This window comes from Enterobacter sp. K510 (genome assembly GCF_055804875.1).
In genome coordinates, this window is sequence record NZ_JBNRLQ010000001.1 from 57,672 (window position 1) to 115,342 (window position 57,671).

General features: G+C 57.6%; 50 protein-coding genes and 5 tRNA genes (2 of these 55 cut by a window edge). 30 read left to right on the forward strand and 25 right to left on the reverse strand.

All coding sequences use genetic code 11. The features are described 5' to 3' along the window. The 4 genes from ACQUTD_RS00250 to ACQUTD_RS00265 form a co-directional block, all read left to right on the forward strand. Positions 1-7,066 carry the 3' portion of a two-partner secretion domain-containing protein gene (locus ACQUTD_RS00250; RefSeq protein ID WP_473276620.1) on the forward strand. 1,301 nt of this gene lie to the left of the window's left edge, so only the last 7,066 of its 8,367 coding nucleotides appear in the window; the start codon falls outside the window, past its left edge; the stop codon is at positions 7,064-7,066. 9 nt (positions 7,067-7,075) lie between these two features. Further along, positions 7,076-7,432 (forward strand): hypothetical protein, encoded by a 357-nt coding sequence (locus ACQUTD_RS00255; protein ID WP_318364510.1) that lies wholly within the window; start codon positions 7,076-7,078, stop codon positions 7,430-7,432. A gap of 8 nt (positions 7,433-7,440) precedes the next feature. Beyond that, positions 7,441-7,797 (forward strand): hypothetical protein, encoded by a 357-nt coding sequence (locus tag ACQUTD_RS00260; RefSeq protein WP_473276622.1) that lies wholly within the window; start codon positions 7,441-7,443, stop codon positions 7,795-7,797. Between the two features lie 68 nt (positions 7,798-7,865). Next, the gene (locus tag ACQUTD_RS00265) at positions 7,866-8,156 is read left to right on the forward strand and encodes a hypothetical protein (protein ID WP_473276624.1); all 291 of its coding nucleotides are present in this window, start codon (positions 7,866-7,868) and stop codon (positions 8,154-8,156) included. Positions 8,157-8,227: 71 nt separating this feature from the next. On the opposite strand, the gene ACQUTD_RS00270 is transcribed toward ACQUTD_RS00265, so the two are convergent. Together ACQUTD_RS00270 and ACQUTD_RS00275 are read right to left on the reverse strand one after the other, a co-directional pair. Beyond that, positions 8,228-8,959 (reverse strand): TylF/MycF/NovP-related O-methyltransferase, encoded by a 732-nt coding sequence (locus ACQUTD_RS00270; protein ID WP_318364514.1) that lies wholly within the window; start codon positions 8,957-8,959, stop codon positions 8,228-8,230. Between the two features lie 111 nt (positions 8,960-9,070). Next, positions 9,071-10,849 (reverse strand): diguanylate cyclase, encoded by a 1,779-nt coding sequence (locus tag ACQUTD_RS00275; protein WP_473276626.1) that lies wholly within the window; start codon positions 10,847-10,849, stop codon positions 9,071-9,073. 133 nt (positions 10,850-10,982) lie between these two features. Here ACQUTD_RS00275 and ACQUTD_RS00280 point away from each other — a divergent pair, with 133 nt between their 5' ends. Together ACQUTD_RS00280 and tcp are read left to right on the forward strand one after the other, a co-directional pair. Further along, positions 10,983-12,407: a DNA (cytosine-5-)-methyltransferase gene (locus tag ACQUTD_RS00280; protein WP_473276630.1), complete on the forward strand. Its 1,425-nt coding sequence runs from the start codon at positions 10,983-10,985 to the stop codon at positions 12,405-12,407. Between the two features lie 125 nt (positions 12,408-12,532). Then, entirely contained in the window at positions 12,533-14,191 is a 1,659-nt protein-coding gene (gene tcp / locus ACQUTD_RS00285; protein ID WP_473276633.1) for a methyl-accepting chemotaxis citrate transducer, read from the forward strand. Positions 14,192-14,237: 46 nt separating this feature from the next. Here the strand turns inward: tcp and ACQUTD_RS00290 are convergent, their stop codons facing one another. Further along, complete coding sequence (locus ACQUTD_RS00290; RefSeq protein ID WP_072570063.1) at positions 14,238-14,396, reverse strand: YqaE/Pmp3 family membrane protein; 159 nt, start codon at positions 14,394-14,396, stop codon at positions 14,238-14,240. 146 nt (positions 14,397-14,542) lie between these two features. Here ACQUTD_RS00290 and ACQUTD_RS00295 point away from each other — a divergent pair, with 146 nt between their 5' ends. Both ACQUTD_RS00295 and alaE read left to right on the forward strand, forming a co-directional pair. After that, positions 14,543-14,722 (forward strand): hypothetical protein, encoded by a 180-nt coding sequence (locus ACQUTD_RS00295; RefSeq protein ID WP_072570062.1) that lies wholly within the window; start codon positions 14,543-14,545, stop codon positions 14,720-14,722. Positions 14,723-14,998: 276 nt separating this feature from the next. Further along, positions 14,999-15,448, forward strand: a complete 450-nt coding sequence (gene alaE / locus ACQUTD_RS00300; protein ID WP_321987913.1) for an L-alanine exporter AlaE — start codon at positions 14,999-15,001, stop codon at positions 15,446-15,448. A gap of 32 nt (positions 15,449-15,480) precedes the next feature. On the opposite strand, the gene ACQUTD_RS00305 is transcribed toward alaE, so the two are convergent. Then, on the reverse strand, positions 15,481-15,825 hold the full coding sequence (locus ACQUTD_RS00305) for a DUF2002 family protein (protein ID WP_072570058.1): 345 nt from the start codon (positions 15,823-15,825) through the stop codon (positions 15,481-15,483). A gap of 161 nt (positions 15,826-15,986) precedes the next feature. Here ACQUTD_RS00305 and ACQUTD_RS00310 point away from each other — a divergent pair, with 161 nt between their 5' ends. Continuing rightward, a complete protein-coding gene (locus tag ACQUTD_RS00310; RefSeq protein ID WP_072570057.1) occupies positions 15,987-16,313 on the forward strand; it encodes an ElaB/YgaM/YqjD family protein in 327 nt (108 codons plus the stop codon). Here the strand turns inward: ACQUTD_RS00310 and pdxR are convergent. Continuing rightward, the gene (pdxR, locus tag ACQUTD_RS00315; protein ID WP_473276641.1) at positions 16,310-17,680 is read right to left on the reverse strand and encodes a MocR-like pyridoxine biosynthesis transcription factor PdxR; all 1,371 of its coding nucleotides are present in this window, start codon (positions 17,678-17,680) and stop codon (positions 16,310-16,312) included. The genes ACQUTD_RS00310 and pdxR overlap by 4 nt on opposite strands. 87 nt (positions 17,681-17,767) lie before the next feature. On the opposite strand from pdxR, the gene ACQUTD_RS00320 reads away from it, so the two are divergent. The 12 genes from ACQUTD_RS00320 to emrB all read left to right on the forward strand — a co-directional run bounded on the left by ACQUTD_RS00320 (position 17,768) and on the right by emrB (position 30,600). Further along, positions 17,768-18,199, forward strand: coding sequence for a carboxymuconolactone decarboxylase family protein (locus ACQUTD_RS00320; protein ID WP_321987915.1), 432 nt, complete (start codon positions 17,768-17,770; stop codon positions 18,197-18,199). 166 nt (positions 18,200-18,365) lie between these two features. Further along, on the forward strand, positions 18,366-18,626 hold the full coding sequence (nrdH, locus tag ACQUTD_RS00325; protein ID WP_318364519.1) for a glutaredoxin-like protein NrdH: 261 nt from the start codon (positions 18,366-18,368) through the stop codon (positions 18,624-18,626). After that, positions 18,623-19,033 carry a class Ib ribonucleoside-diphosphate reductase assembly flavoprotein NrdI gene (gene nrdI / locus ACQUTD_RS00330; RefSeq protein ID WP_473276645.1) on the forward strand — a complete coding sequence of 137 codons (411 nt, stop codon included), beginning with the start codon at positions 18,623-18,625 and terminating at the stop codon, positions 19,031-19,033. The genes nrdH and nrdI overlap by 4 nt, the downstream gene beginning before the upstream one ends. Then, complete coding sequence (gene nrdE, locus ACQUTD_RS00335) at positions 19,006-21,150, forward strand: class 1b ribonucleoside-diphosphate reductase subunit alpha (RefSeq protein ID WP_473276648.1); 2,145 nt, start codon at positions 19,006-19,008, stop codon at positions 21,148-21,150. Before nrdI ends, nrdE begins: the two co-directional genes overlap by 28 nt. Positions 21,151-21,160: 10 nt before the next feature. Next, a complete protein-coding gene (nrdF, locus tag ACQUTD_RS00340) occupies positions 21,161-22,123 on the forward strand; it encodes a class 1b ribonucleoside-diphosphate reductase subunit beta (protein WP_473276650.1) in 963 nt (320 codons plus the stop codon). 355 nt (positions 22,124-22,478) lie between these two features. Beyond that, positions 22,479-23,681: a glycine betaine/L-proline ABC transporter ATP-binding protein ProV gene (proV, locus tag ACQUTD_RS00345; protein ID WP_318377248.1), complete on the forward strand. Its 1,203-nt coding sequence runs from the start codon at positions 22,479-22,481 to the stop codon at positions 23,679-23,681. Beyond that, positions 23,674-24,735, forward strand: coding sequence for a glycine betaine/L-proline ABC transporter permease ProW (gene proW, locus ACQUTD_RS00350; RefSeq protein ID WP_318364523.1), 1,062 nt, complete (start codon positions 23,674-23,676; stop codon positions 24,733-24,735). The genes proV and proW overlap by 8 nt, the downstream gene beginning before the upstream one ends. Positions 24,736-24,797: 62 nt before the next feature. Continuing rightward, positions 24,798-25,793, forward strand: a complete 996-nt coding sequence (gene proX, locus ACQUTD_RS00355; protein ID WP_473276653.1) for a glycine betaine/L-proline ABC transporter substrate-binding protein ProX — start codon at positions 24,798-24,800, stop codon at positions 25,791-25,793. Positions 25,794-25,932: 139 nt separating this feature from the next. Beyond that, positions 25,933-27,123 (forward strand): MFS transporter, encoded by a 1,191-nt coding sequence (locus ACQUTD_RS00360; protein WP_318377250.1) that lies wholly within the window; start codon positions 25,933-25,935, stop codon positions 27,121-27,123. 98 nt (positions 27,124-27,221) lie between these two features. Beyond that, positions 27,222-27,752: a transcriptional repressor MprA gene (gene mprA, locus ACQUTD_RS00365; protein ID WP_072570046.1), complete on the forward strand. Its 531-nt coding sequence runs from the start codon at positions 27,222-27,224 to the stop codon at positions 27,750-27,752. Positions 27,753-27,875: 123 nt separating this feature from the next. Next, positions 27,876-29,048, forward strand: a complete 1,173-nt coding sequence (gene emrA / locus ACQUTD_RS00370; RefSeq protein ID WP_318364526.1) for a multidrug efflux MFS transporter periplasmic adaptor subunit EmrA — start codon at positions 27,876-27,878, stop codon at positions 29,046-29,048. Positions 29,049-29,064: 16 nt separating this feature from the next. Continuing rightward, positions 29,065-30,600 (forward strand): multidrug efflux MFS transporter permease subunit EmrB, encoded by a 1,536-nt coding sequence (emrB, locus tag ACQUTD_RS00375; RefSeq protein WP_072570044.1) that lies wholly within the window; start codon positions 29,065-29,067, stop codon positions 30,598-30,600. Positions 30,601-30,794: 194 nt separating this feature from the next. On the opposite strand, the gene luxS is transcribed toward emrB, so the two are convergent. From luxS to mltB, 15 genes are all read right to left on the reverse strand, one after another. Next, entirely contained in the window at positions 30,795-31,310 is a 516-nt protein-coding gene (gene luxS / locus ACQUTD_RS00380) for an S-ribosylhomocysteine lyase (RefSeq protein ID WP_072570043.1), read from the reverse strand. Positions 31,311-31,461: 151 nt separating this feature from the next. Beyond that, positions 31,462-33,006, reverse strand: coding sequence for a glutamate--cysteine ligase (gene gshA, locus ACQUTD_RS00385; protein WP_318364528.1), 1,545 nt, complete (start codon positions 33,004-33,006; stop codon positions 31,462-31,464). A 76-nt stretch (positions 33,007-33,082) separates the two neighbouring features. Next, on the reverse strand, positions 33,083-33,511 hold the full coding sequence (locus tag ACQUTD_RS00390) for a YqaA family protein (RefSeq protein ID WP_072570041.1): 429 nt from the start codon (positions 33,509-33,511) through the stop codon (positions 33,083-33,085). After that, positions 33,508-34,074, reverse strand: coding sequence for a fructose-1-phosphate/6-phosphogluconate phosphatase (gene yqaB, locus ACQUTD_RS00395; RefSeq protein ID WP_072570040.1), 567 nt, complete (start codon positions 34,072-34,074; stop codon positions 33,508-33,510). Before yqaB ends, ACQUTD_RS00390 begins: the two co-directional genes overlap by 4 nt. 249 nt (positions 34,075-34,323) lie before the next feature. After that, positions 34,324-34,400, reverse strand: a tRNA-Arg gene (locus ACQUTD_RS00400). 49 nt (positions 34,401-34,449) lie between these two features. Beyond that, positions 34,450-34,526, reverse strand: a tRNA-Arg gene (locus ACQUTD_RS00405). 53 nt (positions 34,527-34,579) lie between these two features. Next, positions 34,580-34,656 (reverse strand) — tRNA-Arg (locus ACQUTD_RS00410). A 51-nt stretch (positions 34,657-34,707) separates the two neighbouring features. Beyond that, positions 34,708-34,784, reverse strand: a tRNA-Arg gene (locus ACQUTD_RS00415). 4 nt (positions 34,785-34,788) lie between these two features. Continuing rightward, positions 34,789-34,881 (reverse strand) — tRNA-Ser (locus ACQUTD_RS00420). Between the two features lie 363 nt (positions 34,882-35,244). Then, positions 35,245-35,430 (reverse strand): carbon storage regulator CsrA, encoded by a 186-nt coding sequence (gene csrA, locus ACQUTD_RS00425; protein ID WP_000906486.1) that lies wholly within the window; start codon positions 35,428-35,430, stop codon positions 35,245-35,247. Between the two features lie 242 nt (positions 35,431-35,672). Next, positions 35,673-38,300, reverse strand: a complete 2,628-nt coding sequence (gene alaS, locus ACQUTD_RS00430; RefSeq protein WP_473276673.1) for an alanine--tRNA ligase — start codon at positions 38,298-38,300, stop codon at positions 35,673-35,675. A 129-nt stretch (positions 38,301-38,429) separates the two neighbouring features. Beyond that, positions 38,430-38,936 (reverse strand): recombination regulator RecX, encoded by a 507-nt coding sequence (recX, locus tag ACQUTD_RS00435; RefSeq protein ID WP_473276674.1) that lies wholly within the window; start codon positions 38,934-38,936, stop codon positions 38,430-38,432. A 71-nt stretch (positions 38,937-39,007) separates the two neighbouring features. Then, complete coding sequence (gene recA, locus ACQUTD_RS00440; protein ID WP_072570037.1) at positions 39,008-40,072, reverse strand: recombinase RecA; 1,065 nt, start codon at positions 40,070-40,072, stop codon at positions 39,008-39,010. A gap of 89 nt (positions 40,073-40,161) precedes the next feature. Next, positions 40,162-40,659, reverse strand: a complete 498-nt coding sequence (gene pncC, locus ACQUTD_RS00445) for a nicotinamide-nucleotide amidase (protein WP_072570036.1) — start codon at positions 40,657-40,659, stop codon at positions 40,162-40,164. Positions 40,660-40,788: 129 nt separating this feature from the next. Then, a complete protein-coding gene (gene mltB / locus ACQUTD_RS00450; protein ID WP_321987922.1) occupies positions 40,789-41,871 on the reverse strand; it encodes a lytic murein transglycosylase B in 1,083 nt (360 codons plus the stop codon). A 270-nt stretch (positions 41,872-42,141) separates the two neighbouring features. Here mltB and srlA point away from each other — a divergent pair, with 270 nt between their 5' ends. From srlA to gutQ, 7 genes are all read left to right on the forward strand, one after another. Then, positions 42,142-42,705 carry a PTS glucitol/sorbitol transporter subunit IIC gene (gene srlA, locus ACQUTD_RS00455; protein ID WP_072570146.1) on the forward strand — a complete coding sequence of 188 codons (564 nt, stop codon included), beginning with the start codon at positions 42,142-42,144 and terminating at the stop codon, positions 42,703-42,705. Further along, positions 42,702-43,655, forward strand: a complete 954-nt coding sequence (gene srlE / locus ACQUTD_RS00460) for a PTS glucitol/sorbitol transporter subunit IIB (RefSeq protein WP_473276675.1) — start codon at positions 42,702-42,704, stop codon at positions 43,653-43,655. Before srlA ends, srlE begins: the two co-directional genes overlap by 4 nt. A gap of 13 nt (positions 43,656-43,668) precedes the next feature. Beyond that, positions 43,669-44,031: a PTS glucitol/sorbitol transporter subunit IIA gene (gene srlB / locus ACQUTD_RS00465; protein WP_318364912.1), complete on the forward strand. Its 363-nt coding sequence runs from the start codon at positions 43,669-43,671 to the stop codon at positions 44,029-44,031. A 14-nt stretch (positions 44,032-44,045) separates the two neighbouring features. Beyond that, positions 44,046-44,825 carry a sorbitol-6-phosphate dehydrogenase gene (srlD, locus tag ACQUTD_RS00470; RefSeq protein ID WP_072570032.1) on the forward strand — a complete coding sequence of 260 codons (780 nt, stop codon included), beginning with the start codon at positions 44,046-44,048 and terminating at the stop codon, positions 44,823-44,825. 121 nt (positions 44,826-44,946) lie between these two features. After that, complete coding sequence (gene gutM / locus ACQUTD_RS00475; RefSeq protein ID WP_473276677.1) at positions 44,947-45,306, forward strand: transcriptional regulator GutM; 360 nt, start codon at positions 44,947-44,949, stop codon at positions 45,304-45,306. Between the two features lie 66 nt (positions 45,307-45,372). Next, positions 45,373-46,146 (forward strand): glucitol operon DNA-binding transcriptional repressor SrlR, encoded by a 774-nt coding sequence (gene srlR / locus ACQUTD_RS00480; RefSeq protein WP_473276678.1) that lies wholly within the window; start codon positions 45,373-45,375, stop codon positions 46,144-46,146. Then, on the forward strand, positions 46,139-47,104 hold the full coding sequence (gutQ, locus tag ACQUTD_RS00485) for an arabinose-5-phosphate isomerase GutQ (protein ID WP_072570029.1): 966 nt from the start codon (positions 46,139-46,141) through the stop codon (positions 47,102-47,104). Before srlR ends, gutQ begins: the two co-directional genes overlap by 8 nt. Here the strand turns inward: gutQ and norR are convergent. Then, on the reverse strand, positions 47,101-48,624 hold the full coding sequence (gene norR, locus ACQUTD_RS00490) for a nitric oxide reductase transcriptional regulator NorR (RefSeq protein ID WP_473276679.1): 1,524 nt from the start codon (positions 48,622-48,624) through the stop codon (positions 47,101-47,103). The two genes, gutQ and norR, sit on opposite strands and share 4 nt — an antisense overlap. A 183-nt stretch (positions 48,625-48,807) precedes the next feature. On the opposite strand from norR, the gene norV reads away from it, so the two are divergent. Beyond that, the gene (gene norV / locus ACQUTD_RS00495) at positions 48,808-50,253 is read left to right on the forward strand and encodes an anaerobic nitric oxide reductase flavorubredoxin (protein ID WP_318364916.1); all 1,446 of its coding nucleotides are present in this window, start codon (positions 48,808-48,810) and stop codon (positions 50,251-50,253) included. Beyond that, the gene (gene norW, locus ACQUTD_RS00500; RefSeq protein ID WP_473276680.1) at positions 50,250-51,380 is read left to right on the forward strand and encodes an NADH:flavorubredoxin reductase NorW; all 1,131 of its coding nucleotides are present in this window, start codon (positions 50,250-50,252) and stop codon (positions 51,378-51,380) included. Before norV ends, norW begins: the two co-directional genes overlap by 4 nt. A 689-nt stretch (positions 51,381-52,069) precedes the next feature. Here norW and hypF read toward each other — a convergent pair. The 4 genes from hypF to ACQUTD_RS00520 form a co-directional block, all read right to left on the reverse strand. Further along, positions 52,070-54,280, reverse strand: a complete 2,211-nt coding sequence (hypF, locus tag ACQUTD_RS00505; protein ID WP_473276681.1) for a carbamoyltransferase HypF — start codon at positions 54,278-54,280, stop codon at positions 52,070-52,072. A gap of 9 nt (positions 54,281-54,289) precedes the next feature. Next, a complete protein-coding gene (gene fdhF / locus ACQUTD_RS00510) occupies positions 54,290-56,437 on the reverse strand; it encodes a formate dehydrogenase subunit alpha (RefSeq protein ID WP_473276683.1) in 2,148 nt (715 codons plus the stop codon). A gap of 38 nt (positions 56,438-56,475) precedes the next feature. Beyond that, positions 56,476-57,018 (reverse strand): electron transport protein HydN, encoded by a 543-nt coding sequence (hydN, locus tag ACQUTD_RS00515; RefSeq protein ID WP_072570023.1) that lies wholly within the window; start codon positions 57,016-57,018, stop codon positions 56,476-56,478. Between the two features lie 143 nt (positions 57,019-57,161). Continuing rightward, a protein-coding gene (locus ACQUTD_RS00520) for a substrate-binding domain-containing protein (RefSeq protein ID WP_473276684.1) crosses the window boundary here: on the reverse strand, positions 57,162-57,671 show its 3' portion. It continues 504 nt past the right edge of the window; the window shows 510 of its 1,014 coding nt (coding positions 505-1,014); its start codon lies off the right edge, out of view — the gene reads right to left on this strand; the stop codon is at positions 57,162-57,164.

A 57,671-nucleotide genomic window follows, 5' to 3' on the forward strand; every position in this document is an offset into this window, starting at 1 on the left:
CGGCGCGGGGGATCTGAACACGCAAAATGCCCAGGTTAACGCCAGCGAGGTCACCGCCCGCACCGGTAAACTGCTCAACAATAACGGCGGCAGTCTGAGCGCCGATACGCTCACGGTGAGCGCGGGCAGTCTGTCGAACCAGAAAGGTAAACTTATTCAGGCGGGCAGCGGCACCCTGGCCGTTAACCTGCCGGGCAGCATTGATAACCAGCAGGGGCAGATCGCCGCCAACGGCAATATGCAGCTGGGCGCGCAGTCCATTGATAACACCGGCGGCCAGCTGCTGGCGGTGGCGGGTAACGCCAGCCTTGATGCCGGGACGATCACTAATCAGGACGGCCTGATCTCCGCTTCGGCGGGCGATGGCGATATTCGCAGCGCACAAACCCTGAACAACACCCGTGGGCGTATCGAAGCGGCGAAAACTCAGCGTATTAATGCCGCCGGGCTGGATAACCAGCAGGGGGTGATTGTTGCGGATGGCGCGACCCTTGCGCTCAACAACGGCACGCTTAACAACCAGGCCGGATCGCTGCTCTCCCACGGCGCGCTGGATCTCAGCAGCGGCGCGATCAATAACCAGGACGGCTTCCTCGCCAGCGGCGGCAACTTTACCCTTACCGGCGGCGATATTGACAACACCGGCGGCCAGCTCGGTTCTGAACAGGCGCTGGACGCGCGTTTCGCCACCCTCAAAAACCAGAACGGCTCGCTGAAATCCGGCGACCTCATGAACCTCAACGGCGGCACGCTGGATAACCGCGACGGGGTCACGGGCGCAGGCAAGGCGCTGACGCTCAATGCGGATCAGGTACTGAACCAGAAAGGGACGCTGGTCAGCGGCGACGCGGCGGCTATCAACGCCACCACCCTGAGCAATCGGGGCGGGCAACTGGCGGCGCAGCAGGCGCTGACCCTCGACGGCACCACCCTGACCAATGATGACGGCGGGCTGATCCAGAGCGGCGATGCGCTGCGTATCAGCGCCGACACCCTGAGCAACCGTAACAGCGGAGATAAAGGCGGCATCACAAGCCTGGGCGATATGACGCTGGCAGCAGGCGCGTTTGATAACGTCGGCGGCGTGGCGCTGGCGGGTAAAAATATCGCCTTTGACGGCAAGACGCTGGATAACCGCGACGGACAGCTGGTCGCCACTGACGGCCTCGCCCTCTCCCCTGCTGCCTCGCTGAATAACGCTTCCGGCCTGATGCAGGGCAACGGCGTCAACGTCACCACCCGCGATCTGAACAACGCGGGCGGCACGCTAAACAGCCTCGGGGCGCTGAATATTTCCGGCGACGCGCTGAATAATGCGGGCGGCACGCTGGCGGCAAAAGGTGTGGCTGATATTGATGCCGGCACGCTCAATAACCAGAACGGCGGTCGGGTGATCGGCGAATCTGCCACCCGCCTGCACAGCAATCAGCTGCAAAACAGCGGCGGGCAGATCCAGTCAGTAGGCGATCTGCTGCTCGACAGCGCGGGCGGCGTGGTGGATAACCTCTCGGGGCTGATCCGCGGCGGCCAGGCGGTGACGGTCAACGCCGTTAATTTTATTAACCAGAACACGCTGGGGGACAATCAGGGGCTGGAAGGCCAGCGCGTGGCGCTCAACACCGGCAGCCTGAATAACCAGAGCGGCAGCATTCTGGCGGACGACGCCCTCACCGTGCGTAACAACGGCGAGCTTAATAATAACGCGGGGGCGCTGGCCTCCTCCGGCCTGCTGGATTTGGGCGGCGACGGGCTGCAACTACGCAACCAGGGCGGCACCGCGAAAGCCGGTAAACAGCTGACGGTAGACGCAGATTATATCGACGGCAGCGGTCAGCTGCTGTCGCTGGGCGATATGACGCTCAACAGCGGGCAGTCGCTGGATAACAGCGGCACCATCGCCGCCAACGGCAACGCCGCTGTGACCACCGCAGGCGATCTGACCAACAGCGGCAAACTGCTGGCGGGCGGCGCGCTGGACGTGCAGAGCAAGAATATTACCAATACCGCCAGCGGCGAGATCACCGCCGGGCGTAACACCCTGAACGCACAGGGGACGCTGGATAACCGTGGTCTGATCGACGGCAGCCTGACCCGCATCAATGCCGGGACCCTGAACAATATCGGCAGCGGTCGTATTTACGGCGATGCGGTGGGCATTAATGCCGGAACCTTTAATAACCTCACGGAAAATGGCACGGCAGCGACGCTGGCCGGGCGCGAGCGGGTGGATCTGGGCGTCGGAACCCTGAATAACCGCGATCACGCGCTGATTTACAGCGCAGGCGACATGGCGATCGGCGGCACGCTGGATGATAAAGGTGTGGCGACGGGACGTGCGGGTACGATCAATAACCACAGCTCCACCATTGAATCTGCGGGCAACATGCGTATCAACGCCGGACAGATCAACAACATCAACGATCATTTCTCCACCGCGCTGGTGACCGTCTCGCAGGAAGATCTCACCGAGTATCAGCACTCCGGCTCGACGAACCGCTGGAAGGCGGGCGATGAAGGCGTTTACGTTGATGGCAACTCCTCCGACGGCCTGCGCAACCTCAATACGCCGGAGCGCAGCGGACATGGTAACGATAATTTCAACCAGTATGATTACACCCGCACGGTGGAAGAGACGCGCATTCAGGAGAGCGATCCGGCGAAGATCCTCGCGGGCGGCGATCTGAGCATCACCGGCGATCGGCTGTTTAACGACAACAGCCAGGTGATCGCCGGGGGGACGCTTGATATCGACGGCGTGACCCAGGTGAAAAACGATGCGGTAAACGGCGAGCGCCACACCACCGACGTCGGTACCGTCACCCACTATTACCGCATCCGTCATAAAGGCAGCGATGAACAGGGCGACGACAGAACCGCCTATGTGCCCCCGACGGCGATCCAGACCATCACCCTGAAACCGGGCCAGCTGGTCAGCAACGGCAGCGTACAGGGCAGCAACATCTCCCTCAATCCGCTGAAAACGCCGGGGACTGACGTCACTATTGAACGGGCGAATCTGGTGAACGCGGGCGTCAAAGATGCCGGTCATGCGCCATGGCAGCAGACGGTTTCACCGGGCGAACCCGTCACGCCGCCAGCCGGTCAACAGTTTGAAGTGAACCCGGCGCAGGGGGCGATCCGCATTATCGGCGCCAATACTACGTTGCCGGACAACAGCCTGTTTAAAGTGAACCCGTCGGCGGACGTGCCCTATCTGGTGGAAACCGATCCGCGCTTTACCAACGAGCGCCAGTGGCTCGGCAGCGACTATATGCAAAACGCCTTCACCAACGACGGCGATAACACCATCAAACGTCTGGGCGACGGCTACTACGAGCAGCGGCTGGTACGCGAGCAGGTGGTGGGGATCACCGGTCAGCGCTACCTCGACGGCTACAACAACGACGAAGAGCAGTTCAAAGCGCTGATGGATAAGGGCATCACCTTCGGCAAACAGTACTCGCTGAAACTGGGCGTGGCGCTGACGCCGGAGCAGATGGCGCTGCTGACCGGCGACATTGTCTGGCTGGTGAATACCCGCGTGCAGATGCCGGACGGCTCCATGCAGAACGTGCTGATCCCGCAGGTGTACGCGAAAGTGAAACCGGGAGACATCGACGGCTCCGGCGCGTTGATCGCCGGTAATAACGTCTCGATGAAGCTCAACGGCGATCTGTTTAACACCGGCACCATCGCCGGACGCCGCGTGCTGCAACTGGACGCCGATAACATCACCAACCAGGCGGGCCTGATCCAGGGCGCAGATGTGCGTCTTAATGCCCGCCGCGACATCAACAGTATCGACGGAGCCATTGTCGGCAACGATACCCTGCTGGCAAACGCGGGCCGCGATATTAACGTCACCAGCACGGTGAGAAGCGCTGAGAGTGTTAGCGGTGATAACAGCTTCACCCGTACCACCATCAACAGCGTTTCCGGTATTTACGTGCAGGGGGATGACGGCAAACTGGCGTTGCAGTCCGGGCGCGACATTACCCTGACCGGCGCGCAGGTGATCGCCAGCGGTGAAAACGGCAAGGCGCAGCTGGTGGCCGGACGCGATCTGAACCTGGATACCGTCACCACCGCGCGCGGCGATAAGCTGGTATGGGATGCAGACAACACCCTGACGCAAGGCAGCCGCGATCACACCGGCAGCCTGGTGAGCGCCACCGGCGGCGTGGTGATGGGCGCGGGCAATGACATTAATGCCCGCGGCGCGGCGGTGAAATCTGACGGCGCGCTGGCCATGAATGCCGGTCATGACGTCAACATCGAAGGCGTGCTGAACGACAGCACGCTGGACGAACGGCATAAAGTGGTGGGCGGCAACGGCTGGTTGTCGAAAACCACCACCACTACCCGCGACACCATTGACCGTCAGCAGGTGCAGGGCAGCGAGCTGAGCGCCGGTTCGGTAAACATCGCGGCGGGCAACGATCTGACCGTGGCGGGCAGCAGCGTCGTCGGTACTCACGACGTGGCGCTGCGCGCGGGTAACGATTTAACCCTCACCACCATGGGCGGCCGCAACGACGAAACGCACCTCAAACAGGAGAAAAAATCCGGCCTGTTAAGCTCCGGCGGCATCGGCTTTACCGTCGGCTCGCGCAAGGAAACCACCGAACAGGCGAGCCAGGCGAAAGCAGGTCAGGGATCGATGGTCGGCAGCCTGCAAGGGGATACCGTGCTGATTGCCGGTAACGACTACCGTCAGACAGGCAGCAGCGTCGCCTCGCCGAACGGCAACGTCGGCATTCAGGGCAAAAACGTCACCATCGAAGCCGCGCAGGACACCTACGCCTCGCAGTACAAACGTACCCTTGAGCAGAAAGGCTTTACGCTGGCAGTGAACGTGCCGGTGGTGCAGGCGCTGCAAAGCGTCATCAACACCACGCAGGCCGTCGGCAAGAGTAACGACGATCGCATCAATATGCTGGCCGCCGCCAACGCCGCGTGGGACAGCGCGCGGGCTGCCAGCACCATGATGAACGCCGCGCAGGGCGTGATGGATAACGGCGCGCAGGCAGTGGCGCAGAACGTCAGCGTGTCCCTCACCTACGGTCAGAGCAAGCAGACCAATACCGAAGACACCACCAGCACCAGCGCACTCGCCAGTAAAGTGAACGCCGGGAAACAAGCGGTGGTGGTGGCGACCGGCGGCGAGCAATCCGACATCAATATCATCGGCTCTGACGTCAGCGGCAAACAGGGCACCACGCTGTTTGCGGATAACGACGTCAATATCGTTGCCGCGCAGCAGGAGCGCCACTCCCGCAGCGACAATAAATCCAGCGGCTGGAACGCCGGGGTGGCGGTGAGCTACGGCCAGGGCGGCGCCTCCTTCGGCGTCACCGCAGGCGCTACCAAAGGCAAAGGCTATGGCAACGGCGACGACGTTTACTGGCGCAACAGCCATGTCGGCGATCTGGATGGTTTCACCTCCATCACCAGTGGCGGCACCACCACGCTGCGCGGCGGCCAGGTGCTGGGCAAAGGCGTGGATATTACGGCGGAAAACCTGAATATCGAAAGCCTCCAGGATACCTCGCGTTACAACGGTCAGCAGAAAGATATGGGCGGCCAGGTTACGGTTGGCTACGGTTTCTCCGCGTCGGGCAACTACGGCCAGTCGAAGGTCAATGCTGATTACGCCTCGGTGCAGGAGCAGTCCGGCATCTTTGCAGGTGAAAACGGCTATAACATCAACGTGAAAGATCATACCGACCTGAAAGGCGGGCTGATCACCTCCAGCGAAAGCGCCGAACTGGCAGGCAGAAATCAGTTCAGTACCGGTACGTTAAGCTGGAGCGATATCAATAACCGCTCTGAATACGAAGGCAACGGCTTTGGCATTGGCGGCTCCATGAGCATGAACGCCGATCTGGGCCTGGGCTATCATGCTACCCGCCAGAGCAACAAAACCGTCACCACCGAAGAAGGTTATCACGTACCGGCAAACGGTTATGCCTCGCTGGATAAGAACGTCAGCTTTGGTATCGGGCATGACAGCGGCAGTGAAAGCTCGGTCACCCGCAGCGGTATCAATACCAGCAATATCACCGTCACCCGCCCTGCCGATCAGCAGCAGGCCGTGGAAGGCGTCAAAACCGTCATCACCACGGAAACCGCCGCCGCGAACTCCGGTAAGCTTGCAAACAACTTTGATAAAGACAAGGTGTTGAAAGAGCTGAACCTGCAGGTGAAAGTGACGCGCGATTTCAAAGAGAATGCTAACAACCAGATTAATTCTTATCTGGATGGTAAGCAGGCAGCGGCGCGCGCTGAATTGCAGGCGGCGATCAAGTCTGGCGATGTCGAAAAACGCGATGCCGCGCTGGCAGAAGTCTATAAGCTTCAGTATCAGCGTCGCTTCCTGCAAACGCTGGTGGGCGTGGTAGCCGGTTCGCCGGACGCGGCTATTACCCAGGGGACACTCTCTCTCGCAGCGACGAAAATGCGTGAGGAGACAATTAATAATTCCCTGCTGTTTGACGGTATTACCGACGGTAAAAAGATTTATACCAATGTTTCCGGCGAGAGTAACGGACTGTATGACGGTATTAAAGCAGGCGGGGTAAGGATCGGCCTGGATGCTATTTGCGGAGATAACAATGAACGCTGCGAGACGGTTGTTGAAAACAATAATACCGTCCTAAAACGCGATGAACGCGGTATGGTTGTTTATAAAGGAACGCCCCAATACCCTACTATTGAAAAATTCCTGGAAGAAAGCCCGGAAGCTAAAAGTCTGTTTGGGCCAACAGGCGGCTTCCAGGCCACGGGCGGCTTGTTGGTGCCTTTCGGCGAATATAAACCGGGCTCCTTCCTGGGCGATATAGGGGATACGATAGTTGAGTCATTTGCCGGAACACACGATTTAATTGGCGGTCAGCTGCCAGGATTCTATGACAACGAAGGCAATACCTCGCGCGATCGCAGCCCGTTTACCAAAGGCGCTGCTGAGACATGGACTGTGGTAGCAATTCCGTTGGCTGCGCCATTCGCGATGAGCGAAGTGGTTTCTCCGGAACTGCTGGACTTTATTTTTAATGCCTCTCACTAAGGTGGACTTATGATATTTCGTACAGGCATGGTAGCGGCATTAGCGCTAACGCTTACAGGTTGCGTGGTGGCGGATCTTGATTCATCCAATTTCCGCCACCCGCCCTATGCGCATACTATTCAGAAACCGGGCCAACTCGGACATACCGACGTCGCGCAGCGTACAAAGGATCTCTACAGTTGCGGGCTGGATAAAAACATCGCGCCAGATGATTTTAGTCGTAACCAGCTTCGCCCCGGCGAAACCTCAGAAGAGCATACTAAGCGAATCGGCAAGCTTGAAAGCTGTATGCAAAGCAAAGGCTATATCCTGCAGGACTTCGATAAGTGCGGTCCGTTAAAAGCGCCCACCGGTAAATGCAACTAGGAGCCAGAATGCCCAAAATTGTGCTGCTGCTGTGTTATCTGCTGACTGGTTGTGTGGTCGCCGATATGGACTCTTCTAACTACGACTATGTGCCGTGGATTAAACTGTTCCAGAAACCTGACGCCGCCAGACGCACTAACGTGCAGCAGCGCAAAACCGATCTGTATGCCTGCGGCGTGAACCCAAAAGTGGATCTTGACGATCCGCACTGGAGCCTGAACGGTTCTTATCCGGGCGAAACGTCTGAACAGTTCAATGCACGACGCAATAAAGTGCTGAGCTGCATGAAAGGCAAGGGCTATAAGGTTTACGGTTTTGATGACTGTGGCCCGCTGAAAGCCCCTACCGGGTTATGCACAGACTAATGGCGATCCGGCATGTTGTATGCCTGGCCGCCGCAGGGCTGATGCTTACAGGGTGCGTTGTGGCGGATATGGATTCATCCAATTTCCGCCACCCGCCGTATGCGCATACCATTCAGAAACCGGGCCAGCTCGGACATACCGACGTCGCGCAGCGTACGCGGGATCTCTACAGCTGCGGGCTGGATAAAAACATCGCGCCGGATGATTTCAGTCGCAACCAACTCCGTCCTGGTGAAACCTCAGAGGGGCATACTAAGCGAATCAGCAGGCTTGAAAGCTGCATGCAAAACAAAGGCTATATCTTGCAGGACTTCGATAAGTGCGGCCCGCTGAAAGCCCCGACAGGAAAATGTAATTAACGCTTCGTCTCTGTTGATCGCGCTTTTCAGGCCCAACGCTACCGTTGGGCCTGATTATCCAGCGACTGTATTCAGATTTTCACAAATACCGCGTGACCGTTCAGGTTGTGCGTGAAAATAAGATCGTTGCGCAGTTTTAATTCATCGCAGAACGTGGTGACGCCTTCGCAGCCAAAAAAGCCGTAATCATCAAATACCAGCATTGCGCCGGTATTCATGCGCGGCAGACACCAGTCAACAATATCCTTCGTAGAAGAATACACATCCACGTCGCAGTGCAGCAGGGCAATATTCTCCGGCAGTAAATGCTGGGTATCGTCCGGGAAAATACCTTCGAGGATCTGGATATTATCAATCGCCAGTGACGACATAAGCGCGTTAACTATCGCCAGCGACGTATCCGCATGTTCACCGCCTTTATACAGCGTGTCTTTCTCCCCGGCTTTCACCACGCCGGTAAAGGTATCTGCAAGATAGACTTTTTTACCCAGCGCTTTGGTGGCCTGTGCGAGGACCGCGCCGGTGCCGCCGCGCCAGACGCCCACTTCCAGCACCACGCCTTCAACTTTACCGGTCTGCTTTGCCAACAGCCATAATTCATAGCAGCGGTACAAATCGACCAGCGTATGCCCTTTAATTTTTTCGTAGAGGCTTAAAAACTCAGGATCATCTAACCAGGGCGACCGCGTGGCATAGGGCAGCACGCGGTGATGAGACAGGTCGGAGGCATCAAACTTCCAGGGTTGTTCTGTGCGGATCAAACGATACGCGTCAATCACTTGCTCTTTTGTCGGCTGGGTCATGTCAGGTTCACTGGGTCATCAATTTACCCTTAGCCTAACGGAGAGCGGGCGGCGATAAACAGCAGAGCATCATCATAAAAGAGAGCTAATTCCCGGTAATAGCCGCTGCCCCTACTCGCCTTTTTTCGCCATCACGATTTGTCCGCGGCCACGCTCTTTTGCGAGATAGAGCGCCAGGTCGGCGGTACGGATCAAATTATCGGCGCGGGCGTGCACCGGCCAGGTGGCGATGCCGATGGAAACGGATACCGGGCCAATGTCCTGCGTCTCGTAGATCATCGGCTGCGTTGAGATGGCCAGCAGTAGCTTACTGGCGACGCTTTGCGCCTGGGCTTCGTTCATTTCCGGCAGGATGACCAGGAACTCTTCCCCGCCATAGCGAAACGCCATGCCGCGCTCGTTTAAGGCATGCTGGATCACCCGCGCCGTCTCGCGCAGTACCTGATCCCCCGCCTCATGCCCGTAAGTATCATTGAGGCGTTTGAAGTGATCGATGTCGATCATCAGACAGCTGAGCACGCTTTTCTTCGCTTCGGCGCGCCCCAGCAGCGTTCGCAGGGTTTCTTCCAGATGATAACGATTGTGCAGCCCGGTGAGGGAGTCGTACATTGCCCGCTCGGTCAGCGTATCGCGCAGCTTCTGGTTAGCCAGCGACAGAGCCAGGGTTTCGGCGATCAGTTCAAGATAGGTGTAAGGCGGCTCTTTCTCCGGCGCGCGATTCTCGAAGGTCAGCAGACCGATAATATTGTTTTGCGCGATTAACGGCACGCAGATCGCCTTGTCAGCGACGTCGGGCGTTAAATGCTCGCAGGGCACATCCACCGTATCCCGCGCCGGGCTGTGAAGCTGCCCGCGTTTGAGCGCCCAGCAGTGATCCGGGGTAAAGGGCGTGTCGTCACCGGAGGGCGACAGCCAGCTGGTCATGCACACCATACGGTTGGCGCGCCGATCGAGCATATACAGCCGCCCGCTCATATCCGGGATAATTTGCGGCACAAACAGGGCGATCACCTTCAGAATGCTGTCCCTGGAGTCGCAGCCCTGTAGCCGTTGCGTCATGCGGGCCAGCAGATTGCGCGTCACCCAGTCGGCATCGCGCTCGCGCTCCAGCCGCTGGCGGACCAGGCCGTTCTCACGGAAGATGCGGATTGCCTGCGCCATGTCGCCGATCTCATCCACCTGCGCCAGCACCGGCGCTTCGACGTCGTAATCCTGAGAGGCGAGACGGTTAACCACATCGCTGAGCGTCACCACCGGGCGCAGAATGCGGTGCTTGATAATAAAGCCCAGCACAAACAGGAACAGCAGCGCGGTGAGGCCGACCATGATTTCTGATAATGAGCGCAGCCACTGGGATTTTTTGGTCGCCTCGCCGATCGCGACCTGCGCCCGCTGATCCAGCAGCTGCCGGAAGTGATCGAAGCGATACTGCACCTGATCGAGCTGCTGCTCGTAATCGGCGCTGAAGACAATTTTCATCCCTTCCGCCGCAGCGCCCCGTTCCACTGCTGCCAGCGCCGCCTGCTGCTCATCCTCCAGCGCTTTGAGCACCACCATCCCGTCCCGTAACAGCAGCAGCTCATCCGGCGAGGCGCCGACATCTTTCACGGCGACCAGATGTTTTTCCAGCTCCCGCTCTTTCGCGAATCCGGCTTTCAGCTGCTGGATCTCCTCAGCATCAGGATTAATGACGATCGAGCGCGCCAGTTCGCTTAAGGCGAAGGCTTCGATTTCAATCTCTTCGGTGAGTTTATCCAGCACATAGCGCTGCTCTACGGCTTTACGCTCCGTGCGGTCGGCGCTGGAGGCCATAAACAGCGCCACGCCGGAGGCGAGCGTCAGAATAACCGTCGCGACATAGGCGACATTGGTAATAGTTGCAATACGCACAAAGTACCCTTAAGGCCACCAGAGGGGTGAAATCAGAGTATAGCAATGACAAAAAAAGCAGTGCTGCGCAAATGAAATAAGGCGCTGGGTCAAATGAGTGATATATTTTCACACATTAAACCAAGGAGATGCTATGTCGGAATTTGATGTTATTGCTCAGGATCTGCTGGCGAAGGCGCAGGCGGAAGAGCAGGATCAACAGGCGCGTGACAGAGCGCTGCTGGATAAGGTACTGGCGATCTACGGACAAAAATATGTGGCCGAGCAGCTGCGCAAGCTGGGCAAAAACGACTGGAGCCGGGAAACCCTTAACCGCCGGGTGAACGGCAAGTGCGCGCCGAAATCCCTCACCGCCAGCGAAGAAGCATTATTGCGCAAAATGCTGCCCTCTCCGCCCGCCCATCATCCCGACTATGCGTTTCGTTTTATCGATTTATTTGCCGGTATCGGCGGCATCAGACAGGGTTTTGACGCCATCGGCGGCCAGTGCGTGTTCACCAGCGAGTGGAATAAAAACGCGGTGCGCACCTATAAAGCCAACTGGTATAACGACGACGCGGCGCACACCTTTAACAGCGACATCCGGGAAGTCACCTTGAGCGATAACCCGGAGGTGACCGAGGCGCAGGCCTACGCGCACATTGACCGCACCATTCCCGATCATGATGTGCTGCTCGCGGGCTTCCCCTGCCAGCCGTTCAGCCTCGCGGGGGTCAGCAAGAAGAATGCGCTGGGGCGCGCTCACGGTTTTGAATGTGAAGCGCAGGGCACGCTGTTCTTTGACGTGGCGCGCATCATCAAAGCCAAACAGCCGGCGATTTTTGTTCTCGAAAACGTTAAAAACCTCAAAAGCCACGACAAGGGCAAAACCTTCAGCGTGATCATGCAGACGCTGGACGAGCTGGGCTATGAAGTGGCGGATGCGGCGGTGAACGGCAAGGACGATCCGAAAATCATCGACGGCAAACATTTTTTACCCCAGCACCGCGAGCGCATAGTGCTGGTGGGATTTCGCCGCGACCTGAACATTCACAACGACTTTACCCTGCGCGATATTAAACGCTTTTATCCGGCGCAGCGACCGGCCTTCGGCGAGCTGCTGGATCCGGTGGTGGACAGCAAGTATGTGCTGTCGGAAAAGCTGTGGGATTTTCTCTACCGCTACGCCAAAAAGCACCAGGCGAAGGGTAACGGTTTTGGCTTCGGGCTGGTGGATCCCACGCGCCCGGACGTGGTGACCCGCACCCTGTCTGCCCGCTACCACAAAGATGGCTCGGAGATCCTCGTCGATCGCGGCTGGGATCATGCGCTGGGCGAAACGGCGTTTGCCGATCCAACGAATCAGGCGCGCCGCCCCCGTCGACTGACGCCGGTGGAATGCGCGCGACTGATGGGCTTTGAAACTCCCGGCGGACGCCCGTTCCGCATTCCGGTATCCGATACCCAGGCCTACCGTCAGTTTGGCAATTCCGTGGTCGTGCCGGTGTTCGCCGCCGTCGCCCGTCTGCTGGAGCCGTCTATCGCCCGCGCGGTTGAGCTGCGCAAGGCCGGTCAATAATCCCCCGCCCCGGTTATAACCACCGGGGCTAATTTTTATGCACATGTTAACTAAATGTTCATAAAGATCCCCCTGCCGTCGTCGATAACCCTTATGCACTTGCGGATCACTTACGGACGGCTGTCATGCTTAAAAATATTAAGGTCATCACCGGGATCATCCTCGCGCTTGCCATTTTCTGTATGTTGCAGGTGGTGACGGGTGGGTTGTTCTATTCTGCGGTTGATAACGATCGCAGCAACTTTCAACAATATGGCGTACTGAACGCACAGCAGGAAAATCTTAGCGACAGTGTGAACACCCTTGTCAAAACCCGCGTCACTGTGACCCGCGTTGCGATCCGTTTTCTGAAAAATCAGCGCGATCCGGCCTCGCTGGCGGCCATCGATAAACTGCTGACCACGGCGGGAGATTCACTCAGCAAATCAGAAGGTTACTTCGAAAGTTACAAGGGTACTGAACGTATCAGCGGGCAGGATGCGACGGTCGCCGCGCTGATGGAGAAAAACTGGCGTCAGATGCACGACGTGTTGCAGATGTCGATCCAGTATCTGAAAGCCAATAATTATGAAGCCTACGGCAATCTTGATGCACAGCAGGCGCAGGATGAAATGGAAGCCGCGTTCGCCCAGTGGCGGGCGGAAAACAATGGCCTGCTGAAAGCCGCAGCCGCGCAGAATCAGCACAGTTTTACCCAGATGCAGTGGACGCTGGGCACCATTTTGCTGGTGATGATCGCGGTCTTTGTAGTGATCTGGCTGGGCCTGCAACACATGTTGCTTAAACCTTTGCAGGACATGCTGGCGCATATTCGCGCCATTGCCGGGGGCGATCTGACCCGCCAGATCGATGCGAACGGGCGTAACGAAATGAGCCAGTTAGCTGCGGGTCTGCATGAGATGCAACAGTCGCTGGTCTCCACCGTCAGCGCGGTGCGCAGCAGCTCAGATTCCATCTACACCGGCGCGGGAGAGATCTCCTCCGGTAATAACGATCTGTCCTCGCGCACCGAGCAGCAGGCAGCGTCGCTGGAAGAAACCGCCGCCAGCATGGAGCAGCTGACCGCCACGGTGAAACAGAACACCGATAACGCCCGTCAGGCTGCTCAACTTGCACGGACGGCCTCGGAAACGGCCGATCGCGGTGGCCAGGTGGTCACCAATGTGGTGCGCACCATGAACGATATTGCCGACAGTTCACAGCAGATCGTGCAAATCACCAGCGTGATCGACGGTATTGCTTTCCAGACCAATATCCTGGCGCTTAACGCGGCGGTAGAAGCGGCGCGCGCCGGTGAACAGGGTCGCGGATTTGCGGTGGTGGCGGGTGAAGTCCGTACGCTGGCCAGCCGCAGCGCCAGCGCCGCCAAAGAGATCAAGGCGCTGATCGAAAAATCCGTCAGCCGCGTGGATACCGGTTCGTCACAGGTGGCCGAAGCGGGTGAAACCATGAAAGAGATCGTTAATGCCGTTACGCGAGTGACCGATATCATGGGCGAGATCGCCTCGGCGTCGGATGAGCAGAGTCGCGGTATTGAGCAGGTGAGCCTCGCGGTATCGCAGATGGACAGCGTCACGCAGCAGAACGCCGCGCTGGTGCAGGAATCCGCGACCGCAGCGGCGGCGCTGGAAGAACAGGCGGATCAACTGCGTCAGGCGGTGGCGGTCTTTCAGGTGAATGACAAACTGCGTCGCCCGGTAACACCCGTAGTGAAAGCGAAAACCATGCTACGCCCGGCAGTGGCAACCGCCGCCGCAGGTGATGCGAACTGGGAAACCTTTTAAGCGTTAAGCAGGACTGGCGGGCAGGAGGCCCTGTCCGCCGGAAAGATTAGTTGCGCGACTGCACCCAGAACGCATGAATGAGACCAGGGATATAACCCAGCAGCGTCAGGATAATATTCAGAATAAAGGCTCCGCCTAAGCCTTTCCCGAGTAACACGCCAAGCGGCGGCAGGATGATGGTAATAACAATACGCCAGAAACCCATAACTACTCCCTTGCAAGCAAAATCCAGGTTATTGTAAAAAAAGACAATTTCTCTTTAAGCGTAGTCATTGTGGCGGGTATCGCCAGTTTCGTCTTATGCTTTTACTCTGCTTTACGCAGTCATACTATTCATGAAGGAGTGCAATTATGTTTTCAGCAGGTGATCTGGTGCAGCCGCGTATGGGCGGCCCAAAACTGAAAGTGATCGAAGTGAATGACGATCAAATCGTTGCCGTGCGTGCCAGCGATGAACAGGGTGAAAAGTTTACCCTGAAAGCGGTTGACGTCACGCCGTATAAAGAAGAAGGCGATTTCGGCGTCTGTTAATCAGCGTCTTTTGCCTGTGCGGTGGGCGTGCTCACCGCATTTCCTTCAACTTATTGTTTATCAAGACTTTCCTCTGACCTTCCGCGCAATATAACGCAGCGCGAAAAAATCGCCCGCTCACAGAGTATTTTATTGACAAAAGCGCGTTAAATAAAAATTAATCGCTAATTGTGCGTTTCATGGTAGCGATATACTCTATCCACACTAAACATCCCCCTTCATTACGCTGGTTTCACCGGCGAACGACCTGATAATATTTTTCACAGGAGCTTTAGCATGTTCTCTCCGCAGTCACGCCTGCGTCACGCCGTGGCCGACACCTTTGCCATGGTGGTCTACTGTTCGGTAGTGAACATGCTGATTGAGATATTTCTTTCAGGCATGAGCTTTGAGCAGTCGCTCTCGTCCAGACTGGTCGCCATCCCGGTTAACATCCTGATTGCCTGGCCCTACGGCCTGTACCGGGATGCGATTATGCGTCTGGCGCGTCGTTATACCCCGGCGGGCTGGATGAAAAATCTGGCGGATATCGCGGCCTATGTCACCTTTCAGTCACCGGTCTACGTGGCGATTTTGCTGACGGTGGGCGCCGACTGGCACCAGATCGCCGCGGCGGTAAGTTCGAATATCGTGGTGTCGATGCTGATGGGCGCGGTCTACGGCTACTTCCTGGATTACTGCCGCCGTCTGTTCAGAGTGAGTAATTACTACCAGGCGAAAGCCTGACGGCAGGCGACAGGCACAGGCCCGTCGCCGCATTATGCCGATTCGCCAAACAGCCCTGACAGAAAACGCTCCAGCGCCATCCGCGAACTGAATCCGTGGGGAATGCCGTAATGCTCCTGCGCATCGCCGCCCAGGTAGAGCGGGAAATGCTGATAGTGATCGCACATTTTGATCTCCGAGGCGGGCTCCGCAAGGGACAAACTGCGCTCTTTAAGCGTGGGATGAATAATTAAGGCGGTACGTCCCATTCGCGCTTCGCGATTCACGTACACATAATTATCGCCGCGACGGTAACCGTAGGTTTTATTCGTAGCGACATCCATCGTAAATCCCGCTTTCTCAAGAACGCGTGCCACCTCATCGGGTCGTAAATACATATTTTTTCCTCGTCATCATTTACTGCATCGCAACCTTACAGTAATGAGCATTAGCAGCGCTTTCGGAAAAGTCCATAAAGGGCGGGATATCTCGCGATCCGCTTCAAGGGTGGATTTTGTGCGCTACACTGATCATGACAACGAAAACAAGGGAGGATCATATGTTTAGCAGACCGAACCGCAGAGATGTTGATCAAGGCGTTCAGGATATCAATGATGATGTCAGCCGTTTAGCGGACAGCCTGGAAAGCGTACTGAAGTCCTGGGGCAGTGACGTGAAGGATGATGCCGATGGCGCACGTCGTAAAGCACAGGCGCTGTTAAAAGAAACCCGTGCAAAACTGCAGGGCCGTACCCGTGTGAAACAGGCAGCCTGCGATGTAGTGGGTTGCGCGGATACGTTCGTTAAAGAAAAACCATGGTCCAGCGTAGGTGCTGCGGCAGCGGTCGGGATTTTCCTCGGCGCGCTCCTGAGCATGCGTCGCTAGTCCATTGCAGCCCCGTGAGTTGCGCTCGCGGGGCGTATTGCCTTGCTGAGTTTTTCTGCCAGCTGTTCCGCCATTTCCGTCGATGAAATATTGGTAAAACAGACCAGAAGCCCCCTTCTTTCGCCCCCCTCTATCTGCCATGCGCTTAATGCCTGCACCGCCAGCCCGGCCTGATTTGCCCGTGCCGCCAGTTGCTTATCGTCATCCTTAACCGCGATCACCAGCTGAATGCCGCCCTGCTGCGCCGCCACGTCAAAACCCTGTTTATCAAGCGCTCTTTCCAGCCATTCACGCCGCCGGGCGTAATGCTGACGCATGTTTTTCAGGTGCCGCCAGAAATGACCCTGCGAGATAAAATCCGCCAGCGTCAGTTGAACCAGCCCTGGCACCGTACAGGGATACATCGCCGCCTGGCGACGGAAAGCGGCTACGTGCGGCGCAGGCACCACGATCCAGCCGGTACGGATCGCCGGAAACAGCGATTTACTGAAGGTCCCGGCGTAGATCACCCGCTGCGGGGCGTCGAGGCTTTTCAGCGGCGGCAGCGGTTTGCCGTGATAGCGAAACTCACTGTCATAATCGTCTTCGATGATCCACGCCTCACGGTGCGCCGCCCAGTCCAGCAACTGCCGACGGCGCGGCAACGACAGCGCCACGCCGAGCGGGCTCTGATGCGCGGGCGTCAGCAACACGAAACGCGCCTGCGGGTGTAATGCCCGGGCGGCGTCGATATTCATGCCGTTCTCATCGACCGGCACTGGCAACAGCCTGACCTGCTCGCGGGCGATCACCGGGCGGATCAGCGGAAAGCCCGGATCTTCCACCCACATGCCATCACCGGCAGCGGCGAGCGTGCGCAGGATCAGCGTCATCGACATCGCGTAGCTGGCGGTGATAAATATCTGCCCGGGGGTACAGTCAATACTGCGGGAAAAACGCAGATAATCGACGATGGCCTGGCGCAACAGCCGCTCTCCCGCCACGTCGCCCGGCCCCAGATCAAAGCGTGTCTGGGTACGCAGCCGCCGCCCCATCAGTCGCCCCCAGAGAGCGCGCGGAAAGAGATCGAGTGCGGGCAACCCCATCTGAAACGGCTGCGGAATGTTATCTGCCCCCTCCGTCAGGGACGCCACGGGTAAAGCGCTGCCCGGCGTCACGGTGTCGCTGACAAAACTTCCCGCCTGCCCGCGCCGCTCAATCCAGCCCTGCGCCACCAGCTCGGCATAAGCGTGCTCTACGGTGGCGCGCGACACGCCGTTTTCCCGGGCGAAGGTACGGCTCGACGGCAGCCGGGCGCCGGGCGCAAGCTCGCCGGAGGTGATGGAAGATTTCAGAAGGCGGGCAATTTGCTGGTATCGGGCGTCCATTATGGTCTGCTTTTTTAGTTAAAATATGGCTCTCTGGTGCAGACCATTATAGTGCTACCTTCTCGCCATCTAAACGAGGAGATGACCATGACTGATTTACGCCTGCCCTATTCCGAACTCAGCCCGGAGGCATATAACGGCCTCATTCAGACCAGCCAGGCGCTGGAGCGCAGCGCTACCGACAAACCGCTGCTGGAGCTGGTTTATTTACGTGTGTCGCAGATTAACGGCTGCGCGTTTTGTCTGGAGATGCACAGCAAAGCGCTGCGCAAAACCGGCACCGACCAGAGCAAGCTTGATGCGCTGGCAGGCTGGCATATCAGCCCGCACTTCAGCGCGAAGGAAAAAGCCGCGCTGGCCTGGGCGGAGTCGCTGACGCACATCTCCACGACCCATGCGGGGGATGATGTTTATCAGCCCATGCTGGAACATTTTAGCGCTCAGGAAATCAGCGATCTGACCTTCGCCATCAGCCTGATGAATGCCTTTAACCGTCTCGCCATCGCTATGCGCATGTAATTTAGCGACAAAAATCCCTTCCCCGCTGAGTTCTTCAGCGGGATGAAATTGATCGAAAAATTCCTGGATATTGTGTGGTTGATAATATTTATAACTACATCTAGTATTTCCTTAAGCAAGTGACACACAACCCGGCGCGATTTTTCGCGTCGTCCCGCTATCTTAGATGGAAATACGAATCATGCGCATTACTATTTACACTCGAAACGACTGTGTGCAGTGCCATGCAACGAAACGCGCCATGGAAAGCCGTGGCGTGGCGTTCGATTTGGTGAATGTGGACCTGGTGCCGGAAGCGGCAGACGAACTGCGCGCGCTGGGATTCCGCCAGTTGCCGGTAGTGATCGCCGGTGACACCCGCTGGTCCGGCTTTCGCCCGGATATGATTAACCGTCTGGGCAGCGCCCCCCGCGTCGCCAGCGCATGAGCACCCTCGTCTACTTCTCCAGCAGCTCGGAGAATACGCACCGCTTTATCACCCGCCTGGGGCTGCCCGCCGTGCGTATTCCCCTGAATGAGCGTGAGCGCATCCAGGTAGACGAGCCCTATATCCTGGTGGTGCCGAGCTACGGCGGCGGCGGAACCGCAGGCGCGGTGCCGCGTCAGGTGATCCGCTTTTTAAACGATGCGCACAACCGGGCCCTGATCCGCGGCGTGATCGCCGCCGGTAACCGCAATTTTGGCGAGGCTTATGGCCGTGCGGGGGATGTCATCGCGCAAAAATGCAGCGTGCCGCATCTGTACCGTTTTGAGCTGATGGGTACGCCGCGTGACATCTTAAATGTGCGAAAAGGAGTGAGCGAATTTTGGCAACGACAACCGCAGAACGCGTAATGCAGGCCTCCACGGACTATCACGCGCTGAACGCCATGCTGAATCTGTACGATAAAGCGGGCCGCATCCAGTTTGAAAAAGATCATCAGGCGGTGGACGCGTTCTATACCGCTCATGTGCTGCCCAACACCGTCACCTTTGCGGATCAGAACAGTCGCCTGGATTATCTGGTGGCAGAGGGCTATTACGATGACAGTGTGCTGGCGCGCTACGATCGCGCCTTCGTGATCGACCTGTTTGCGCAGGCGCACGCCAGCGGTTTTCGTTTCCAGACCTTCCTTGGCGCCTGGAAGTATTACACCAGCTACACGCTGAAAACCTTCGACGGCAAACGCTATCTGGAACACTTTGAGGATCGGGTGGTGATGGTGGCGCTGACGCTGGCGCAGGGTGATGAGCAACTCGCGCAGCAGTTGACGCAGGAGATCCTCGCCGGACGCTTCCAGCCCGCAACGCCGACTTTTCTCAACTGCGGCAAAATGCAGCGCGGTGAGCTGGTCTCCTGCTTCCTGCTGCGTATCGAAGACAATATGGAGTCGATTGGCCGGGCGGTGAATTCCGCGCTGCAACTCTCCAAACGCGGCGGCGGCGTGGCGTTTTTGCTCTCTAACCTGCGGGAAGCGGGCGCACCCATCAAGCGCATTGAAAATCAGTCCTCCGGCGTTATTCCGGTGATGAAAATGCTGGAAGATGCGTTCTCTTATGCCAATCAGCTCGGCGCGCGTCAGGGGGCGGGGGCGGTGTACCTGCACGCTCATCATCCAGATATTCTGCGTTTTCTGGATACCAAACGGGAAAACGCTGACGAAAAAATTCGCATCAAAACCCTTTCCCTTGGCGTGGTGATCCCGGATATCACCTTCCAGCTGGCGAAAGACAATGCGCAGATGGCGCTCTTTTCCCCTTATGACGTGGCGCGTATTTACGGCAAACCGTTCGGCGATGTGGCCATCAGCGAGCACTATCACGAGATGGTGGCTGACGATCGCATTCGTAAAACGTACATTAACGCGCGCGATTTTTTCCAGCTGCTGGCGGAGATCCAGTTCGAGTCCGGCTACCCGTACATCATGTATGAAGACACGGTTAACCGCGCCAACCCGATTGCCGGGCGCATCAACATGAGCAATCTGTGCTCAGAGATTTTGCAGGTCAACAGCGCGTCGGAATACGATGAAAACCTGGATTACGCGCAGACCGGGCGGGATATCTCCTGCAATCTGGGTTCGCTGAACATCGCCCATACCATGGACTCCCCTGATTTTGGCCGCACGGTGGAAACGGCGGTGCGCGGTCTGACGGCGGTGTCGGACATGAGCCATATCCGCTCGGTGCCATCCATTGAAAACGGCAATGCCGCATCCCACGCCATCGGCCTCGGGCAGATGAACCTGCACGGTTATCTGGCGCGGGAAGGCATACTCTATGGCAGCGAAGAAGGCATTGATTTCACCAATCTCTATTTTTACACCATCACCTGGCACGCGCTGCATACCTCAATGATGATCGCCCGCGAGCGTGGCCAGCGTTTTGCCGGATTTGAGCGCTCCCGCTACGCCAGCGGCGAATACTTCACGCCCTATCTGGAAGAAGAGTGGCAGCCGAAAACCGAAAAAGTGCGCACACTCTTTGCCCGCGCGGGCATTGTGCTGCCGACGCGCGCCATGTGGCAGCAGTTGCGCGACGATGTGATGCGCCACGGTATCTACAATCAAAATTTGCAGGCGGTGCCGCCGACCGGATCGATCTCCTATATCAACCATGCCACCTCCAGCATTCACCCGATTGTGTCGAAAATCGAGATCCGCAAAGAGGGTAAAACCGGGCGCGTGTACTACCCTGCCCCCTTTATGACCAATGACAATCTGGCGATGTATCAGGATGCCTATGAGATCGGGCCGGAAAAAATTATTGATACCTACGCCGCCGCCACGCGCCATGTCGATCAGGGGCTGTCGCTGACGCTGTTCTTCCCGGATACCGCCACCACGCGCGACATCAACCGCGCGCAGATTTATGCGTGGAAGAAAGGCATCAAGACGCTGTATTACATCCGCCTGCGCCAGTTGGCGCTGGAAGGCACCGAAATTGAAGGCTGCGTGTCATGCGCGCTGTAAGGAGAAAAGGATGAGCCGTTTATCCCGCGTCAGTGCGGTTAACTGGAACAAGATCCAGGACGATAAAGATCTGGAAGTGTGGAACCGCCTGACCAGCAATTTCTGGCTGCCGGAGAAAGTGCCGCTGTCTAACGACATCCCCGCCTGGCAGACGCTGAGCCAGGCCGAGCAGCAGCTTACCATCCGCGTGTTCACCGGCCTGACGCTGCTCGACACCATCCAGAATACCGTGGGCGCGCCCGCGCTGATGGCCGATGCGCTGACGCCCCATGAAGAGGCGGTGTTGTCGAACGTCAGCTTTATGGAGGCGGTACATGCCCGCTCTTACAGCTCGATTTTCTCGACGCTGTGTCAGACCAAAGATGTGGATGCCGCCTATGCCTGGAGCGAGGAAAACGCGCCGCTGCAACGCAAAGCGCAGCTGATCCTCGAGCAGTACGCCGCCGATGCGCCGCTGAAAAAGAAAATCGCCAGCGTCTTTCTGGAATCCTTCCTGTTTTATTCCGGCTTCTGGCTGCCGATGTATTTTTCCAGCCGCGGCAAGCTGACCAATACCGCCGATCTTATCCGGCTGATTATCCGTGACGAAGCGGTACACGGTTATTACATCGGTTATAAATACCAGAAGGGCCTCGAAAAAGTCGACGAAACAGAGCGCGAGTCGTTAAAGCTTTTTGCGCTGGATCTGCTGATGGATCTCTACGACAACGAGCTGGCCTATACCGCGGATTTATACGGCGGCACCGGCCTTGAAGCGGATGTGCAGGCTTTCCTTTGTTACAACGCTAACAAGGCGCTGATGAACCTCGGCTATGAAGCATTGTTCCCGCCGGAAATGGCTGATGTGAATCCGGCGATCCTTGCGGCGCTGTCGCCCAACGGCGATGAAAACCATGACTTTTTCTCCGGTTCAGGCTCGTCTTATGTGATGGGTAAAGCGGTGGAAACCACCGACGAAGACTGGGATTTTTAATCCTCCCCTCTCCGGGAAATATTTCCGTATTTCCCGGATGGATATTTCATAATATTTCCGTTTTCATCACACGAATATTTCCCTGTGAACTACACTGCTCCCAACTAATTCCTTTCACCTGAAGCTTCCCGTTTCAGCTGCCATTTCACGTGCTTTTCAAAAAAAATATCACTTTGTAAGACTCGCTCTCAGCCCTTATATCATGGGAAATGCCGCCAGATGCGCTTCGGCAATTTCCGTGCCAGCTGGCATTTGAGGGTTGTCACAGAATCTGAGTATGTTAGGGTATAGCCCGCTCATTATTTCCATCAGGAACTGTATTGATATAAATAAATAACGGGAACTCATTTATTGCATGGCAATTAAACTCGAAATTAAAAATCTCTATAAAATATTTGGTGAGCATCCACAGCGAGCTTTCAAATATATCGAAAAAGGATTTTCGAAAGAACAGATACTGGAAAAAACAGGGCTATCGCTTGGCGTCATTGACGCCAGTCTGGCCATTGAAGAAGGCGAGATTTTCGTCATCATGGGATTATCTGGTTCAGGTAAATCGACCATGGTTCGCCTTCTCAATCGCCTGATTGAACCCACCCGCGGGCAGGTGCTGATTGACGGCGAAGACATCGCCAAAATATCAGACGCCGCACTCCGCGAGGTGCGCAGGAAAAAGATCGCGATGGTCTTCCAGTCATTTGCGCTGATGCCTCATATGACGGTGCTGGATAATACCGCCTTCGGTATGGAATTAGCGGGCGTGCCCGCCGCTGAACGCCAGACCAAAGCGCTGGACGCGTTGCGTCAGGTGGGGCTGGAAAATTATGCCCATTCTTACCCGGATGAACTCTCTGGCGGTATGCGTCAGCGTGTCGGTCTGGCACGCGCATTAGCCATTAATCCTGATATTTTATTAATGGACGAGGCCTTTTCAGCGCTCGATCCGCTTATCCGCACGGAAATGCAGGATGAGCTGGTAAAATTACAGGCGAAACATCAGCGTACCATTGTCTTTATTTCCCACGATCTGGATGAAGCCATGCGTATCGGCGATCGCATTGCCATTATGCAAAATGGCAAAGTGGTGCAGGTCGGTACGCCCGATGAAATTCTCAATAATCCGGCCAATGATTATGTCCGCACCTTCTTCCGCGGCGTGGATATTAGTCAGGTGTTCAGCGCCAAAGATATTGCCCGTCGTACTCAGGCGGGTCTGATCCGTAAAACGCCTGGTTTCGGCCCGCGCTCGGCGCTGAAATTATTGCAGGATGAAGATCGTGATTATGGTTACGTCATCGAGCGCGGAAATAAATTTGTCGGCATTGTCTCTGTTGATTCCCTGAAAACGGCGCTGGGCCAGAATCTGGGTATCGATGCGGCGTTACTGGAGTCCCCCGCTGCGGTGGAAGCCGAAACGCCGCTCAGCGAACTGCTCTCCCTTGTCGGACAGGCGCCCTGCGCCGTACCGGTAGTGGGTGAGGAGCAACAGTATATGGGCAGCATCTCCAAAGGTGCGCTGCTCAGGGCTTTAGATCGCGATGGGGTGAACAATGGCTGATCAATCTAATCCGTGGGGCAGCGAACCGGCTGCCGACAGCGCCGCACAGTCCGCAGATGCATGGGGCAGCCCGTCAGGGGCGCCAGCCGATGGCGGCGGTACTGACTGGCTTTCCAGCGCGCCGCCTGCGCCGGAGCATTTCAATATTATGGATCCCTTCCATAAAACGCTGATCCCGCTCGACAGCTGGGTGACGCAGGGTATCGACTGGGTGGTGGTGCATTTCCGCCCGCTGTTCCAGGGCATTCGCGTGCCGGTGGATTATATCCTCAGCGCCTTCCAGCAATTGCTGCTGGGTATGCCTGCGCCGGTGGCGATTGTTATTTTCGCGCTGATCGCCTGGCAGATGTCGAGCCTCAGCATGGGCGTGGCGACGCTGATTTCATTAGTCGCTATCGGCGCTATCGGCGCCTGGTCGCAGGCGATGATCACCCTGGCGCTGGTGCTGACCGCGCTGCTGTTCTGCATGATCATCGGCCTGCCGCTGGGGATCTGGCTGGCGCGCAGCCAGCGGGCGGCGAAGATTATTCGCCCGCTGCTGGACGCCATGCAGACCACACCAGCGTTCGTGTATCTGGTGCCGATTGTCATGCTGTTCGGTATCGGTAACGTGCCCGGCGTGGTGGTGACGATTATCTTCGCCCTGCCGCCGATTGTGCGTCTGACGATCCTCGGCATTAACCAGGTGCCGGCAGATCTGATCGAAGCCTCGCGCTCTTTCGGCGCCAGCCCGCGGCAGATGCTGTTTAAGGTTCAGCTACCGCTGGCGATGCCTACCATTATGGCGGGCGTGAACCAGACGCTGATGCTGGCCCTTTCCATGGTGGTGATCGCCTCGATGATCGCCGTTGGCGGGTTGGGTCAGATGGTGCTGCGCGGTATCGGTCGTCTTGATATGGGCCTGGCCACCGTGGGCGGCGTCGGGATCGTCATCCTCGCCATTATCCTTGACCGTCTGACCCAGGCCGTGGGTCGCGACTCCCGCAGTCGTGGCAACCGCCGCTGGTATCAGACCGGCCCGCTGGGTCTGCTGACCCGTCCGTTCAGTAAGTGATCCTGTTGCCCGGCGGCGCTGCGCCTGCCGGGCCTGACTAATGTTTAGCTTGAGGAACAACGATGCGACAGAATGTAATCATTGCCACAGCGTTTGCCAGCCTTATCTCCACCAGCGCTTTCGCCGCCGATCTGCCGGGTAAAGGCATTACCGTACAACCGATCCAGAGCACCATCTCAGAAGAAAGTTTCCAGACACAGCTGGTCAGCCGCGCGCTGGAAAAGCTCGGCTACACCGTGAATAAGCCGAGCGAAGTGGATTACAACGTTGGCTATACCTCCATTGCCTCCGGTGATGCCACCTTTACCGCCGTTAACTGGCAGCCGCTGCATGACGATATGTATGCCGCAGCGGGCGGCGATAAGAAGTTTTACCGCGAAGGGGTGTTTGTTACCGGCGCGGCCCAGGGGTATCTGATCGACAAAAAAACCGCTGAAAAATATCACATCACCAATATTGAGCAGCTGAAAGATCCGAAGATCGCGAAGCTGTTCGACAGCAATGGCGACGGTAAAGCCGACATGATGGGCTGCACGCCAGGCTGGGGCTGCGAGGCGGTGATCAACCACCAGAACGAGGCCTATAAGCTGACGGATACCGTGACCGTGAACCACGGTAACTACTCGGCGATGATGGCGGATACCATTGCGCGCTTTAAAGAAGGCAAGCCGGTGCTCTATTACACCTGGACCCCTTACTGGGTGAGCGACGTCCTGAAACCAGGTAAAGACGTGGTGTGGTTGCAGGTGCCGTTCTCCTCCCTGCCGGGCGAGCAGAAAGATATTGATACTAAACTGCCGAACGGCATGAACTACGGCTTCCCGGTTAACACGATGCACATTGTGGCGAACAAAGCCTGGGCGGAAAAAAACCCGGCGGCGGCGAAGCTGTTCTCGGTGATGAAACTGCCGCTGGCTGACATTAACGCGCAGAACGCGATGATGCATGCCGGTAAAGCCTCAGAAGCCGATATTAACGGTCATGTCGATGGCTGGATCAAAGCCCACCAGCAGCAGTTTGACGGCTGGGTGAAAGCAGCGCTGGCAGCGCAGAAGTAATATTCAGGTACCCCTCTCCTGCTGTGAGAGGGGCATCTTTAACCGCACGTTCGGACACGTAACAATTCCCCAACAATCCCCCAATTCGTTATCATTGAATTCTGGCAAGAAAACCACTCAACTAACGACTTCAATAATAATGAAAAATTCCACCCACACCCTCAGCCCGGCTCTGATCGTGCTGATGTCCGTCGCGACCGGTCTCGCCGTCGCCAGCAACTACTATGCGCAACCGCTGCTTGATACCATCGCCCGCGCCTTTTCCCTCACCCCCAACCAGGCCGGATTTATCGTCACCGCCGCGCAGCTCGGCTATGCCGTCGGCCTGATGTTTCTGGTGCCGCTCGGCGATATGTTTGAACGCCGGACGCTGATTGTGCTGATGACGCTGCTCTCCACCTGCGGCCTGCTGATCACCGCCACCAGCCATTCGGCGGGGATGATGATCTTCGGCACGGCGCTGACCGGGCTGTTCTCGGTGGTGGCGCAAATCCTTGTGCCGCTGGCCGCCACCCTCGCCTCGCCGGAAAAACGTGGCAAAGTGGTGGGTACTATCATGAGCGGGTTGCTGCTGGGCATTTTGCTGGCGCGTACGGTTTCCGGCCTGCTGGCGGGACTTGGCGGCTGGCGCACCGTCTACTGGGTGGCGAGCGCGTTAATGCTGGTGATGGCGCTGGCGCTGTGGCGCGGGCTGCCGAAAGTGAAGCAGGACAACCATCTCAACTATTTCCAGCTTCTCGGCTCAATATTTTCCCTCTTCACCCGCGACTCGCTGCTGCGTACCCGCGCGGTGCTCGGCTGTCTGACCTTCGCCAATTTCAGCATTCTCTGGACCTCAATGGCGTTTCTGCTGGCCGCGCCGCCGTTTAATTACTCCGAAGGCGTGATCGGTTTGTTTGGCCTGGCCGGGGCGGCGGGCGCGCTGGGCGCGCGGCCTGCCGGCGGCATGGCGGATAAAGGCAAGGCGCATATCACCACCACCACCGGTTTACTGTTGCTGCTGCTCTCCTGGGTGGCGATCTGGTTTGGTCATACTTCTGCCATTGCGTTGATCATCGGTATCCTGGTGCTGGATCTGACCGTACAGGGCGTGCATATCACCAACCAGACGGTGATCTATCTGGTGAAGCCGGACGCGCGTAACCGTCTGACGGCGGGCTATATGACCAGCTACTTTATCGGCGGCGCGGCAGGCTCGCTGATTTCTGCATCAGCATGGCAGCATGCGGGCTGGGCGGGCGTCTGTGTGGCAGGCAGCGTGATGGCGCTGTTGAATCTGCTGGTCTGGTGGCTGGGCTATCACCGTCAGGATCGGCTTCAGCAGGGCTGAAACCATTCTTAAAACTAATCACTTAAGGAAAATAATACATTTACATTATTTGTCACCGCCGTTACTATATCGGCTGTAATTAATGAGGTCATATTGAGATGGAAAGTTCGTTCACGCCCATTGAGCAAATGCTGAAGTTCCGTGCCAGTCGTTATGAAGATTTTCCGTTTCAGGAAATTCTGCTGACGCGTTTGTGTATGCATATGCAGGGCAAACTGCTGGATAACCGCAACAAAATGCTGAAAGCGCAGGGGATCAACGAAACGTTGTTCATGGCGTTAATTACCCTTGAGTCGCAGGAAAATCATAGCATTCAGCCTTCCGAGCTGAGCTGTGCGCTGGGTTCGTCGCGCACCAATGCCACCCGTATTGCCGATGAACTGGAAAAACGCGGCTGGATCGAACGCCGTGAGAGCGACAACGACCGTCGTTGTCTGCATCTGCAATTGACCGAAAAAGGTCACGAATTTTTGCGTCAGGTTTTACCCCCGCAGCATAACTGTCTGCACCTGCTCTGGTCTTCTCTGAGCCCCGCCGAGAAAGAACAGCTTGAGCAAATCACCCGTAAGCTACTGAACCGCCTCGACCAGATGGACGAAGAAGACGTCATTCTTGAGGCGCTGCGCTAACGCGACGATTAGCTCTGACATCCTGATTAAATAAGAAATCCGCCAGGCCAGCATTTTTAATGCTGGCTTTTTGGTGAACAGGTCGGCGTTGCCGAATATATAAAAAGATCGTGGAGAACACACATGAGCGCAAATGCGGAGACTCAAACCCCGCAGCAACCGGTCAGGAAGAAAGGCAAACGTAAAGGTGCCCTGCTTCTTCTGACCTTGCTCTTTATTATTATTGCTGTGGCATACGGGATTTACTGGTTCATGGTACTGCGTCACGTCGAAGAAACCGACGATGCGTATGTGGCTGGCAACCAGGTGCAGATTATGGCGCAGGTGTCGGGGAGCGTGACGAAAGTCTGGCATGACAACACCGATTATGTAAAACAGGGCGACGTGCTGGTCACCCTTGATCCGACGGATGCCCAGCAGGCATTTGAAAAAGCGCAGACGCAGCTGGCTTCCAGCGTGCGTCAGACCCGCCAGCTGATGATCAACAGCCGTCAGTATCAGGCTAACATCGAAGTGAAAAAAACCGCCCTCGCCCAGGCGCAGAGCGATTTGAATCGTCGTGTACCGCTGGGCAGCGCCAACCTGATTGGCCGCGAAGAGCTGCAACACTCCCGCGATGCGGTGGCCAGCGCGCAGGCGCAGCTTGATGTGGCAGTGCAGCAATATAATGCTAACCAGGCGATGATCCTCGGCACCCGCCTTGAAGATCAGCCGGCGGTGCAACAGGCCGCCACCGAAGTGCGTAACGCCTGGCTTGCGCTGCAACGTACCAAAATCGTCAGCCCGATTTCCGGCTATGTTTCCCGCCGTGCGGTACAGCCTGGCGCGCAAATCAGCCCGACCACCGCGCTGATGGCCGTGGTCCCGGCAACGGGTCTGTGGGTGGACGCGAACTTTAAAGAGACGCAGCTGGCGCATATGCGCATTGGTCAGACGGCAACGGTGATCAGCGATTTCTACGGCGATGACGTGAAGTACACCGGTAAAGTGGTCGGTCTGGATATGGGTACCGGCAGCGCCTTCTCGCTGCTGCCCGCGCAAAACGCCACCGGCAACTGGATCAAAGTGGTTCAGCGTCTGCCGGTACGTATTGAGCTGGATGCGAAACAACTCGCCGATCACCCGCTGCGCATTGGCCTTTCTTCGCTGGTGACGGTGGATACCACCAACCGCGACGGCCAGGTGCTGGCAAGCCAGGCGCGCAGTACGCCAGCGTATGAAAGTAATGCGCGGGAAATCAGCCTGGAGCCGGTGAATACCCTGATCAATAACATCGTTCAGGCCAACGCGGGTTAATCCTGAGGTGAGTGCTATGCAGCAGCGTAAACCGCTGGAGGGCGCGCAACTGGTCATTATGACCATTGCGCTGTCCCTTGCGACCTTCATGCAGGTGCTGGACTCCACCATTGCGAACGTGGCGATCCCGACCATCGCCGGTAACCTGGGCGCGTCACTGAGCCAGGGCACCTGGGTCATCACCTCGTTTGGCGTGGCGAATGCCATCTCCATCCCGATCACCGGCTGGCTGGCGAAGCGCGTCGGCGAGGTGCGACTCTTTTTATGGTCCACCGTCGCCTTTGCTATCGCCTCCTGGGCGTGCGGGGTGTCGAGCAGCCTGAACATGCTGATTTTCTTCCGCGTGATCCAGGGTATTGTCGCAGGTCCCCTTATCCCGCTGTCGCAGAGTCTGTTACTGAGCAACTACCCGCCCGCCAAACGTTCGGTGGCGCTGGCGCTCTGGTCGATGACGGTGATCGTCGCACCGATTTGCGGGCCGATCCTCGGCGGCTATATCAGCGATAACTATCACTGGGGCTGGATCTTCTTTATCAACGTGCCCATTGGTCTGGTGGTGGTGCTGATGGCGGCGCAGGCGCTGCGCGGACGCGAAACCCGTACCGAGCAGCGGCGCATTGATGGCGTCGGGCTGGCATTGCTGATCGTCGGCATCGGCAGCCTGCAGGTGATGCTCGACCAGGGTAAAGAGCTGGACTGGTTCAACTCGACCGAGATTATCGTGCTGACGGTGGTTGCGGTGGTCTCTCTCTCCTTCCTGATTGTCTGGGAGCTGACGGATGACCATCCGATTGTCGATCTATCGCTGTTCAAGTCGCGCAACTTTACCATCGGCTGTCTGTGTATCAGCCTTGCCTATATGCTCTACTTCGGTGCTATTGTGTTGCTGCCGCAGCTGTTGCAGGAGGTATACGGCTACACGGCAACCTGGGCGGGGCTGGCGTCCGCGCCGGTCGGCATTATCCCGGTGATCCTGTCGCCGATTATCGGCCGTTTTGCCCATAAGCTGGATATGCGTCGTCTGGTGACCTTCAGCTTCATTATGTATGCGGTGTGCTTCTACTGGCGCGCGTATACCTTTGAGCCTGGCATGGACTTTGGCGCGTCTGCGTGGCCGCAGTTTATTCAGGGCTTCGCGGTCGCCTGCTTCTTTATGCCGCTGACGACCATTACGCTCTCCGGTCTGCCGCCTGAACGGCTGGCGGCGGCGTCGAGTCTGTCGAACTTTACGCGAACGCTGGCAGGCTCGATTGGTACGTCGATTACCACGACGCTATGGACCAGCCGTGAGTCGATGCATCATGCGCAGCTGACCGAGTCGGTGAATCCTTATAACGCGAATACTGAGCAAATCTACGGGCAGCTTGAGGGAATGGGCATGTCGCAGCAGCAGGCGTCCGGGTGGATCGCCCAGCAGATCACCAATCAGGGGCTGATCATTTCGGCGAATGAGATTTTCTGGATCTCCGCCGGGATCTTCCTTCTGCTGCTGGGGCTGGTGTGGTTCGCCAGACCGCCGTTCGGCGCGGGTGGCGGTGGCGGCGCGCATTGATATTGTGTTGTTTTGCCCGGCGGCGCGTTGCTTGCCGGGCCTACATAATACAGCACCGTAGGCCGGGTAAGCGAAGCGCCACCCGGCAACCCCTTCGCCCCGTAGGCCGGGTAAGCAACGCGCCACCCGGCAACCCCGGCAAATAAAAAAGCCAGTTCACTGAACTGGCTTTTTTTATACCTCACTGACCGAAACTAGATGTGCAGTTCCTGCAGTTTTTCTTTCGGCAGCGCCAGTTCGTCGTTGCTGTTCACACGCACGTCGCGATCCAGAATATGACGCGCGATCTCCTGCGCTTCGTCCAGCGAGTGCATCTGATAGGTGCCGCACTGGTAGACGTTCAGTTCCGGGATCTGGTTCTGCTCTTTAACCTTCAGCACGTCCGCCATCGCCGCTTTCCAGGCATCCGCCACACGCTGCTCGTCCGGCGTACCGATCAGGCTCATATAGAAACCGGTGCGGCAGCCCATCGGGGAAATGTCGATGATCTCAACGCCGTTGCCGTTCAGGTGATCGCGCATGAAACCGGCGAACAGGTGCTCAAGCGTATGAATGCCCTTTTCCGGCATCACTTCCTGGTTCGGAATGCAGAAACGCAGATCGAAAACGGTAATGGTGTCGCCATGCGGCGTGTTCATGGTCTTGGCAACGCGCACAGCAGGCGCTTCCATACGGGTATGATCGACTGTGAAGCTATCCAACAATGGCATCTTGTCACCTCCGGAGTGATTTTTTTAAAAATAAACTGAACTCTTCGAACAACCGCGAGTCTGAATATATGAAAGACGCGCATTTGTTATCATCATCCCTGTTTTCAGAGATGAATATTTGGCCACAGAAATGTGGCCTTTTTCTTTTCTGTCAGGCGTGTCTTGCCAGCAGCTCTTCAAACGACTCGGTATCCGCCGCTTCCACTTCCCGCTGCCGCGCCCATGACGCATCGTGCTCTTTGCTGAAATCTTCTTCTTTCAGAATTTCCAGCGGTTCTTCACGCAGCATATCGCGATATTGCGCCGCCAGTGATTTGCCGGTGCCGCCAATCCCGTTATCAATCATCGAGCGTAAAATGCGCGCCGAGAAAGTCAGTTCAGGATCGTCAAAGCTGGCCACCAGTTCATCACATACTTTCGCATACGCATCACCGCCGTCAATACCATCGAGAGTTTGCGCAACGCGTTTCAGATCCTGGAATAGATCTTTGCCCACTTTCGCCAGCGGATATTGTGCCGTTTCACAGCCGATACCCAGCGTCAGGCCAGGCTTACGCCCTTCAAGGATCACGCGGTTCCAGTTGGTGCGCGTGCACAGCAGTTCGTCGCTGCTCATCTCCGGCGCATCCGCCAGCGCGCACCAGACCATAAACAGGTCGAGGAAGCGTACCTGCTGCTCATCAACGCCAATCGGTGAGAACGGGTTGATATCCAGCGAGCGCACTTCAATGTACTCAATGCCGCCGCGCAGTAACGCATCCGACGGCGTTTCGCCGCTGCGCGTTACGCGTTTCGGACGGATAGGCGCGTACAGCTCGTTTTCAATCTGCAGGATATTGGTGTTGATTTGCAGATGCTTGCCGTCTTTCGTCAGGCCCAGCTTCGCGTATTCTTCAGACGGGGTTTTAATCGCCCGCTTCAGCGCCGCCACGTACTCGTTCAGCTCGTTAAAGGTGATGCCGAGGTTGCTCTGCGACTTATTGGTGTAGCCAAGGTCGCTTAAACGCAGCGAGGTGGCATACGGCAGATAATACATGCCGTTTTCCGTTTTCTCGAACGGCAGCGAGGTCGGCTTGCCCTGCAGGAACGACGGGCAAATCGCCGGCGACGCGCCAAACAGGTACGGGATCACCCAGCCGAAACGGTAGTAGTTGCGGATCAGACGGAAATACCCTGCCGAGATCGCTTCTTTATCCGTTTCACCGCATTTTGCCTGCCAGAAGGCCATCGGCAGTGAGAAGTTATAGTGCACGCCGGAAATGGTCTGCATCAGCGCGCCGTAACGGTTTTTCAACCCTTCACGGTAAAGCGTCTTCAGGCGACCAATATTTGAGGAGCCGTACTGCGCCAGCTCAATGTCCTGACCGTTCTCGATGTAACAGGGCATACTCAGCGGCCATAACCGCTCGTCGCCCAGCTGACGCACGGTATAGCGATGCACATCGCGCATGATCGTCAGCATATGATCAATATCGCCGTCGACCGGAGTAATAAACTCCAGCAGCGCTTCCGCGAAATCGGTCGTGATCCATTTATGTGTCAGCGCTGAACCGAGCTGCTCCGGATGTCCGGTAGTCGCCAGACTGCCATCTGCATTAACGCGCAGCGTTTCGCGCTCCAGCCCGCGCTGGATCCCCTTCAAAGCCTGAGGGTGGTTTTCCAGCCAGGACAGCGCCTGTGATACGTCCGGGATCAAATTGACCTCCCGCCTGTCGAAATCATTTCTACACAGCATAATTGTAATGGTTGACGATTTAAGGCCAGCAATGCAATTAGTGCCACCACGTCATGCCCTGAAGCGTTGCGAATGCCACAACAACATAGCGCAACGCCTTGCCAAGGCATAAAAAAAAGAGAACTGGCCCCCACGAGATGCGCATCCATCCCGCCAGCAGGCACAGCAAATCACCAATAACAGGCATCCAGCTCAATAATAGCGCGGCTGCGCCATAACGATTGAGAAAACCTGTGGCTTTTTCCTGCCAGCGTGATGTTTTACGCAGCGGAAAGAAGCGACCAAGGATAACGTTAGTCAGCCCTCCAAGGCTATTACCCATTGTTGCTATTAATACCAGCAGCCAGGGCTGACTCACGCCAGAAAGAAGTAAGGCGACCAGCAGCACCTCAGAATTGCCCGGTAATAACGTGGCGCTGAGAAAACTGCCGGCAAACAATGAGAAGAGTGACAGGCCGTCACTCACAATACGCGCACGTCCACGACGTCCATGCCAGCTGCGCGTGCCGCCTGAAGGCCGAAATCCGCGTCTTCAAACACCACGCACTCGGCGGGCGGCACGCCCATCAGCTCGGCGCAGCGTAAAAAGGTATCGGGGGCGGGTTTATGGTGAGTCACATGATCGGCGGCGACCACGGCGGTGAAATAGTGGCGCAGGCCCAGATGCGCAAGCAGCGCTTCGGCAATGGCGCTTTCGCTGCCGGTGCCGACGGACATCGGGCGACGACCGTGCCACGCTTTCACCACTTCTACCAGCGGCAACGGACGCACGCCATCGAGCAACATAGACTTCACGGCGGCGGTTTTTTCCTGCGCCAGCAGATGTGGATCAAGATCGGCCTGATTGTATTCGATAACAGATTGCGCGATACGCCAGGTCGGTGAGCCGTTAAGGGCAATCATCGCCTGCAAATCATAGCGCAGACCATAGCGCCCAAGGACGTCATCCCAGGCTTTACGGTGCGTAGGTTCAGTATCCAGGATGGTGCCATCCATATCAAAAATTAGTCCACTGTAACGTTCGTACATCGCGTTCTCACAACCGGATAACAGAAGGATACTGTAACGTAAACAAGGATTTTTGTCGCTGGCAGCGCAAGGAGAATATTGGGAATTTTTAGATTTGGGAGGAGGTACGAAGAATGGTGCATCCGGGAGGATTACTCGGCTGCGCCTTGCCCTGCGGGCCGTTGCTAAAGCAACGTTATCCTCCCTGGTGCTTGTAACAGCATTGCAGATTCTTTGATGAATCGCTGTTGCTGAAAGACCGGGGAAGTATGGTGCATCCGGGAGGATTCGAACCTCCGACCGCTCGGTTCGTAGCCGAGTACTCTATCCAGCTGAGCTACGGATGCATCGGGAATTGCTGTACTGCGCTGATTGTTACTGAAACAATCAAAGAGATGGTGCATCCGGGAGGATTCGAACCTCCGACCGCTCGGTTCGTAGCCGAGTACTCTATCCAGCTGAGCTACGGATGCATCGGGAATTACTAAGGTACTGCATTGACTGTTACTGAAACAATCAAAAGAGATGGTGCATCCGGGAGGATTCGAACCTCCGACCGCTCGGTTCGTAGCCGAGTACTCTATCCAGCTGAGCTACGGATGCATCAGGTATTGCTTTACTGCGCTGATTGTTACTGAAACAACCAGAGGAGAATGGTGCATCCGGGAGGATTCGAACCTCCGACCGCTCGGTTCGTAGCCGAGTACTCTATCCAGCTGAGCTACGGATGCAAAATGGCGGTGAGGCGGGGATTCGAACCCCGGATGCAGCTTTTGACCGCATACTCCCTTAGCAGGGGAGCGCCTTCAGCCTCTCGGCCACCTCACCACACGCCTCTTACGAGTGCTTCGAAGAACTTGTTTCTGCTCATCGTCGCTGCGTGGCGCACATATTACTTTCTGGGACTTATAAGTCAAACAATTTTTCCCAGCCCTGAATCGATTGCACACTTCGCAGACAATTAGGCTGCAAAAAGCGCAAAAAGGATGTTTTATCAGCAGATTTTAGCAGGCGCGGCCGCTGTAGCTGGCGGAGGCGGTTCAGCCCCATGGCGATAAAAAAGCGCAGAATAGCCAAAGAATTTGCACGTGCGGGTGCACAGGGAAATTAAAAGGAAATGATAGTGTCACGAAAGAGGAGGAAAATAGCGGGAATGAACCGCGCCTCGCCGGGGGGCGAGACGCGATAATATCAATAGCTGGACTGCTGGGATTTTTCAGCCTGGATACGCTGGTAGATTTCTTCACGGTGAACGGACACTTCTTTAGGAGCATTGACCCCAATACGTACCTGGTTGCCCTTAACGCCTAAAACAGTCACAGTGACCTCATCCCCTATCATGAGGGTCTCACCAACTCGACGAGTCAGAATCAGCATTCTTTGCTCCTTGAAAGATTAAAAGAGTCGGGTCTCTCTGTATCCCGGCATTATCCATCATAAACGTCAAAAAAGTATGTGATGACCAGTATCTGAAGCGACAGCTATCACCACTATTACTTTCTGTTAAACGTAAGTTTAGCCGATATACACAACTTCAACCTGACTTTATCGTTATCAAAAGCGTAGTGGCAAAAATGCCATAACCTGAGTCATGGCATTTGCCTGCGCTTTTTCGTTATTTACAGCTTCGCACTTACCCAGGTTTTAACGCTGGCCAGTGCTGCGGGAAGCGCTGACGCATCGGTACCGCCGGCTTGCGCCATATCCGGTCGACCGCCCCCTTTGCCCCCCACTTGTTGGGCTACCATTCCTACCAGTTCCCCTGCTTTCACGCGGTCGGTCACATCCTTAGACACACCCGCAATCAGAGAAACCTTACCCTCTGCCACCGTAGCCAGCACGATTATAGTAGAACCTAACTGATTCTTCAGATCGTCGACCATGGTACGCAGCATCTTCGGCTCAACGCCTGCCAGTTCACTGACCAGCAGCTTCACGCCATTGATGTCTTCGGCTTTGCTGGACAAGCTTGCGCTCTCCAGGGCTGCCTGTTGTTCTTTCAGGTGTTGCAGCTCTTTCTCAAGCTGACGCGTTTTATCCAGAACGCTGCGCACTTTCTCGCCCAGGTTCTGGCTGTCGCCTTTCAGCAACTGCGCGATGTCATGCAGCTGATCGCTTTCCGCGTGCAGGCTGGCAATCGCCCCTTCGCCGGTGACGGCTTCGATACGACGCACGCCAGCGGCGGTGCCCGATTCCGACACAATACGGAACAGGCCAATGTCACCGGTACGTGAGGCGTGAGTCCCGCCGCACAGCTCCGTTGAGAAATCGCCCATGCTCAGCACGCGCACGCGATCATCATATTTCTCGCCGAACAGCGCCATTGCACCCTTCGCGCGTGCGGCTTCCAGTTCCATAATATTGGTTTCGATCGGCAGGTTGCGGCGGATTTGCGCGTTCACCAGATCTTCAACCGCACGGACCTCTGACGGTTTCATCGCTTCGAAATGCGAGAAGTCAAAGCGCAGGATCTTGTCGTTAACCAGAGAACCTTTCTGCGCCACATGCGTACCCAGCACTTCGCGCAGCGCGGCGTGCATCAGGTGCGTGGCGGAGTGGTTCAGACGAATACGTTCGCGGCGAGCCTCGTCAACTTCCGCTTTTACGCCATCGCCCAGCTTCAGCACGCCGGACGCCAGTTTGCCCTGGTGACCAGTCGCCTGACCGTATTTCTGCGTGTCGGTAACAGTAAAGGTGAAGCCATTGCCTTTCAGCTCGCCCTTATCACCCACCTGACCGCCGGATTCGGCGTAGAAAGGCGTTTCATCCAGCACCACCACCGCATCCTGACCGGCTGTGATGGCGTCTACCGCTTTACCGTCGACAAAGAGCGCGGTGACTTTTGCGGTCAGCTCAAGGTGGTCGTAGCCTTTGAATTCGGTGCTGCCGTCAACGCGGATCATCGCATTGTAATCGGCGCCAAAACCGCTGGATTCACGCGCGCGACGGCGCTGCTCTTCCATTGCGGCTTCGAAGCCCGCTTCGTCCACTTTCAGATTACGCTCACGGCACACGTCGGCGGTCAGATCCACCGGGAAACCGTAGGTATCGTACAGACGGAAGGCGGTTTCACCGTCCAGCGTGTCGCCGGTCAGCTTCGACAGCTCTTCATCCAGCAGCGCCAGGCCACGCTCAAGCGTGCGGGCAAACTGCTCTTCTTCGGTTTTCAGCACCTGCTCAACCTGCGCCTGCTGGCGTTGCAGATCTTCGCCTGCCGCGCCCATTACCGCGATCAGCGGACCGACGAGTTTGTAGAAGAAGGTGTCTTTCGCGCCCAGCATGTTGCCATGACGCACCGCGCGACGAATGATGCGGCGCAGCACATAGCCACGGTTTTCATTCGACGGCAGCACGCCATCCGCAATCAGGAAGGCACAGGAACGAATATGGTCGGCAATGACGCGCAGGGATTTGTTGCTCAGATCCGTCGCGCCCGTCACTTTCGCTACGGCTTCGATAAGTTTGCTGAACAGATCGATGTCGTAGTTAGAGTTCACATGTTGCAGTACGGCGGCAATGCGCTCAAGGCCCATACCGGTATCCACGGACGGCTTCGGCAGCGGTTCCATGGTGCCGTCGGCCTGGCGGTTGAACTGCATAAAGACGATGTTCCAGATCTCAATGTAGCGGTCGCCGTCTTCTTCCGGGCTACCCGGAGGCCCGCCCCAGATGTGATCGCCGTGATCGTAGAAAATCTCGGTGCACGGGCCGCACGGACCGGTGTCACCCATCTGCCAGAAGTTGTCGGAAGCGTATGGCGCGCCTTTGTTATCACCGATGCGGATGATACGTTCGCGCGGAATGCCGACTTCTTTTTCCCAGATGTCGTACGCTTCGTCGTCAGTGGCGTACACGGTCACCCACAAACGCTCTTTCGGCAGGGCAAACCAGTTTTCACCGGTCAGCAGTTCCCATGCGAACTGAATGGCTTCGTGTTTGAAGTAATCGCCGAAGCTGAAGTTACCCAGCATTTCGAAGAAGGTATGGTGACGCGCGGTGTAACCGACGTTTTCCAGGTCATTATGTTTACCGCCCGCACGCACGCAGCGCTGCGAGGTGGTCGCGCGGGAATAATTACGCTTGTCGAGACCAAGGAATACATCCTTGAACTGGTTCATCCCGGCGTTGGTAAACAGCAGAGTCGGGTCGTTATTTGGAACCAGGGAGCTGCTGGCAACTACCTGATGGCCCTTACTATGGAAAAAGTCGAGAAACGCCTGACGGATCTCAGCGGTGCTCTTGCTCATAATTATCCTGAAATCAAGCTAACGTATTATCGTAGCCGGCGGTTGACTGCGTAGAGACCGCCGCCAACTACCGGAAAAAGTGGGAATAAGATAAGTTTTCTTTACTGCGAAGTAAAATCCCGTATGCAGTCAATCATCAAAATTTCGCCACAGCGCCTGAATATCTTCCATCATAAAGCCGCGGTACATCAGAAATCGCTGTACTTTCACTTTATCGGCGAAGGCGGTGGGCAGCGGCTCGCCATATTTGCGGTAGGCCTGCTCGCGGGCCAGCGCCGTCCAGTCAATCTCACACTCGCGCATCGCCGCCTGCGCGGCTTCCCGGCCAATGCCTTTCTGGTTTAGCTCCTGGCTGATGCGCGACGGGCCGTAACCTTTGCGTCCGCGGCTGGCAATAAACTGGCGGGCGAAACGATCGTCATCAAGGTAGCGGTTTTCAAAGCACCAGTTAACGACGTTATTGATATCTTCTTCGCTGGCATCCACCGGCTCCGGCCCGGTTTTGGTCATAACGGGCACGGTGAGTTTGCGGCGAAATTCCTGTTCACTGTGATCGCGCATCGCGAGGATACGCATTGCCCGATCCAGTAACCGGGCATAGGCGGAACGACGGGGCGTAGTATCAGAATCAGACATAGCACACCTGCTGGAAATGGAATAGCAAAAGGGCTGCATAAGCAGCCCTTTTTATCGGTTACATAAGATTATCAGAAATCTTCGTCGCCTTCTTTCGCGTGTTCATCGTTGTCATCAACGGTGAAGTCAGGCTTGGTATCCGGATTACTGAGCAGCGCGTCACGCACTTTCTTCTCAATTTCCTTAGCCGTTTCCGGGTTCTCTTTCAGCCAGGTAGTGGCGTTCGCTTTACCCTGACCGATTTTCTCACCGTTGTAGCTGTACCATGCACCTGCTTTCTCGATGAACTTCTCTTTCACGCCCAGGTCAACCAGCTCGCCGTAGAAGTTAATACCTTCCCCGTAGAGGATCTGGAATTCAGCCTGTTTGAACGGCGCGGCGATCTTGTTCTTCACAACCTTCACGCGGGTTTCGCTGCCCACTACGTTATCGCCCTCTTTCACCGCGCCGATACGGCGGATGTCGAGACGCACGGAAGCGTAGAATTTCAGCGCGTTACCACCGGTGGTGGTTTCCGGGTTACCGAACATCACACCAATTTTCATACGGATCTGGTTGATGAAGATCAGCAGCGTGTTGGATTGCTTCAGGTTACCCGCCAGTTTACGCATCGCCTGGCTCATCATACGTGCCGCGAGGCCCATGTGAGAGTCACCGATTTCGCCTTCGATTTCGGCTTTCGGGGTCAGCGCTGCAACGGAGTCAACCACCAGCACGTCAACGGCGCCTGAGCGCGCGAGCGCGTCACAGATTTCCAGCGCCTGCTCACCGGTATCCGGCTGAGAACACAGCAGGTTATCAATATCCACGCCCAGCTTACGTGCGTAGACAGGGTCCAGCGCATGTTCAGCATCGATAAACGCACAGGTTTTACCCTGACGCTGCGCCGCCGCGATAACCTGAAGGGTTAAGGTTGTTTTACCTGAGGATTCCGGCCCGTAGATTTCTACGATACGGCCCATCGGCAAACCGCCTGCGCCCAGTGCAATATCCAGAGAAAGCGAACCGGTGGAGATAGTTTCCACATCCATGGAACGGTCTTCACCCAGGCGCATGATGGAGCCTTTACCGAATTGCTTTTCGATCTGGCCCAGTGCTGCCGCCAACGCTTTCTGTTTGTTTTCGTCGATAGCCATTATTACTCCTGTCATGCCGGGTAAAGCAGGTGGTGCTCAACCGGGAATTCTTAACTGTTGCGGCAATTATACTGTATGCTCATACAGTATCAAGTGTTTTGTAGAAATTGTTGCCATAGCGTTTGCAGGGCATAAGCCGTGGCCTGACGACGCACATTTTCGCGGTCGCCGCTGAAGCATTCACAGCGGGTGATCCCCTCGCCTGCGGCGCTGGCAAAGCCAAACCACACGGTGCCGACGGGCTTGGTAGCCGTGCCGCCGTCCGGTCCGGCAATGCCGCTGATGGCGATCGCATAGTCCGCGCGGGCGGCTTTAATGGCGCCTATCGCCATCTCAACCACCACCGGCTCGCTCACCGCGCCATGCTGTTCCAGCGTGGCGGGCTTAACGCCAATCATCTGCGCTTTCGCTTCGTTACTATAGGTGACAAAACCGCGTTCAAACCAGGCGGAACTGCCCGCAATATCGGTGATGACTTTCGCCACCCAGCCGCCGGTGCAGGATTCAGCGGTGGTGACCGTGGCGCCCCGCGCTTTGAGCGCCTGTCCGATACGCTCGCTCAGATGCATCAATTCACTGTCTGTCATCATGACTCCCGTAAGTGAATAAAAACATGGCAGACAAGATAGCATCTTCTCAATAAAGGTGGGGGCGGGAAGTCGATTTTACGAGGGGGCTTCAGAAAAAAGGCCAGCGGACGCCGGCCTTTATCGTTATTACTTAACGCGCGACAGCGCCACCGTCTGACCGAGCTGCCAGACTGCCATTGCATAGTGGGTGCTGTGGTTATAGCGGGTTATGGCGTAGAAGTTCGGCAGACCGTACCAGTATTCGTAGCCGGTGCCCACATCGAGGCGCAGCAGGCTCGCTTCCTGATGATTACCCAGCGATTGCTGCGGCGTTAAGCCCGCCGCCGCCAGCTGCGCAACGCTGTATTTGGTTTTGAAGCCGTTCGCCAGCCCCGGCGCCTGCCCGATGGCCGGTACTGCCACCAGATCGCCTTTCACCCAGCCATGCTCTTTGAAGTAGTTGGCCACGCTGCCGATAGCATCCACCGGATCCCACAGGTTGATATGCCCGTCGCCATTAAAATCAACGGCATACTCTTTATAGGAGGACGGCATAAACTGTCCGTAGCCCATCGCCCCGGCAAAAGAACCTTTCAAATCGAGCGGATCGTCGCTCTCATCGCGCGCCATCAGCAGGAAGGTTTCCAGCTCGGAAGAGAAATAGGCGGCGCGGCGCGGATAGGCGAATGACAGGGTTGCCAGCGCATCCAGAATGCGGGTTTTCCCCATCACGCGGCCCCAGCGGGTTTCCACGCCGATGATGCCGACGATGATTTCCGGCGGCACGCCGTACACCTGCCACGCGCGATTGAGCGCATCTTCATATTGATCCCAGAAGGCTACGCCGTTTTGCACGTTATCCGGCGTGATGAACTGTTTACGGTAACGCAGCCAGGCACCGGTTGGCCCTGAGGGTACGCTGGCGGTCGGCGCCTGGCGATCCATCAGGCGCAGCACGGAATCAAGGCGCTTCGCCTGCGAGAGGATCTCATGCAGTTGCTGACGGTCAAAACCGTGTTTGCTGACCATCATATCAATGAACTGTTCAGCCGCCGGGTTGTTGGCAAAATCGCCGGCCGGATTGAGCATAGTATGCTGCGGCTCCAGCAGGAATCCGCCGGCAGGCGGCGTGCCCGCAGTGGCGGGAGCCTGAGTGGATTTTGGTTTACTGCTACAGGCGGAGAGCAGAACCAGCACAGGTAAAAGAGCTGCGTAACGACGCTTAAACATGGGACATCCATATAAGATAACGAATTCGGCGAGAGGGAATTATGGTAAAGCATCTGCCTGTCCACAAGGAAGCGGCAAAGAGAAGTCGCCGCAACATTCTCCTGCGCCCCGCCTAAATCTTGCAAAACGAACGTTTACTCCCCTTCTTTTCCTTAAAATCTTTCATTTCGATCATTTTATCTTTCATAATGAGATCTGAATAACACTTTCAAACCTTTCAAAGTGATTATTATTAGCCGTGCAAAAGACCCTACCCTGGAGGAGAAAAGAATGATCGAAACCATCACGCACGGCGCCGAGTGGTTTATCGGGCTGTTTCAGAAAGGTGGCGAAGTATTTACCGGCATGGTGACGGGCATTCTGCCGTTGCTGATCAGTCTGCTGGTGATCATGAACGCGCTGATTAACTTTATTGGTCAGCAACGTATCGAACGACTGGCGCAGGGCTGCGCCGGTAATCCCGTTACCCGCTATCTGCTGCTGCCGCTGGTCGGCACCTTTGTGTTCTGTAATCCGATGACGCTAAGCCTGGGCCGCTTTATGCCGGAAAAATACAAGCCGAGCTATTACGCCGCCGCGTCCTATAGCTGCCACTCGATGAATGGCCTGTTCCCGCACATTAACCCCGGCGAACTGTTTGTCTATCTGGGCATCGCCAGCGGCCTCACTACGCTGGGTTTACCCCTCGGCCCGCTGGCGGTGAGCTACCTGCTGGTCGGCCTCGTCACCAACTTCTTTCGCGGCTGGGTCACTGACCTCACCACCGCCATTTTTGAGAAAAAAATGGGCATTCAACTGGAGCAGAAAGTCCGCCTGGCAGGAGCAACATCATGACGCGCATTGTGATTGAAAAAGGCACCGGCGGCTGGGGCGGCCCGCTGATGTTTGACGCCGCCACGCCGAAAAAAATCGTCTATATCACGGCCGGAACGCGCCCGGCCATCGTCGACAAGCTGGCGCAGCTCACCGGCTGGCAGGCGGTGGACGGCTTCAAAGAGGGAGAACCTGCGGAAGCAGAGATCGGCGTGGCGGTGATCGACTGCGGCGGCACCCTGCGCTGCGGCATCTACCCGAAACGCCGTATTCCGACGGTGAATATTCATGCCACCGGCAAGTCCGGCCCGCTGGCGCAGTACATCACCGAAGACATTTACGTCTCCGGCGTGAAAGAGGAAAACATTCGTCACGAACAGGCCGCCACGGCAAATCCTGCGCCGCGGGATTACGACACCAGTAAGAAGATCACCGAGCAGAGCGACGGCCTGCTGGCGAAGGTCGGCATGGGGATGGGCTCGGCGGTGGCGGTACTCTTTCAGGCCGGGCGCGACACCATTGATACGGTGCTGAAAACCATCCTGCCGTTTATGGCGTTCGTCGCGGCGCTGATCGGCATCATCATGGCGTCCGGTCTGGGCGACTGGATCGCCCACGGCCTCGCCCCGCTCGCCAGCCATCCGCTGGGGCTGGTGACGCTGGCGCTGATCTGCTCCTTCCCGCTGCTGTCGCCCTTCCTCGGCCCCGGCGCAGTCATCGCCCAGGTGATTGGCGTACTGATCGGCGTACAGATTGGCCTCGGGCACATCCCGCCGCATCTCGCCCTGCCCGCCCTGTTTGCGATTAACGCCCAGGCGGCGTGCGACTTCATCCCGGTCGGGCTGTCGCTGGCGGAAGCGCGTCAGGACACGGTGCGCGTCGGCGTTCCTTCTGTACTGGTCAGCCGTTTTCTCACCGGCGCGCCTACCGTCCTTATCGCCTGGTTTGTTTCAGGTTTCATCTATCAATAAGAGGTCATAAACGATGTCCGTGATCTACCAGACCACCATCACCCATATTGGCGACAGCGCAGCGGAGGCGCTGGACGAACAGATGCTGATCACCTTTCGCGAGGGCGCGCCGGCCGACATTCAGGCGTTCTGTTTCATTCACTGCCACGGCGAAATGCACGGCAGCCTGCAACCCGGCGCGGTATTTGAGCTGGGGGAACAGCGCTATCCCGTCACCGCCGTGGGGGCGGTGGCAGGCGAAAACCTGCGCGAGCTGGGTCATATCACCCTGCGGTTTGACGGCGAGCGTGAGGCGGAATTCCCCGGCACGGTGCACGTCGCCGGGCCGGTGCCGTCAGCGATCCAGCCGGGCTGCATTTTAAAATTTACTGCGTAGTTGAGGAGAAAAGTATGGATCAGGTTGCCGTTGTCATTGGCGGAGGACAGACCTTAGGGGCGTTCCTGTGCCGTGGGCTGGCCGCAGAGGGTTATCGTGTGGCGGTGGTGGATATTCAGAGCGATAAAGCCGCCAGCACCGCACAGCAGATCAATGCCGAATTCGGCGAAGGTAAGGCGTACGGTTTCGGGGCCGACGCCACCAGCGAACAGAGCGTGCTGGCGCTCTCCCGAGGCGTGGACGAGATTTTTGGCCGCGTCGATTTGCTGGTATACAGCGCCGGGATCGCCAAAGCGGCCTTTATCAGCGATGTCGAGCTGGGGGATTTTGACCGCTCGTTGCAGGTGAATCTGGTGGGCTATTTCCTCTGCGCGCGGGAGTTTTCACGGCTGATGATCCGCGACGGCATCGCCGGGCGCATCATCCAGATCAACTCGAAATCCGGCAAAGTGGGCAGCAAACACAATTCAGGCTACAGCGCCGCCAAGTTCGGCGGCGTGGGGTTAACGCAGTCGCTGGCGCTGGATCTGGCGGAGTACGGCATTACCGTGCACTCGCTGATGCTCGGTAATCTGCTGAAATCGCCGATGTTCCAGTCGCTGATCCCGCAGTATGCCAGCAAGCTCGGTATTCCCGCCGATCAGGTGGAGCAGCATTACATTGATAAAGTGCCGCTGAAGCGCGGCTGCGATTATCAGGATGTGCTTAACCTGCTGCTGTTTTACGCCAGCCCGCTGGCGTCTTACTGCACCGGGCAGTCGATTAATATCACCGGCGGGCAGGTGATGTTTTGAGTTCATTCCCGTGAATGCATTCCCCGGTGGCGCTGCGCTTACCGGGGCTACAACCCTCCATGACCGTAGGCCGGGTAAGGCGCAGCCGCCACCCGGCAATTCCGGCAATTAAGGAGTCACTATGGTAACGGCACTTATCACCGTCGCCGCCATCGCCTGGATCGGCCAGATGGCGCTGGGCGGCTGGCAGATCCGCCAGTTTAACCGCGCCTTTGAGCAGCTGTGCCAGCGCGGGCGGGTCGGCGTCGGGCGGGCTGGTGGACGCTTCCGGCCCCGCGTGGTCATCGCCGTCGCGCTGGATGAACAGCAGCGCGTGACGGACACCTTACTGATGAAAGGACTGACGGTTTTCGCCAGACCGTTAAAAATTTCCGCGCTTACCGGCAAACATCGTGATGAATTACACCCTGATGTGATCTTTCCCCATGATCCGCGCTGTCAGAATGCTCTATCATTAGCGCTTAAAATGAAACATGGGTAATTTCGTTGTGAACGCTTTTAGCTTGCGAAATTATCAGTTCGCAATTTCACGCAGGATCCAACGCCTATGAAACCACGTCAGCGCCAGGCCGCTATTCTCGAACATCTGCATCAGCGGGGTAAATGTTCGGTAGATGAACTGGCGCAGCAGTTCGACACCACCGGCACCACCATCCGCAAAGATCTGGTGATCCTCGAACACGCCGGTACGGTGATCCGCACTTATGGCGGCGTCGTGCTTAATAAGGACGAAGCGGATCCGCCTATCGATCATAAAGCGCTGATTAACACCGCTCAGAAAGCGCGCATCGCCGAAACGGCGGTGGGCTTTATTCACGATGGTGATTCGCTGATCCTCGACGCAGGCAGTACGGTGCTGCAAATGGTGCCCCTGCTCAGCCGTTTTAATAACATCACGGTCATGACCAATAGCCTGCACATCGTGAACGCCCTGTCGGAGCTGGACAACGAGCAGACTATCCTGATGCCGGGCGGTACTTTCCGTAAAAAATCCGCCTCCTTCCACGGTCAGCTGGCGGAAAACGCCTTTGAGCATTTCAGCTTCGATAAGCTGTTTATGGGCACCGACGGCATCGATCTCAGCGCGGGCGTCACCACCTTCAACGAAGTGTTTACCGTCAATAAAGCCATGTGCAACGCCGCGAGGGAAGTGATCCTGATGGCCGACTCCTCAAAGTTTGGCCGCAAAAGCCCGAATATCGTCTGTAGCCTGGAGAGCGTGGATAAACTGATCACCGACGCGGGAATTTCCGAGGAGTTCCGCGCCGCACTGGAAGACAAAGGAATTGACGTGATTATTGCCGGAGAGAACCATGAGTGAACATCTGTTAAATACTGCCCGCCAGACCCTGCTGCTGGAATTACAGGAAGCCAGCCGTCTGCCGGAACGCCTCGGGGACGACTTCGTGCGCGCCGCCAGCGCCATCCTGCACTGCGAAGGCAAAGTGATTGTCTCCGGCATCGGCAAATCCGGACACATTGGCAAGAAGATCGCCGCCACCCTCGCCAGCACCGGTACCCCGGCCTTTTTTGTCCATCCGGCGGAAGCGCTGCACGGCGATCTTGGCATGATTGAAAGCCGCGACCTGCTGCTGTTTATCTCCTATTCCGGCACCGCAAAAGAGCTGGATCTGATCATCCCGCGGCTGGAAGAAAAAGGCGTCGCGCTGCTGGCGATGACCGGTAAATCCCGCTCCCCGCTGGCGCTGGCCGCCAAAGCCTGGCTGGACATTTCGGTGGAGCGTGAAGCCTGCCCGATGCACCTTGCGCCCACCTCCAGCACCGTTAACACGCTGATGATGGGCGACGCGCTGGCGATGGCGGTGATGCAGGCGCGCGGTTTCAACGAAGAGGATTTCGCCCGTTCGCATCCGGCGGGGGCGCTGGGCGCGCGGTTGCTTAATAAAGTGCATCACCTGATGCGTACCGGTGACGCCCTGCCGCAGGTGCAGCTCGACACCAGCGTGATGGACGCCATGCTGGAACTAAGCCGCACCGGGCTGGGGCTGGTGGCGGTATGCGACAGCGCGCAGCACGTTCAGGGGGTGTTTACCGATGGCGACCTGCGCCGCTGGCTGGTGGGCGGCGGTACGCTGGACGCCGCGGTACGTGACGCCATGACGCCGGGCGGCGTCACGCTACAGGCGCAGAGCCGCGCCATTGATGCCAAAGAGATCCTGATGAAGCGCAAAATCGCCGCCGCCCCGGTGGTGGATGAAAACGGCGTGCTCACCGGCGCAATCAACTTACAGGACTTCTACCAGGCGGGCATTCTCTAGCCCTTCAGCCCCAGACGCTTCGCCAGCCGGTGCAGGTTGGCGACGTCCATCTCCAGCGCCCGCGCGCTTGCCGCCCAGTTATGGTTGTGGGCGCGCAGGGCATTCTCAATCAGCTGGCGCTGAAAATCTTCCGTAGCCGTCCGCAGGTTCAGCGCGGCGTCGTTCACTGGCGGGCTGATGGCGGGCGTTGCCGCAGGCGCAGCCTCATAGGTGAAGGCAAAGTGATGCGCTTCCAGCACCACTTCATCCCCTGCCCGCGTCGCCCGCGCCAGCACCACCGCGCGATGAATGGCATGTTCCAGCTCGCGCACGTTGCCGGGCCAGCCATACGCCAGCAGCTGCGCCCGCGCGCCGGGGCTCAGCACCACCTGCGCCAGCCCGAGCCGCATCCGGCACTGCTCGCAGAAATAACCCGCCAGCAGGATCACATCCTCGCCCCGCTCCCGCAGCGGCGGCACAAACAGCGGAAAGACGCTCAGGCGGTGGAACAGATCGGCGCGAAACCGCCCCGCCAGCACCTCCTCACGCAGGTCGCGGTTGGTGGCGGCCAGTACGCGCACATCCACCCGCAGACTGCGGTCATCGCCGACGCGCTGAATATCGCCGTACTGCAACACGCGCAGCAGCTTCGCCTGCAACGCCAGCGACAGCTCGCCGATTTCATCAAGGAACAGCGTGCCGTTATCGGCCATTTCAAACTTGCCGCTGCGGTTGCTGATCGCCCCGGTAAAGGCCCCTTTCACATGGCCGAAGAGTTCGCTTTCCGCCACGCTTTCCGGCAGCGCCGCGCAGTTCAGATAGACCAGCGGATTCACCGCCCGTGGCGATCCGCTGTGAATGGCCTTTGCCACCAGTTCTTTGCCGGTGCCGGTTTCGCCGCTGATCAGCACGTTGAGATCCGAGGCGGCAACGATATCGATCTCTTTTTTCAGCTGCTGCATCGCCGGGGCGAGGCCGATCATCTCCTGCCCGCGCTCCGGCGTGAAGCTGCTTTCCCCGGCGGGCAGCACGTTCTGGCTTTCCAGCTGGGCAATCAGCAGCGCGTTATTCAGCGCCCCGGCCACCAGCGCGGCTATCAGACGCAGGGCTTCGTCGCTGAAGCCGTCGAACTGATCCGGCTCCATGCCGTCGAGGGTCAGCGCGCCAATCAGCTTTTGCCCGGCAAACAATGGCAGGCCCAGGCAGGCGTGCACTTTCAGGCTCTCCTGACCGGGGATCAGGCCATCGTAGGGGTCGGGCAGATCGCTGTCTGCCGGAAAGCGCACCACGTCCCCGGCGCGGGCAATCGCCTCCAGGCGCGGGTGTCCGGCCAGCGAAAAGCGCCGCCCCAGCACGTCCTGCGCCAGCCCGTCGATAGCCAGCGGAATGAACTGGTGCGCCTCATAGCGCAGCAGCGCCGAGGCATCGCAGCCCAGCACCTGGCGCAGCGTGGCGATCAGCCGGGAAAAGCGATCCTGATGACCGATATCGCTTTGCAGTTCAATGGCGATTTTCGCCAGTGCTTCCACGGAAAAACGCATACCCACCTCACAGTCATTTTGACAATGCATAGTGTCATATTGACCATTAAAAGCATAGTCATTTTGACAAAGCGCCTTTCACGTTATTTTATTAAAACATTGATTTATATCACAATTAAAAACTGGCACGCATCTTGATATAGCTCAGTCATCTTTCTCAATTTCAGAGTGGCTGAGGTTAATATGACTATTCATGTAAAAAATAATATTCACTGGGTTGGACAACGTGACTGGGAAGTACGTGATTTTCACGGCACCGAATACAAAACCCTGCGCGGCAGCAGCTATAACAGCTATCTGATCCGCGAAGAGAAAAACGTGCTCATCGACACCGTCGACCACAAATTCAGCCGTGAATTCGTGCAGAACCTGCGTGCTGAAATAGACCTCGCGGATATTGACTACATCATCATCAACCATGCGGAAGAAGATCACGCCGGGGCGCTGACCGAGCTGATGTCCTGCATCCCGGACACGCCGATTTACTGCACCAATAACGCCATCGATTCCATTAACGGTCATCACCATCATCCGGAGTGGAATTTCAACGTGGTGAAAACGGGCGACACCCTGGACATTGGTAACGGCAAACAGCTGATCTTCGTTGAAACGCCGATGCTGCACTGGCCGGACAGCATGATGACCTATATGACCGGCGACGCGGTGCTGTTCAGCAACGACGCCTTTGGTCAGCACTATTGCGACGAACACCTGTTTAATGACGAAGTGGATCAGGTGGAACTGTTCGAACAGTGCCAGCGCTACTACGCCAACATCCTGACGCCATTCAGCCGCCTGGTGACGCCGAAAATCACCGAAATCCTCGGCTTTAACCTGCCGGTGGATATGATCGCCACCTCCCACGGCGTGGTATGGCGTGATAACCCGACGCAAATCGTCGAGCTGTACCTCAAATGGGCGGCAGATTATCAGGAAGATCGCATCACCATTTTCTACGACACCATGTCGAACAATACCCGCATGATGGCCGACGCCATCGCCCAGGGCATCAACGAAGTGGATCCCCGCGTGGCGGTGAAAATCTTCAACGTCGCCCGCAGCGATAAAAACGAGGTGCTGACCAACGTGTTCCGCTCCAAAGGCGTGCTGGTGGGCACCTCCACCATGAACAACGTGATGATGCCGAAAATCGCCGGGCTGGTGGAAGAGATGACCGGGCTGCGCTTCCGCAATAAACGCGCCAGCGCCTTTGGCTCTCACGGCTGGAGCGGCGGCGCGGTGGATCGCCTGTCCACACGTTTGCAGGATGCCGGTTTTGAGATGTCACTCAGCCTGAAAGCCAAATGGCGTCCGGATATTGATGCGCTGGAAATCTGCCGTCAGCATGGCCGTGATATTGCCCGTCAGTGGGCGCTTACCCCGCTGCCTTCCGCTGCTGCCCCGGACGTAAAACCGCAGGAAGAAAGCGTCAGCGAGCCTGCCGTCGCTGATCTCGGTCCGTGCATGCAGTGCAGCGTGTGCCAGTGGATCTACGATCCGGCCACCGGCGAGCCAATGCAGGATGTCGCCCCCGGCACGCCGTGGGACGAGGTGCCGGACAACTTCCTGTGCCCGGAATGTTCACTGGGTAAAGACGTGTTTGATGTGCTGGCCGTGGAGGCAAAATGAATCAGGGTATCGTCATTATTGGTTCGGGCTTCGCCGCCCGACAGCTGGTAAAAAATATCCGCAAACAGGACGCGCAGGTTCCGGTCACGCTGATTGCCGCTGACAGCATGGACGAATACAACAAACCGGATCTCAGCCACGTGATCAGCCTCGGCCAGTCGGCAGCCGATCTCACCCGCCAGCCAGCGGGGGAGTTTGCGGAACAGTTTAATCTGCGCCTGTTCCCGCAGACGCGGGTGACGGAAATCGACTCAACCCGCCGCTGCGTTAAAAGCCAGCAGCAGGAATGGTTTTACGACAAGCTGGTACTGGCGACGGGGGCCTCGGCCTTTGTGCCGCCGGTGCCGGGCAACGAACTGATGCTGACGCTGAACAGTCAGCAGGAGTATCAGGCGTGCGGCGCGACCCTGCGCGATGCGCAGCGCGTGCTGATTGTCGGCGGCGGGCTTATCGGCACTGAGCTGGCGATGGATTTTAACCGCGCCGGTAAAACGGTGACGCTGGTGGATACCGCCGCCAGCATACTTTCTTCGCTGATGCCGCCGGAAGTGAGCAGCCGCCTGCAACATCGTCTGACGGAAAGCGGTGTGCATCTGCTGTTGAAGTCGCAGCTGCTTGGGCTGGAGGCCACCGCCGGGGGCATTCAGGCCCGCTTTGATCGCGATCGCCTCCTTGAGGTGGATGCAGTGGTGGCTGCCACTGGCCTGAAACCGCAGACGGCGCTGGCGAGTCAGGCGGGTATTGCCGTCAGACGCGGCATCGTGGTCGACAACCATCTGCGCACCAGCGTCGAGGATATTTATGCGCTGGGTGACTGCGCGGAGATCAACGGTAAGCTGCTGCCCTTCCTGCAACCGATCCAGATTTGCGCGATGTGGCTGGCGAAGACGCTGCTGGGCCAGCAGGCCACGTTGTCGCTGCCGCCGATGCTGGTGAAGGTGAAGACGCCGGATCTGCCGCTGCATCTGGCGGGCGAGACGCAGCGCGGGGATCTGCACTGGCAGATCGAGGCGCGCCCGGACGGGATGGTGGCGAAGGGGTTTGAGGGGGAGAAGCTGCGGGCGTTTGTGGTGAGTGAGGACCGGATGAAGGAGGCGTTTGGGTTGCTGAAGGCGCTGAACGGGTAGGTTTATTGGGGCTGTTCGGTGGGATGTTTGGTGTGGTGGAATGTTCGGTGTGGTGGAATATTCCGTTCACTTTGCGTTCCGTGTCAGGCGTGACGCCGCTGACGGTGAACGTGCTAAGGGGGCCACCGCGGCCCCCTTAGCAATCCCCGCGGCCCCGCACAGAAACCGGTGCTGCGCACTGCGCTCACCTCCCGCCCGTCTGCCCGCGGTCGGCTCAATTCGGCCTCCTGCCTCATATCGCCTCTGGCCGCCATCCATGGCGTCCAGCCCTTGTCATCCGGCCTCCGGCTCGCCGGTTTCAGCGGGGACTCAACCCCTCGCGTCATTATCTTTATTTTTTATAAGGCGACGAAGTGGCTTTCTGTTTTTCAGAACTTACAGGAACTGCTGAGTTAATTTATTTAGAAATCATGAAGTGTGGGGGGAGTCCGGCTGAAAATCGCTGAGGCGTTCCCTGTAGGCCGGGGCAGCCCGCATGGATGCGGGCTGAGGCCGCGACTTGCAGGGACGCTGCATCGCGCCCGACCCGAAGCCGGAAGGGATAAGCCGAGGGCACCGCGAAGCGGCGATTTTCCTGCCGGGAGCCCGGGGGTGCAGGGGGCGGCGGCGACTGGCCACCCCCTGCGCGCTCTGTGCGCCCACAGTTAAAGTCGTTCGCCAGAGCAAATAAGAGCGCAACCCCCGCCCATCTAATCAGAAACCAGCCGCGCTGCCGCGATCACCCCCTGCCCAAAGGCAATCCCCCCATCCCCCGCCGGTAACCCCTTCGGAAACAACAACCGGAAATCCGCCAGATAATGCCGTAAGCGCGCCACCAGCAGCCGGTTGTGCATCACCCCGCCGCCAAAACACAACGTCGTGATCCCCCGCGCCTGCGCCTCGCGCCGCATCAGTCCCGCCAGCCCTTTTGCCAGCGCATCATGAAACGACCAGGCTTTTTCGCTTACCGTGGCGTCCCACGTCAGCCATGTCTGCCAGAATTCCGTAAGATCATGCGGCTGCAACTGCACCGGATGAGCCACGCCGGAACATTCACTTGCCAGCGCCTCCAGCCGACAGGCCGCCTCGCCCTCGTAGCTCAGGCTTTCCGGCGCGCAGCCGAGCGCGCAGGCCACGGCGTCAAACAGCCGCCCGCAGGATGACGCGCAGGGTGAATTAATCCCCTGCGCTATCGCCCGCGCCAGCAACGGCCAGTTTTTATCCTGTAGCACGCGGGTTTGCGGATAACGCTGCCAGTCCGGCACAAAGGCCAGACAGTGCGCCAGCAGGTTGCGCCACGGCTGTCGTGCCGCCAGGTCGCCGCCGGGCAGCGCCACCGCCGGTAAGCCGCCAAGGTGCACGCATTCGCGGTAGTTCACCCGCAGGCACTCCCCGCCCCACAGCTGGCCGTTTTCACCCATGCCGATGCCGTCAAGGATCAGCGCGATGACATCGCCGCCGTCGCGCGGCCAGCCGTGTTCTGCCAGACAAGCCGCCGCATGAGCGTGATGATGGAGCACGTGGCTCACCGGCAGGCCGAGCGCCTCGCCCCATTGCGTGGCGCGATAGCCGCTGTGGGCATCGCACACCGCCTGCTGCGGCACGAAGTCATAAATTTTCTGCATCAGTTCAAGGGCGGCGCGCCACTGGGTTTCCACCCCGTCCTCGGTCAGATCGCCAAAATGCTGGCTCAGCACCGCCCGGTCGCCCCGTAGCAGACAAAAGGTATTTTTCATGTCCGCCCCGAGGCATAGCAGCGGCGGCACGGCGTCAAAGCCCGGCGGCAGCGGCAGCGCGTCCGGCACAAAGCCGCGCGCCCGGCGCAGCATCTCACCGCTGACGCGCATCACCGAGTCATCCATGCGCTGCACGATATCGCGGTTATGCAGTAAAAAGCCGTCGGCAATATCCGCCAGATCGTTGAGCGCCTGGTCGTTGGTCAGCGCAGGCGGTCTACCGCTGAGGTTGCCGGAGGTCATCACCAGCGGACGCTCCAGCGCCTGCATCAGCAAATGCTGGAGCGGACTGGCGGGCCACATCACGCCCACCTCCGCAAGCGACGGCGCAATGGCCTCGCACAGTTCCGGCAACGCGCTTTTCGCAACCAGCACAATGGGCGCGGCGGCGGTTTGCAGATGTTCTGCCGCCGCCTCACAACTGCCGTGGGGGATCATCACCGCCAGTGGTTTGGCCGGACGGCGCTTACGTTCCCGCAGCCGACTCACCGCCTGCTGGTTTTGCGCATCAACGGCGAGATGAAAACCGCCCAGGCCCTTAATGGCGACGATCTTTCCCGCCGCCAGCATGGCGACCGCCGCCTGCAACGCCGCCTCGCCCACTTCGCTTACCCCTGCTGCCTGCCATTCAAGCTGCGGGCCGCACTCTGCGCAGGCCACCGGCTGGGCATGAAAACGCCGATCCGCCGGATTGCGGTACTCCGCCGCGCACGCCTCGCACAGCGGAAAGGCGCGCATCACGGTAAAGGGGCGGTCGTAAGGCATGGCGTGAATGATAGTAAACCGCGGCCCGCAGTGGGTGCAGTTAATAAAGGGATAACGATAGCGGCGTTCAGCAGGATCGTTCATTTCCGCCAGACAGGCCGGGCAGGTGGCGGCGTCCGGCACAATCTGCGTGTCCATGCTGCCGCCGGTGCTGTGGCGAATGGTGAAGGCGGTGGGCGCGTCGTCCCACTGCCAGGGGGTCACCTCGGTATCGTCAATGCGCGCCAGCGGCGGGCAGTGCTGATACAGTTCACTGAGAAAACGCGTGGCCTCGCCAGACAGCCGGATTTCGACGCCGTGCCCGTCGTTGCAGACATCGCCACGCAGATCGAGTTGTTGCGCCAGCTGCCAGACGAAGGGGCGGAAACCCACCCCCTGCACCTTGCCGCGCACACGGATCAGTACGCCGTTATTACTCATTCTGTCCTGTCATACCACTGCGTCGCGCAGCCGGTTTTTCATCTCAAGATAGGTGGTCTGAGTGTAATCTTCCGCCCAGCGCTGGTCGTCGATCGCGCTCACCTTCACCGCGCAATATTTGGTTTCCGGGGTTTTGGAGATCGGATCGAGATTGTCCTGGGTCAGTTCATTACAGGCGCCAATCCACCACTGATAGGTCATGTACACGCTGCCGGTGTTGATACGCTCGTTAACGTCGGCACGGCTGATCACCCTGCCACGGCGCGAGGAAACCCACACCAGTTGCCGATCCTGAATGCCCAGCGCGCGGGCGTCCTGCGGGTTGATCTGCACAAAACCCGGCTCATCCGCCAGAGTTTGCAACGCCGCGCAGTTACCGGTCATCGAGCGGCAGGAGTAGTGCCCCACTTCGCGCACGGTGCACAGCACCAGCGGGTAGTCGGCGTCCGGCACTTCCGCAGGCGCGCGCCACGGGGCGGCAAATAGATGCCCTTTGCCGTCCGGCGTATCAAATTTATTGCCTTTGTAGAGGAAAGGCGTGCCGGGGTGATCGAGGGTCGGGCAAGGCCACTGCACGTGTCCCATATCGCCCATTTTTTCATACGTCACGCCATAGAACAGCGGGCACAGCTCGCGCAGTTCATCCCAGATTTGCTGATTATTGTCGTAGTGCATCGGGTAGCCCATTTCGGTGGCGATAAGGCTGATAATTTCCCAGTCACGTTTGACGTTGTACTTAGGCTCAATGGCTTTTTCGAAGCGCTGGAAGCCGCGGTCGGCGCAGGTAAAGACGCCGCCGTGCTCGCCCCAGGAGGTGGCGGGCAGGATCACGTCCGCCTGCTCGGCGGTTTTGGTCATGAAAATGTCCTGCACGACGATAAAATCAAGGGCCGCAAAGCCTTTGCGCACCAGGCCCAGATCCGCTTCGGTCTGCAATGGATCTTCACCCATGATGTAATAGGCTTTCACTTTGCCTTCGATGGCCAGATGCGGCACTTCGGTGATGCGTACGCCGGGTTTATCGTCCATATCGTCAACGTTAATGCCCCAGGCGGCAGCGAATTTTGCGCGCACCGCCGGATCCACCACATCCTGATAGCCGGGGAACTGGTTAGGGATGACGCCCATGTCGCACGCCCCCTGAACGTTATTCTGCCCGCGCACCGGCCCGACGCCGACGTGCTCGCGCCCCAGATTGCCGGTAAGCAGCGCCAGGCTCGACAGCCCTTTCACCACGTCCACCGCCTGACCGAACTGCGTCACGCCCATGCCCCACATAATGGTGGCCGACGGCGCGGCGGCGTAAGTGCGCATCGCCTGACGGATCTGCTGCGCCGACACGCCGGTCAGGTGCTCTACCTTTTCCGGCGCATAATCTTTTACCGTTTCCCGGTAGGCGTCCAGCCCGCTGGTAAAGCTGGCGACGTACTCTTTGTCGTAGAGCTGCTCTTCCAGCAGCACATAACCAAAGGCGTTAACCAGCGCCATATTACAGCCGTTTTTGATTTGCAGATGCTGATCGGCGATGCGCGCGGTTTCGATACGGCGCGGATCGCAGACGATAATTTTCGCGCCGTTCTGTTTCGCCTTGATCACCCGACGCGCCACAATGGGATGCGAATCCGCGCAGTTGTAGCCAAATACCAGCAGGCAGCGGGAATTTTCAATGTCGCCGATGGAGTTACTCATCGCGCCGTTGCCAAGCGTTTCCTGTAATCCCGCCACCGATGGCCCGTGGCAGACGCGCGCGCAGCAGTCGACGTTATTGGTATTGAGCACGCCGCGGGCGAATTTCTGCATCACATAGTTGGTTTCGTTTCCCGTTCCGCGGGACGAACCGGTGGTCATAATGGCGCGCGGGCCGAACTGCGCGCGGATCTCGCCCAGGCGTTTTGCGGTATAACGGATCGCCTCGTCCCAGCTGACCGGCGTGAGTTTGCCGCCTTTTTCATAGCGGATCATCGGCTGCGTCAGGCGTGGCGTCAGAAGCTTAGTATCGTTCAGAAAATCCCAGCCATAGTAACCTTTCAGGCACAGCTGGTTCTGGTTAGTCACCCCTTCGGCGGCTTCCGCGCGCAGGATTTTGTTGTTCTCAACGACCAGTTTAAGTTTGCAGCCTGCGCCGCAGTAGGGACATACGCTTGTGATTTTTTTCATCAGTAACAGACCTGTTAAAAGTTGAAATCGGGTTCGGGTTAAAACAGCATGCCGGTGGTATCCAGGGCGGAACGACGGCGTTTATCGGCGCTCATTTTTTCCAGCATATTGCGATCGACACAGACCAGCGCTCGTGTCGGGCAGACTTCCATGCACGCCGGACCGGCGTCGCGGTGATGGCAGAGATCGCATTTGTTGGCTTCGGCTTTTTCGGCGCGCACGTTCAGGCCCGCGCCGCTGTTGCGTACGACCGGGCGCACCACCACTTCCATTGCGCCATACGGACAGGCCACCACGCAGGTTTTGCAGCCGATGCAGCGTTCCTGCATCACATGCACAAAGCCTTTATCGCGGCTGATTGCGCCGTTCGGGCAGACGTTGGCACAGGGAGCGTCTTCGCACTGGCGGCACAGGGTGGCGGTGGAGATATTCACGCCTTTAATCACATGGATACGCGGCAGAAAGGTGGTGGGCGTCAGGGCGGCGCAGTCCTGATCTTCCTGATGCGAAACCACGCAGGCGACTTCGCAGGTGCGGCAGCCAATGCATTTATTGGCATCCGCCATGATGAAACGGTTCATCGGGTTCTCCGGCTGTAAAGGTTACCGCGGAGCTATTCATGAATCGTGCCAGATTTTAATATATTGATATTTATGTATATTTTAGAAAAGACGAGGCAGAAAGGAAGTGTCATCGACACGAGTGACGATGACACCTGTCGACGTCAGGCGTGTGGCCCGTCAATGATGGAGTCGCGGGAATGTAATTCCCCGGCAAAGGTTTGCTGATATTTAAATTCACCGCCGTCGAGCATAAAGATTAACCGGTTAATGGTTTCTTTGATCATTTCCGTGACCGGAATACGCACGCTGGACAGCGACGGCACAATATAAGGCGCCAGCGCGATGTCATCGAATCCCAGCACGGAAACCCGATCGGGAACCGTTATTCCCGCCTCATGCAGCTGTTTAATTGCGCCAATCGCCATGTCGTCATTACTGGCCACCAGCGCGGTAAAGGTTTGCTCCCGTGAGAGTAGCGTTTTCACGCCCTCTGCGCCGCTGGCAGGCGTCCATTTTCCTTCGACGATCAGATCGTTGCGCAGCGCAACGCCGTATTGCGCTAACGCGTCTTTATAGCCCGCCAGACGTTCAATACCGGTTGGCGAATCCAGCGAGCCGGTAATAAAAGCAATATCCCGGTGGCCGCGCGCTAATAAAGTCGACACCGCTTT

Coding starts and splice junctions, on each gene's coding strand:
- ACQUTD_RS00255 (WP_318364510.1), top strand. CDS start 7,076: ATGATATTTCGTACAGGCATGGTAGCGGCATTAGCGCTAACGCTTACA.
- ACQUTD_RS00260 (WP_473276622.1), top strand. CDS start 7,441: ATGCCCAAAATTGTGCTGCTGCTGTGTTATCTGCTGACTGGTTGTGTG.
- ACQUTD_RS00265 (WP_473276624.1), top strand. CDS start 7,866: ATGGATTCATCCAATTTCCGCCACCCGCCGTATGCGCATACCATTCAG.
- ACQUTD_RS00270 (WP_318364514.1), bottom strand. CDS start 8,959: ATGACCCAGCCGACAAAAGAGCAAGTGATTGACGCGTATCGTTTGATC.
- ACQUTD_RS00280 (WP_473276630.1), top strand. CDS start 10,983: ATGTCGGAATTTGATGTTATTGCTCAGGATCTGCTGGCGAAGGCGCAG.
- tcp (WP_473276633.1), top strand. CDS start 12,533: ATGCTTAAAAATATTAAGGTCATCACCGGGATCATCCTCGCGCTTGCC.
- ACQUTD_RS00290 (WP_072570063.1), bottom strand. CDS start 14,396: ATGGGTTTCTGGCGTATTGTTATTACCATCATCCTGCCGCCGCTTGGC.
- ACQUTD_RS00295 (WP_072570062.1), top strand. CDS start 14,543: ATGTTTTCAGCAGGTGATCTGGTGCAGCCGCGTATGGGCGGCCCAAAA.
- alaE (WP_321987913.1), top strand. CDS start 14,999: ATGTTCTCTCCGCAGTCACGCCTGCGTCACGCCGTGGCCGACACCTTT.
- ACQUTD_RS00305 (WP_072570058.1), bottom strand. CDS start 15,825: ATGTATTTACGACCCGATGAGGTGGCACGCGTTCTTGAGAAAGCGGGA.
- ACQUTD_RS00310 (WP_072570057.1), top strand. CDS start 15,987: ATGTTTAGCAGACCGAACCGCAGAGATGTTGATCAAGGCGTTCAGGAT.
- pdxR (WP_473276641.1), bottom strand. CDS start 17,680: ATGGACGCCCGATACCAGCAAATTGCCCGCCTTCTGAAATCTTCCATC.
- ACQUTD_RS00320 (WP_321987915.1), top strand. CDS start 17,768: ATGACTGATTTACGCCTGCCCTATTCCGAACTCAGCCCGGAGGCATAT.
- nrdH (WP_318364519.1), top strand. CDS start 18,366: ATGGAAATACGAATCATGCGCATTACTATTTACACTCGAAACGACTGT.
- nrdI (WP_473276645.1), top strand. CDS start 18,623: ATGAGCACCCTCGTCTACTTCTCCAGCAGCTCGGAGAATACGCACCGC.
- nrdF (WP_473276650.1), top strand. CDS start 21,161: ATGAGCCGTTTATCCCGCGTCAGTGCGGTTAACTGGAACAAGATCCAG.
- proV (WP_318377248.1), top strand. CDS start 22,479: ATGGCAATTAAACTCGAAATTAAAAATCTCTATAAAATATTTGGTGAG.
- proW (WP_318364523.1), top strand. CDS start 23,674: ATGGCTGATCAATCTAATCCGTGGGGCAGCGAACCGGCTGCCGACAGC.
- proX (WP_473276653.1), top strand. CDS start 24,798: ATGCGACAGAATGTAATCATTGCCACAGCGTTTGCCAGCCTTATCTCC.
- ACQUTD_RS00360 (WP_318377250.1), top strand. CDS start 25,933: ATGAAAAATTCCACCCACACCCTCAGCCCGGCTCTGATCGTGCTGATG.
- mprA (WP_072570046.1), top strand. CDS start 27,222: ATGGAAAGTTCGTTCACGCCCATTGAGCAAATGCTGAAGTTCCGTGCC.
- emrA (WP_318364526.1), top strand. CDS start 27,876: ATGAGCGCAAATGCGGAGACTCAAACCCCGCAGCAACCGGTCAGGAAG.
- emrB (WP_072570044.1), top strand. CDS start 29,065: ATGCAGCAGCGTAAACCGCTGGAGGGCGCGCAACTGGTCATTATGACC.
- luxS (WP_072570043.1), bottom strand. CDS start 31,310: ATGCCATTGTTGGATAGCTTCACAGTCGATCATACCCGTATGGAAGCG.
- yqaB (WP_072570040.1), bottom strand. CDS start 34,074: ATGTACGAACGTTACAGTGGACTAATTTTTGATATGGATGGCACCATC.
- csrA (WP_000906486.1), bottom strand. CDS start 35,430: ATGCTGATTCTGACTCGTCGAGTTGGTGAGACCCTCATGATAGGGGAT.
- alaS (WP_473276673.1), bottom strand. CDS start 38,300: ATGAGCAAGAGCACCGCTGAGATCCGTCAGGCGTTTCTCGACTTTTTC.
- recX (WP_473276674.1), bottom strand. CDS start 38,936: ATGTCTGATTCTGATACTACGCCCCGTCGTTCCGCCTATGCCCGGTTA.
- recA (WP_072570037.1), bottom strand. CDS start 40,072: ATGGCTATCGACGAAAACAAACAGAAAGCGTTGGCGGCAGCACTGGGC.
- pncC (WP_072570036.1), bottom strand. CDS start 40,659: ATGACAGACAGTGAATTGATGCATCTGAGCGAGCGTATCGGACAGGCG.
- mltB (WP_321987922.1), bottom strand. CDS start 41,871: ATGTTTAAGCGTCGTTACGCAGCTCTTTTACCTGTGCTGGTTCTGCTC.
- srlA (WP_072570146.1), top strand. CDS start 42,142: ATGATCGAAACCATCACGCACGGCGCCGAGTGGTTTATCGGGCTGTTT.
- srlE (WP_473276675.1), top strand. CDS start 42,702: ATGACGCGCATTGTGATTGAAAAAGGCACCGGCGGCTGGGGCGGCCCG.
- srlB (WP_318364912.1), top strand. CDS start 43,669: ATGTCCGTGATCTACCAGACCACCATCACCCATATTGGCGACAGCGCA.
- srlD (WP_072570032.1), top strand. CDS start 44,046: ATGGATCAGGTTGCCGTTGTCATTGGCGGAGGACAGACCTTAGGGGCG.
- gutM (WP_473276677.1), top strand. CDS start 44,947: ATGGTAACGGCACTTATCACCGTCGCCGCCATCGCCTGGATCGGCCAG.
- srlR (WP_473276678.1), top strand. CDS start 45,373: ATGAAACCACGTCAGCGCCAGGCCGCTATTCTCGAACATCTGCATCAG.
- gutQ (WP_072570029.1), top strand. CDS start 46,139: ATGAGTGAACATCTGTTAAATACTGCCCGCCAGACCCTGCTGCTGGAA.
- norR (WP_473276679.1), bottom strand. CDS start 48,624: ATGCGTTTTTCCGTGGAAGCACTGGCGAAAATCGCCATTGAACTGCAA.
- norV (WP_318364916.1), top strand. CDS start 48,808: ATGACTATTCATGTAAAAAATAATATTCACTGGGTTGGACAACGTGAC.
- norW (WP_473276680.1), top strand. CDS start 50,250: ATGAATCAGGGTATCGTCATTATTGGTTCGGGCTTCGCCGCCCGACAG.
- hypF (WP_473276681.1), bottom strand. CDS start 54,280: ATGAGTAATAACGGCGTACTGATCCGTGTGCGCGGCAAGGTGCAGGGG.
- fdhF (WP_473276683.1), bottom strand. CDS start 56,437: ATGAAAAAAATCACAAGCGTATGTCCCTACTGCGGCGCAGGCTGCAAA.
- hydN (WP_072570023.1), bottom strand. CDS start 57,018: ATGAACCGTTTCATCATGGCGGATGCCAATAAATGCATTGGCTGCCGC.